This is a genomic window from Pseudomonas graminis (assembly GCF_004364335.1).
GTDB classification, from domain to species: domain Bacteria; phylum Pseudomonadota; class Gammaproteobacteria; order Pseudomonadales; family Pseudomonadaceae; genus Aquipseudomonas; species Aquipseudomonas graminis_D.
In genome coordinates, this window is sequence record NZ_SOCR01000004.1 from 280,918 (window position 1) to 338,588 (window position 57,671).

General features: G+C 60.0%; 44 protein-coding genes and 1 pseudogene (2 of these 45 only partly in view). 19 read left to right on the forward strand and 26 right to left on the reverse strand.

Annotation, left to right across the window (positions count from 1 at the left end; translation table 11 throughout):
* The 4 genes from EC919_RS08855 to EC919_RS08870 all read left to right on the forward strand — a co-directional run.
* Window positions 1–437, forward strand: the 3' portion of a protein-coding gene (locus EC919_RS08855) for an FKBP-type peptidyl-prolyl cis-trans isomerase (protein ID WP_037013885.1). Its footprint begins 352 nt before the window's first position; the window shows 437 of its 789 coding nt (coding positions 353–789); its start codon lies beyond the left edge, outside the window; its stop codon occupies window positions 435–437.
* 428 nt (window positions 438–865) lie between these two features.
* Window positions 866–1,315: a YkvA family protein gene (locus EC919_RS08860; RefSeq protein WP_074890601.1), complete on the forward strand. Its 450-nt coding sequence runs from the start codon at window positions 866–868 to the stop codon at window positions 1,313–1,315.
* A 146-nt stretch (window positions 1,316–1,461) separates the two neighbouring features.
* Window positions 1,462–1,818: a helix-turn-helix domain-containing protein gene (locus tag EC919_RS08865; protein WP_133773103.1), complete on the forward strand. Its 357-nt coding sequence runs from the start codon at window positions 1,462–1,464 to the stop codon at window positions 1,816–1,818.
* Window positions 1,815–2,189 carry a hypothetical protein gene (locus EC919_RS08870; protein WP_133773105.1) on the forward strand — a complete coding sequence of 125 codons (375 nt, stop codon included), beginning with the start codon at window positions 1,815–1,817 and terminating at the stop codon, window positions 2,187–2,189. The genes EC919_RS08865 and EC919_RS08870 overlap by 4 nt, the downstream gene beginning before the upstream one ends.
* 1,477 nt (window positions 2,190–3,666) lie before the next feature.
* Here the strand turns inward: EC919_RS08870 and EC919_RS08875 are convergent.
* The 3 genes and pseudogenes from EC919_RS08875 to EC919_RS08885 all read right to left on the reverse strand — a co-directional run bounded on the left by EC919_RS08875 (window position 3,667) and on the right by EC919_RS08885 (window position 8,492).
* Window positions 3,667–4,125 (reverse strand): annotated as a pseudogene (locus tag EC919_RS08875) (REP-associated tyrosine transposase).
* 374 nt (window positions 4,126–4,499) lie between these two features.
* Entirely contained in the window at window positions 4,500–6,290 is a 1,791-nt protein-coding gene (locus EC919_RS08880; RefSeq protein ID WP_133773107.1) for a bifunctional diguanylate cyclase/phosphodiesterase, read from the reverse strand.
* 120 nt (window positions 6,291–6,410) lie between these two features.
* On the reverse strand, window positions 6,411–8,492 hold the full coding sequence (locus tag EC919_RS08885) for a carboxy terminal-processing peptidase (protein ID WP_208294959.1): 2,082 nt from the start codon (window positions 8,490–8,492) through the stop codon (window positions 6,411–6,413).
* 145 nt (window positions 8,493–8,637) lie between these two features.
* On the opposite strand from EC919_RS08885, the gene EC919_RS08890 reads away from it, so the two are divergent.
* From EC919_RS08890 to EC919_RS27395, 4 genes are all read left to right on the forward strand, one after another.
* A complete protein-coding gene (locus EC919_RS08890) occupies window positions 8,638–9,600 on the forward strand; it encodes an NAD(P)H-quinone oxidoreductase (protein ID WP_133773111.1) in 963 nt (320 codons plus the stop codon).
* Between the two features lie 250 nt (window positions 9,601–9,850).
* Window positions 9,851–11,116, forward strand: coding sequence for a hypothetical protein (locus tag EC919_RS08895; RefSeq protein WP_133773113.1), 1,266 nt, complete (start codon window positions 9,851–9,853; stop codon window positions 11,114–11,116).
* Window positions 11,117–11,176: 60 nt separating this feature from the next.
* Entirely contained in the window at window positions 11,177–13,195 is a 2,019-nt protein-coding gene (locus tag EC919_RS08900) for a hypothetical protein (RefSeq protein ID WP_133773115.1), read from the forward strand.
* 265 nt (window positions 13,196–13,460) lie between these two features.
* Window positions 13,461–16,352: an autotransporter outer membrane beta-barrel domain-containing protein gene (locus tag EC919_RS27395; RefSeq protein ID WP_243842227.1), complete on the forward strand. Its 2,892-nt coding sequence runs from the start codon at window positions 13,461–13,463 to the stop codon at window positions 16,350–16,352.
* A 54-nt stretch (window positions 16,353–16,406) separates the two neighbouring features.
* Here EC919_RS27395 and EC919_RS08910 read toward each other — a convergent pair whose 3' ends face one another.
* The 8 genes from EC919_RS08910 to EC919_RS08945 all read right to left on the reverse strand — a co-directional run bounded on the left by EC919_RS08910 (window position 16,407) and on the right by EC919_RS08945 (window position 29,188).
* A complete protein-coding gene (locus EC919_RS08910) occupies window positions 16,407–20,903 on the reverse strand; it encodes an Ig-like domain-containing protein (protein ID WP_133773117.1) in 4,497 nt (1,498 codons plus the stop codon).
* Window positions 20,904–21,167: 264 nt separating this feature from the next.
* Entirely contained in the window at window positions 21,168–23,594 is a 2,427-nt protein-coding gene (locus tag EC919_RS08915; protein WP_133773119.1) for a hypothetical protein, read from the reverse strand.
* A gap of 161 nt (window positions 23,595–23,755) precedes the next feature.
* Window positions 23,756–24,409: an HAD family hydrolase gene (locus tag EC919_RS08920; protein WP_133773121.1), complete on the reverse strand. Its 654-nt coding sequence runs from the start codon at window positions 24,407–24,409 to the stop codon at window positions 23,756–23,758.
* Window positions 24,410–24,552: 143 nt separating this feature from the next.
* A complete protein-coding gene (locus tag EC919_RS08925; RefSeq protein WP_133773123.1) occupies window positions 24,553–25,542 on the reverse strand; it encodes an ABC transporter ATP-binding protein in 990 nt (329 codons plus the stop codon).
* Between the two features lies 1 nt (window position 25,543).
* Window positions 25,544–26,341: an ABC transporter permease gene (locus tag EC919_RS08930; RefSeq protein WP_133773125.1), complete on the reverse strand. Its 798-nt coding sequence runs from the start codon at window positions 26,339–26,341 to the stop codon at window positions 25,544–25,546.
* A complete protein-coding gene (locus tag EC919_RS08935) occupies window positions 26,328–27,170 on the reverse strand; it encodes an ABC transporter permease (protein WP_133773127.1) in 843 nt (280 codons plus the stop codon). The genes EC919_RS08930 and EC919_RS08935 overlap by 14 nt, the downstream gene beginning before the upstream one ends.
* On the reverse strand, window positions 27,167–27,973 hold the full coding sequence (locus tag EC919_RS08940) for an alkaline phosphatase family protein (RefSeq protein WP_133773129.1): 807 nt from the start codon (window positions 27,971–27,973) through the stop codon (window positions 27,167–27,169). The genes EC919_RS08935 and EC919_RS08940 overlap by 4 nt, the downstream gene beginning before the upstream one ends.
* A gap of 138 nt (window positions 27,974–28,111) precedes the next feature.
* The gene (locus EC919_RS08945; protein ID WP_133773131.1) at window positions 28,112–29,188 is read right to left on the reverse strand and encodes an ABC transporter substrate-binding protein; all 1,077 of its coding nucleotides are present in this window, start codon (window positions 29,186–29,188) and stop codon (window positions 28,112–28,114) included.
* A 360-nt stretch (window positions 29,189–29,548) separates the two neighbouring features.
* Between EC919_RS08945 and EC919_RS08950 the strand changes: the two genes are divergently transcribed.
* Entirely contained in the window at window positions 29,549–30,268 is a 720-nt protein-coding gene (locus EC919_RS08950) for a UTRA domain-containing protein (protein ID WP_133773133.1), read from the forward strand.
* 6 nt (window positions 30,269–30,274) lie between these two features.
* Here the strand turns inward: EC919_RS08950 and EC919_RS08955 are convergent, their stop codons facing one another.
* The 6 genes from EC919_RS08955 to minC form a co-directional block, all read right to left on the reverse strand.
* Window positions 30,275–32,464 (reverse strand): mechanosensitive ion channel family protein, encoded by a 2,190-nt coding sequence (locus EC919_RS08955; RefSeq protein WP_243842228.1) that lies wholly within the window; start codon window positions 32,462–32,464, stop codon window positions 30,275–30,277.
* Window positions 32,465–32,665: 201 nt separating this feature from the next.
* Window positions 32,666–33,955, reverse strand: a complete 1,290-nt coding sequence (locus EC919_RS08960; RefSeq protein WP_133773135.1) for a M18 family aminopeptidase — start codon at window positions 33,953–33,955, stop codon at window positions 32,666–32,668.
* Between the two features lie 862 nt (window positions 33,956–34,817).
* Window positions 34,818–35,453, reverse strand: coding sequence for an RluA family pseudouridine synthase (locus EC919_RS08970; RefSeq protein ID WP_133773139.1), 636 nt, complete (start codon window positions 35,451–35,453; stop codon window positions 34,818–34,820).
* A 152-nt stretch (window positions 35,454–35,605) separates the two neighbouring features.
* Window positions 35,606–35,860 (reverse strand): cell division topological specificity factor MinE, encoded by a 255-nt coding sequence (minE, locus tag EC919_RS08975; protein WP_037013831.1) that lies wholly within the window; start codon window positions 35,858–35,860, stop codon window positions 35,606–35,608.
* Window positions 35,860–36,672 (reverse strand): septum site-determining protein MinD, encoded by an 813-nt coding sequence (minD, locus tag EC919_RS08980; RefSeq protein WP_037013830.1) that lies wholly within the window; start codon window positions 36,670–36,672, stop codon window positions 35,860–35,862. Before minD ends, minE begins: the two co-directional genes overlap by 1 nt.
* 199 nt (window positions 36,673–36,871) lie before the next feature.
* Window positions 36,872–37,618 (reverse strand): septum site-determining protein MinC, encoded by a 747-nt coding sequence (minC, locus tag EC919_RS08985; RefSeq protein WP_133773141.1) that lies wholly within the window; start codon window positions 37,616–37,618, stop codon window positions 36,872–36,874.
* Between the two features lie 142 nt (window positions 37,619–37,760).
* Here minC and EC919_RS08990 point away from each other — a divergent pair, with 142 nt between their 5' ends.
* Window positions 37,761–38,693, forward strand: coding sequence for a lipid A biosynthesis lauroyl acyltransferase (locus EC919_RS08990; protein WP_133773143.1), 933 nt, complete (start codon window positions 37,761–37,763; stop codon window positions 38,691–38,693).
* Window positions 38,694–38,712: 19 nt separating this feature from the next.
* Complete coding sequence (locus EC919_RS08995) at window positions 38,713–39,945, forward strand: patatin-like phospholipase family protein (RefSeq protein WP_133773145.1); 1,233 nt, start codon at window positions 38,713–38,715, stop codon at window positions 39,943–39,945.
* A gap of 563 nt (window positions 39,946–40,508) precedes the next feature.
* On the opposite strand, the gene EC919_RS09000 is transcribed toward EC919_RS08995, so the two are convergent.
* The 3 genes from EC919_RS09000 to EC919_RS09010 all read right to left on the reverse strand — a co-directional run bounded on the left by EC919_RS09000 (window position 40,509) and on the right by EC919_RS09010 (window position 43,931).
* Complete coding sequence (locus EC919_RS09000; RefSeq protein ID WP_133773147.1) at window positions 40,509–41,363, reverse strand: pirin family protein; 855 nt, start codon at window positions 41,361–41,363, stop codon at window positions 40,509–40,511.
* Window positions 41,364–41,836: 473 nt separating this feature from the next.
* On the reverse strand, window positions 41,837–42,640 hold the full coding sequence (locus EC919_RS09005; protein WP_133773149.1) for an MlaA family lipoprotein: 804 nt from the start codon (window positions 42,638–42,640) through the stop codon (window positions 41,837–41,839).
* Window positions 42,633–43,931 (reverse strand): serine/threonine protein kinase, encoded by a 1,299-nt coding sequence (locus EC919_RS09010; RefSeq protein ID WP_133773151.1) that lies wholly within the window; start codon window positions 43,929–43,931, stop codon window positions 42,633–42,635. The genes EC919_RS09005 and EC919_RS09010 overlap by 8 nt, the downstream gene beginning before the upstream one ends.
* A 221-nt stretch (window positions 43,932–44,152) precedes the next feature.
* Here EC919_RS09010 and EC919_RS09015 point away from each other — a divergent pair, with 221 nt between their 5' ends.
* Window positions 44,153–44,518 carry a hypothetical protein gene (locus EC919_RS09015; protein WP_133773153.1) on the forward strand — a complete coding sequence of 122 codons (366 nt, stop codon included), beginning with the start codon at window positions 44,153–44,155 and terminating at the stop codon, window positions 44,516–44,518.
* A 596-nt stretch (window positions 44,519–45,114) separates the two neighbouring features.
* Here the strand turns inward: EC919_RS09015 and EC919_RS09020 are convergent.
* Window positions 45,115–46,713: a glycosyl hydrolase family 17 protein gene (locus EC919_RS09020; RefSeq protein ID WP_133773154.1), complete on the reverse strand. Its 1,599-nt coding sequence runs from the start codon at window positions 46,711–46,713 to the stop codon at window positions 45,115–45,117.
* Window positions 46,714–47,142: 429 nt separating this feature from the next.
* On the opposite strand from EC919_RS09020, the gene EC919_RS09025 reads away from it, so the two are divergent.
* From EC919_RS09025 to EC919_RS09040, 4 genes are all read left to right on the forward strand, one after another.
* The gene (locus tag EC919_RS09025) at window positions 47,143–48,000 is read left to right on the forward strand and encodes a glycine betaine ABC transporter substrate-binding protein (RefSeq protein WP_133773156.1); all 858 of its coding nucleotides are present in this window, start codon (window positions 47,143–47,145) and stop codon (window positions 47,998–48,000) included.
* Window positions 48,001–48,219: 219 nt separating this feature from the next.
* On the forward strand, window positions 48,220–48,531 hold the full coding sequence (locus EC919_RS09030; protein ID WP_074890233.1) for a DUF485 domain-containing protein: 312 nt from the start codon (window positions 48,220–48,222) through the stop codon (window positions 48,529–48,531).
* Window positions 48,528–50,186 carry a cation acetate symporter gene (locus EC919_RS09035; RefSeq protein ID WP_133773157.1) on the forward strand — a complete coding sequence of 553 codons (1,659 nt, stop codon included), beginning with the start codon at window positions 48,528–48,530 and terminating at the stop codon, window positions 50,184–50,186. The genes EC919_RS09030 and EC919_RS09035 overlap by 4 nt, the downstream gene beginning before the upstream one ends.
* Before the next feature lie 681 nt (window positions 50,187–50,867).
* Window positions 50,868–51,155, forward strand: coding sequence for a hypothetical protein (locus EC919_RS09040; RefSeq protein WP_166650513.1), 288 nt, complete (start codon window positions 50,868–50,870; stop codon window positions 51,153–51,155).
* 461 nt (window positions 51,156–51,616) lie between these two features.
* On the opposite strand, the gene EC919_RS09045 is transcribed toward EC919_RS09040, so the two are convergent.
* A complete protein-coding gene (locus tag EC919_RS09045) occupies window positions 51,617–51,775 on the reverse strand; it encodes a DUF3309 family protein (protein WP_020290439.1) in 159 nt (52 codons plus the stop codon).
* A gap of 449 nt (window positions 51,776–52,224) precedes the next feature.
* On the opposite strand from EC919_RS09045, the gene EC919_RS09050 reads away from it, so the two are divergent.
* From EC919_RS09050 to csrA, 3 genes are all read left to right on the forward strand, one after another.
* Window positions 52,225–53,037, forward strand: coding sequence for an SDR family oxidoreductase (locus EC919_RS09050; RefSeq protein WP_133773162.1), 813 nt, complete (start codon window positions 52,225–52,227; stop codon window positions 53,035–53,037).
* A 72-nt stretch (window positions 53,038–53,109) separates the two neighbouring features.
* On the forward strand, window positions 53,110–53,442 hold the full coding sequence (locus EC919_RS09055) for a YnfA family protein (protein ID WP_108122002.1): 333 nt from the start codon (window positions 53,110–53,112) through the stop codon (window positions 53,440–53,442).
* A 201-nt stretch (window positions 53,443–53,643) separates the two neighbouring features.
* Window positions 53,644–53,841 carry a carbon storage regulator CsrA gene (gene csrA, locus EC919_RS09060; protein ID WP_133773164.1) on the forward strand — a complete coding sequence of 66 codons (198 nt, stop codon included), beginning with the start codon at window positions 53,644–53,646 and terminating at the stop codon, window positions 53,839–53,841.
* 45 nt (window positions 53,842–53,886) lie between these two features.
* Here the strand turns inward: csrA and EC919_RS09065 are convergent, their stop codons facing one another.
* The 4 genes from EC919_RS09065 to EC919_RS09080 all read right to left on the reverse strand — a co-directional run.
* Window positions 53,887–54,117, reverse strand: coding sequence for a YheU family protein (locus EC919_RS09065; protein ID WP_133773166.1), 231 nt, complete (start codon window positions 54,115–54,117; stop codon window positions 53,887–53,889).
* A gap of 64 nt (window positions 54,118–54,181) precedes the next feature.
* Complete coding sequence (locus tag EC919_RS09070; RefSeq protein ID WP_133773168.1) at window positions 54,182–55,366, reverse strand: osmoprotectant NAGGN system M42 family peptidase; 1,185 nt, start codon at window positions 55,364–55,366, stop codon at window positions 54,182–54,184.
* Between the two features lie 126 nt (window positions 55,367–55,492).
* The gene (gene ngg / locus EC919_RS09075) at window positions 55,493–57,241 is read right to left on the reverse strand and encodes an N-acetylglutaminylglutamine synthetase (RefSeq protein WP_133773170.1); all 1,749 of its coding nucleotides are present in this window, start codon (window positions 57,239–57,241) and stop codon (window positions 55,493–55,495) included.
* 3 nt (window positions 57,242–57,244) lie between these two features.
* On the reverse strand, window positions 57,245–57,671 hold the 3' portion of the coding sequence (locus EC919_RS09080; protein ID WP_133773172.1) for an N-acetylglutaminylglutamine amidotransferase. Its footprint extends 1,346 nt past the window's final position; only the last 427 of its 1,773 coding nucleotides appear in the window; the start codon falls outside the window, past its right edge; it ends in the stop codon at window positions 57,245–57,247.

Consider the following 57,671-nt stretch of genomic DNA (forward strand, 5'->3'; position numbering starts at 1 on the left):
AGGAAGTCACCACCACCGCTTCCGGCCTGCAGTACGAAATCATCAAGAAAGCTGACGGTCCCGTGCCGAAGCCGACTGATGTCGTGACCGTTCACTACGAAGGCAAGCTGACTGACGGCAAAGTGTTCGACAGCTCTGTTGAACGCGGCAGCCCGATTGATCTGCCGGTGAGCGGCGTGATCCCGGGTTGGGTTGAGGGTCTGCAGCTGATGCACGTAGGCGAGAAGGTCAAACTCTACATCCCTAGCGAATTGGCCTACGGCGCGCAAAGCCCTAGCCCCACCATCCCGGCGAACTCGGTTCTGGTCTTCGACCTGGAACTGCTGGGCATCAAGGACCCTGCAGCAGCAGGCGCCAATGATGCAGCTGCCGGCGCTGATGAAGAAGAAGAGGCTGCCCCGGCAGCTGAACCGGCCAAGCCAGCCGCCAAGAAGTAATCGTTCGTCAGTCCGGTTACCGCTTGAAAGAAATGCCCCGTCTCGACGGGGCATTTTCATTTCCGCCTCTTTTTGATCGAACCGGCCTGGATGGGCAGAGTCCCATGTCGGACAGTGGAAGGGCTTTAAGCCGGGATTTGTCGGAGGCTGCGGGGCGTTGGCGGGCGAGTTGATCGGTCCTTGGTTAGCGCCACTGGCCCCCTGAGTCAACGGTTTTCGCAGGTTTTTATGTGTGTAAAAAACGCGCGATCTAAGTCCGGACCCGGTAGCACGGGCCTTGCGGCCCCGAAAAACGGGTCTGTTCACACGGTTATCCACAGTTTGTGTGGATAACCTTTGGGTGCGGAATCGGCGTACGACTCGGTAGGCTGCCGCGACACACGCAGTAATCCAGCAGGTCGATTTTTATCGGTAATCGTGGAGTGGATATGAAAGCACCCTGGAATCTCATACGTTATCTGCCCATGGCCAAGCGCCTGATGGCGGCAGGTCGCCTGCCCGCATTGCTGTTTGCCGTCGCAGGTAAAACGGCCAGCGAGGGCGGTCGGTTGGGCAAGATCAAGGACGATTTGAAACTGCTTCAGTCCTTGTGCCTGGCCTACTGGCGCGGGGAATATCGCGCCATCAGCGGTAAGGCAATTCTCTCGATCGTGGCCGGTCTGATGTATTTCCTCAGCCCTCTGGATGCGATTCCTGACTGGATTCCGGGTCTGGGGATGCTGGACGACATCGCCGTGCTGGCGTGGGTGATGAAACACCTCGAGGCCGAGCTCAGCGCTTTCCGTGCCTGGCGCGAATTGCAGAACCCGGAAAAGCTCGCCGTGGTTGAGCGTTTGCCGGCAACGCCTGTCTTGCTGGAGCATGAGAAAAAGATATGAAGACTCGTTTGTCCGGCTTGTCGCTGAAGCCACCACTGTTCCGGTGATTCCTCATATCCCGGTAGCCGCCAACCACTGTTAAGATGCCGCCCATACTTAGAAAAAGACTGTGTAAAAGCGTGTTTTTGTCCTACAGGGGTGTTGGTATGGATCTTCAGGTTATTTCGCGCGACGGAGAGCCGGAATATGCGGTGCTGCCATGGGCGCAGTATCAGGCCCTGTTGCGTGCGGCGGGTGTCGCCCGTGGCCCGGAGTCCGTGGCGGCGATCCACACCGAGGCCGAGTCCGAGCCGTCGTCGCCCGCTGCCGACCTTCCTTATCTGTCTCAACTGGGTGCATTGCGCGAGGCCAAGGGCGTGGAAGTGGCGCAACTGGCCCGCGCGGTCGGCATCAGCCCCTCTTACCTCGACCTGATTGAAAGCGGCGTCCGTGAGCCGGATGCGGCCATTCGCCGAAGCCTGGCGTGGGAACTGGGTGTTGCGGGCTGGCGGGGTGAGGCATGAGCGTGCGCATCAGTCGCCAGCACTGGGACGGGCTGCTCGCCGAGCTGGACCTGGCCCGCCGCCAGCGTCATTTGGTGACCTATCGCGCGTTGCTGGAGCGGTTGCAGTTACCCACCCCCGCCATGCAAACCCTGACCGCTGCCCTTGAACACCTCGCCGCCCTTGACGCCCGCGCCGAGCAGCCATTGCGCAGTTCGTTGGTGATCAGTCAGGGCGCCAGTCGTCTGCCTCGCACCGGGTTCTTTGAATGCGTCGAACGCCTCGGGCGGTTCTCCGGCCCTTCCGACGGAATCGCTGCCGCCTCCTGGCACGCCTCGGAAGTCGCCCGTGTGTTTGAGTTCGAGTACCCGCAGCCGAGCAAACCTGAGTAGTCCTGGATCCTGTCAGATGCAATCCAATCTGGATGCAGGCGGTATCTGAATGCCACGGCGAGTCCACCAAGAATCCAATGGCGAACGAATTCACACACGTACGCACCGACGTCACGATCCAAAGGCGACCACGAATTTGTAGGAGCCGGCTTGCTGGCGAACCGCGATCTGCCAGACGACATGAATGCGCCTGACCCAACGCATTCGCCAGCAAGCCGGCTCCTACAGATCGAGGTGGCGCCAGCTGTCATCGGTAATGACCCGTCCCTCGCTAGCCCCTGTCGAACATTCCATCCCGCCGTGCATTCGAATGTTGCCCTGAATTCAACATTCGCACGCACCGACGTCACGATCCAAAGGCGAACGTGAATTCACACACGTACGCACCGACGTCACGATCCAAAGGCGAACGTGAATTCACACACGTACGCACCAACGCCACGAATCCAATGGCGACCACGAATTTGTAGGAGCCGGCTTGCTGGCGAACCGCGATCTGCCAGACGACATGAATGCGCCTGACCCAACGCATTCGCCAGCAAGCCGGCTCCTACAGATCGAGGTGGCGCCAGCTGTCATCGGTAATGACCCGTCCCTCGCTAGCCCCTGTCGAACATTCCATCCCGCCGTGCTTTCGAATGTTGCCCTGAATTCAACATTCGCACGCACCGACGTCACGATCCAATGGCGAACGTGAATTCACACACGTACGCACCAACGCCACGAATCCAATGGCGACCACGAATTTGTAGGAGCCGGCTTGCTGGCGAACCGCGATCTGCCAGACGACATGAATGTCCCTGACCCAACGCATTCCCCAGCAAGCCGGCTCCTACAGATCGAGGTGGCGCCAGCTGTCATCGGTAATGACCCGTCCCTCGCTAGCCCCTGTCGAACATTCCATCCCGCCGTGCATTCGAATGTTGCCCTGAATTCAACATTCGCACGCACCGACGTCACGATCCAAAGGCGAACGTGAATTCACACACGTACGCACCGACGTCACGATCCAAAGGCGAACACGAATTTGTAGGAGCCGACTTGCTGGCGAACCGCGATCTGCCAGACGATATGAATGTGCCTGACTCAACGCATTCGCCAGCAAGCCGGCTCCTACAGATCGAGGTGGCGCCAGCTGTCATCGGTAATGACCCGTCCCTCGCTAGCCCCTGTCGAACATTCCATCCCGCCGTGCATTCGAATGTTGCCCTGAATTCAACATTCGCACGCACCGACGTCACGATCCAAAGGCGAACGTGAATTCACACACGTACGCACCAACGCCACGAATCCAATGGCGAACACGAATTTGTAGGAGCCGGCTTGCTGGCGAACCGTGATCTGCCAGACGATATGAATGCACCTGACCCAACGCATTCGCCAGCAAGCCGGCTCCTACAGATCGAGGTGGCGCCAGCTGTCATTGGTAATCGCCCGACCCTCGCGGGCCTGAAGCCGTGTAATCCAACCCAGTGCATCAAACCCATATGGCATCCCACAGCGGATAATCCTGCACCCGACTTACCAGCCCCGCGCGGATGGGGTTTGCAATGATGTAGCGCGCGACGCTCTGCAGGTCTTCTTCGTATCGGATCGCCCGATCGTGAAAGCCCCGCTGCCAGAATCGACCCGACCGGTCGAGCGATTTGTTCACGTTGCGAGCCGTGTGCGATTTCACCCCTAACACCAGGATTTCCAGCTCACACTCGCCCAGCTCCACGAGCCAGTGAAAGTGATCCGGCATCACGACCCACGCCAGCGAGTTCACAAGGCCTTGCGCCTGTGCATCACGAAACTGATGTACGAGCAGTCGGCCCATTTGCCAGTTTCCAAAGAAGCACTGCCGTTGATGGGTCACCGCCGTGATGAGTTAGATTTGCCCCGACTGGGAATAGCGCCCGGTCCGTAACCGTCCTGCGTGATAGACCTTTGGCACGGAATTCAGCCCTCCTGTCTGGCGAAAGTGCGGGAAGGCTAGTGCGGGGCTGTCTCTTCTGCGTTCGGGTTATGGTTCAAAACATGACGTGAGCGTGGAAGATTTTTGTGGGAGGGCGGGTTTGGGTGGGCGAGGGCGTTGTGTCAGTTAATGTATCTGTGACAGCCGCATCGCGTTCGCCAGCAAGCCGGCTCCTACGGATTGAGGGTAAGCAAGCAACCCTTGCATTGGTCTGGCCACCGCAAGGGCGCGACGGAAACCGCTGGTGCTGCGGATGTGAATTCCGCCGCAAGGCCGCGACGGAAATCGCTGCTGCTGCGGATGTGAATGCAACCGCAAATCCGTAGGAGCCGGCTTGCTGGCGAACCCGCCGGTCACCCCAAAACCGCCTGATTCAACGTCGCCATGACCTCCGCCTCCAGCGTATTGATCACATGCACACTTGCACCCATCACCTCTTTGGCGTGGTGCTTGGCCTGGGAAGCCAGTTCGGCAAGCTGGCTGGCGTCAAGGGTCGTGCAGACTTCCGGATGCAGGTGCACGACGCCGATGGACAGCGACAGCAGCGCAAATTCCTGGCGCTGGCCCTGGCGATTGAGGGCGACGAAGCAGCCGGCTTCCAGATGCTCGGCGCGGTAGAAGCGTCGGCACTGGTTCTGGAAGTCTTCCAGCAGCATGTTCAAGCGTTTGCGCCAGTCTTCCGAGCCCAGCACCAACAGAAAGTCATCGCCACCGATGTGGCCGACAAAGTCGCGGCTCGGGTCGATGCGGTCATTCAGGCACTGCGCCAGACACAGCAGCACTTCGTCGCCCCGGCCGTAGCCATAGATGTCGTTGAAGGGTTTGAAGCTGTCGATGTCCACGTAGCAGATCATCGACTCGCGGCCCTGCTGCAACAACCGGGTCAGGCACTGCTGGATCGGCACGTTGCCCGGCAGCAGGGTCAGCGGGTTGGCATAGCGCGCCTGCTGGATCTTCACCTCGGTAATCAGCTTCAGCACATCGATCACCCGGCCCAGCCCGAGGTAGGCGCCGTTCTGCATGATGATGAAATCTTCTTCGATGCGCTGCCGCGCGCGACTGGTGATCAGCCGGCTGACCTGTTGCAGCGACTGGCTCAGCTCGACCGCCAGGAAGTCATCGCTCATCAACCGGCTGATCGGCTTGCGCGCGTACAGCTCGGTGGCGAACGGCTGCAGCAGAACGTCCGACAGCGAATGGCGATGGACAATGCCGATCGGCTGATGCTGCTCATCCAGCACCGCCAGGGAGTTGAGATTGGCCTGCTTGCGAAACGCCTCCAGAACTGTGGCGGTGGGCGTGGTCTGCACCACTGCCGGCAGCTCGTTGAGCAGGGCGCTGAGGTCGCTGTTTTCTTCGGTCAAGGTCGCGGCGGCCGGGTCGATTTTTGGCAGCAGCGCACGAGCGTCCCGGGGTGGAAACTCCTGCGGACGGCAGAGCAAATAGCCCTGAACCAGCTCGACGCCCATGTCGATCAAGACGGCCAGCTCTTCCTGCAACTCGATGCCTTCGGCGATGACCAGTGCCCGCGACGCCTTGGCCATTTGCAGCATCGAGCCGACGAACTCGCGCTTGACCGCGTCCTGATGAATGCCGTCGATGAAATGCCGGTCGATCTTCACGTAATCCGGGCGCAATTCGGACCACAGCCGCAGGCTCGAATACCCTGCGCCCAGATCATCGAGGGCGATGGAAAAGCCCATGTCCCGATAGTGATAAAGCGCGTTGTAGAGCAGGCCGAAGTCATCCGTCGGCGTTTGCTCGGTCAGCTCGATGACCACGCGGCTCGGCGGAATCCCGTAGCGCTGCAACAGCTGCAAGGTGCGTCCCGGCGGGTGCGAGGCTTCCAGCAAAGACTCCGGCGAGATGTTCAGAAACAGCTTGCCCTCCAGCTTCTGTTGGCTGAAGCGACGGCAAGCCGACTCGCGGCAGGCGAGTTCCAGTTCGCTCAAGCGCCCGGCTTGGCGGGCCACGGCGAATAGACTGAGAGGGGAATGCAGCGCGCTGTTGGAAGGGCCGCGGGTCAGGGCTTCGTAGCCGAGAATGCGCCGATCCGATAGCGACACAATCGGTTGGAACAGGCTGTGCAAGTCGCCGTGAGTCAGGATCGAACTCAGAGCGCCCAGCTGTTCAGTCACGGTCATGGCAATCTCGGGGCAAGAAAAAGGGGCTCGACGCTTGTGGCGTCGAGCCCCGCTATTTCACGACAGCTTCATGACTATTTGATGACGATTTGCCATCATTTCGTCACATTTCATGCTGTTTTACTTTTTCGCCACCGAACCGCTCAGGCCCAGGTAGTCGAGCAAGATGCGCCCGGTTTCAGCCAGGTAAGCGTCATCCTCGGGTTTGGTCTTGTCGTCGTCCGAAGGCAGCGCGTCTTCGTCTTCTTTCTTCAGCTCTTTCAGCGGCTCTTCGCCTTTGGCTTTGCGACGCACGTTCTCCATCGCCAGCTGCTGGCTCTCGATGTCGGCGTGTTGCTTGCGGCGCTCGGCTTCATTGAGGCTGACGGTCTTTTCACTCATCAGCTTCTTCGCCAGCGCGAGTTTTTCTTCGATGAAGACAAACTCGGCGTCCTTGGCAGAACGCACGTCATGGCGCGATTGCAGTTGGGCGAGGAACGGTTTGAACGGGTCCACCGCCGGCTTGATCGCCGGCTTGATGGTGTCGTAGGTCATCGCTTCAGGCAGTGCGCTTTCGCCGATTTCCTTGGTATCGATGATCGACGGGTAGCCGATGTCCGGCAGTACGCCCTGGTGCTGGGTGCTCTGACCAGAAACCCGATAGAACTTCGCCAGAGTCAATTTCAGCTCGCCATGGTTCAACGGCTGAATGGTCTGCACGGTGCCTTTACCGAAGGTCTGGCCGCCGATGATCAGCGCGCGGTGATAATCCTGCATGGCACCGGCGAAAATCTCCGAAGCCGAGGCCGAGAGGCGGTTGACCAGCAGCGCCATCGGGCCTTTGTAGAACGCACCGCTGTTCTCGTCTTCCAGCACATCGACCTTGCCGTCGGCGTTACGCACCAGAACCGTCGGGCCTTTGTCGATGAACAGACTGGTCAGCTCGGTGGCTTCCTGCAACGAACCACCGCCGTTGTTACGCAGATCGATCACCACGCCGTCGACTTTCTCCGACTGAAGTTCGGTCAGCAGCTTTTTGACGTCGCGGGTCGTGCTCTTGTACTCGGGATCGCCGGCGCGGTAGGCCTTGAAGTCCAGGTAGAAAGCAGGGATCTCGATGACGCCCAGTTTGTAATCCTTGCCGTCCTGATTCAGGTGCAGGATCGACTTCTTCGCCGCTTGCTCTTCGAGCTTCACCGCTTCGCGGGTGATCGAAACGATTTTGGTGGTCTGGTCGCTCGGCGCATTGCTGGCCGGGACGATTTCCAGACGCACGACCGAACCCTTCGGACCGCGAATCAGTTTGACCACTTCATCCAGACGCCAGCCGATCACGTCGACCATCTCTTTGTCGCCCTGGGCGACGCCGATGATCTTGTCGGCGGTCGCCACTTGCTTGGTCTTGGCGGCGGGGCCGGCCGGCACTAGGCGGACGATCTTGACGTTGTCGTTGTCGCTCTGCAGGACAGCGCCGATCCCTTCCAGGGAAAGGCTCATATTGATGTCGAAGTTTTCCGCGCTGTCAGGTGACAGGTAGTTGGTGTGCGGATCGTAGGACATCGCGAAGGTGTTCAGGTAGGCCTGGAACACGTCCTCGCTGCGGGTCTGGCCCAGACGCGCGAGTTGGTTCTTGTAGCGCTTGGTCAGGGTTTCCTGGATCTTCGCCGGGTCTTTGCCGGCAATCTTCAGGCGCAGAACCTCGTCCTTGACGCGCTTGCGCCAGAGGTCGTCGAGTTCGGCTTCGCTCTTGGCCCAAGGGGCGTCCTTGCGATCAACCAGCAAGGTTTCCTGAGTGTTCAGGTCGATTTTGTCGACGCCCTTGCTCAGCTGCGCCAGAGCGAAATCCAGACGCGACTTGATGCGGTCCAGATAACGTTTGTAGATGGTAAAGCCCGGGGCCAGGTCGCCGCTCTTGAGGAAGTCGTCGAACTGGAAACGCCACTTGTCGAACTCGGCGATGTCGCTGGCCAGGAAATAGCTGCGCGCAGGATCGAGGAGTTTCAGGTAGCTCTGATAGATGATTTCCGAGCGCTTGTCGTCCAGCGGCGGCTTGCTGTAATGGTGGCGCTTGAGCAGCTCCACGACATTCAGACTGGCGATGACTTCATCGCGATCAGGTTGAAGATTATCCCAGCTGTTGGCGGCGAACGAACTGGCCGACATTGGCAGGACAGTCAGGCCAATGAGTAATGCAAGGGTGGTGCTGGGTAAAAAATGCTTCATGCTGATTCGACGCGGGGACAATTGATAACGCATATTAGGCCGTCTTTGGAGGTCGCCGGTTCGGTCAGAACACGGTCGCATAATGCAAAAAGCCCAGTGGCCGTGAGGCACATCGGGCTCAGTCAAGACTCACTATGGAGGCACCGTGAAAGCATTGCAAGGCGTTGAAGGTCGTGTGGAATGGCTTGAAGAGCCATCGCCGACTCTGGATGTAGGACAAGTCCGCATCAGGGTCGCAGCGGCCGGACTCAATCGTGCCGATTTGCTGCAACGCTCGGGGCATTACCCGCCACCGCCGGGTGTCACGGAAATCCTCGGGATGGAATGTTCAGGGGTAATTGCCGAGGTTGGCGCGGGCACCGCCTGGGAAGTGGGCGACCGCGTGTGCGCGCTGGTTGCAGGCGGGGCGATGGCCGAAGAAGTGGTGGTCGACGCCCGTCATGTACTGCCGGTGCCCGAAGGGATTTCGCTGCACGAAGCGGCGGCCATTCCCGAGGTGTACGCCACGGCCTGGCTGAACCTGTTCCAGCTGGCCGGTCTTCAGCCCGGCGAAAAAGTGTTGCTGCACGCCGGGGCAAGTGGTGTTGGTTCAGCTGCCATTCAGCTTTGCAAGGCTTTCGGCAACCCGGTCTGGGTCACCGTGGGCTCGGCGGAGCGACTGGCGTATTGCGAATCGCTGGGCGCCCAGGGCGGCGTGCTGCGCAACGAGAACCTCGATGCACTGAACGACTTCGCGCCGTTTAACGTCATTCTTGATCCGGTGGGCGCCAACTACGCGGCGCTGAATCTGAAGGTACTCGGCCTTGACGGTCGTCTGGTGCTGATCGGGCTGATGGGCGGAAGCAAGTCCGAGCTGGATTTCGCCAGGCTGCTGGGCAAGCGCATCCATATCCTCGGCTCGACCCTGCGCAGCCGCGACGACCAGTTCAAGGCTGACCTGCTCAGCGACCTGGGCCAGCACGTCATGCCGCTGTTCACCGAAGGCCGCCTGAAGCCACAACTGGCGCGCAGCTTTCCGATCAGCGAAGCGGAAGCGGCCTACGCGGAGCTGGCGACTAATCAGGTGTCGGGCAAGGTCGTGCTGGTGATCGACGACAGTCTGGTCTGACCCTGCTTTTGCCCTTTTGCTGTTCGCTATAGCCGTGCATCGTCAACCGACCGGCGGTGGCCCGAACTGTCATTTCTGACAGTAGTCAACCGGGTCCATTCGGTTCTCAATAAAGCCTTGTTGCGTTGCCTGGTCGGCGAGTGTCGGCTGAGAACGCTTCATCGGACTAGGTGAGGACGGGATGGCCAGGGATCGGAAAGCACAGTCGGTAACGCGGCGAACAGGCGAAGTATCAAGGGCACTGCTGGCCATGCCTCACGTGCCGGCAATCATTGATCCAGACGATCCTGATGGCCTGGTTTCCACAGGAACCCAGAACAATGGTCTCGAAGTGCTGGTACCGCTTTGGCCGCTTACGGCCGCGGCGGGGGATACCGACCGGCTGGACCTGTTCTGGAGCGGTGAGAGCAGTGATACACCTGTGGCCACTGCGGATTTTCCAGGACCGGTCGATCCTGCAAGGTTTCCTTTCTCCCTGACGGTGGATAAAAACAGTCTGCAGTCGGACGGCCAGTACCAGGTCTGGTACACGGTCACCACTGACGCGAATGACACTGCGCCTTCAGAGCGCCGCACCGTCACCCTCGACACCCGCCCGCCGAGCTATAACCAGCAATTGATGCCGTTGTTGTTACCTAATGATCTGGTGGGCGGGGTGATCAACGAAGCGTACCTGGCCAGTCATGGTGATCAGGTCGAGCTGCGTCTGCCGAGCCCTGTGTATCTAGACGCGAAAGACGGCGACGTGGTTGATCTTTACTGGTCGCAGAACAACCCGCCAACGACATCGGTTGTCGCCAGTGTGACGGTGACCCAGGCGCAGATCGACGCGGCCGATATCCGCGTCCGCCTGCCCGGCGGCGCCGTGCGTGCGCCTGATCGGGATGGCGTTTTTTATGCGACGTACAAAGTGCGGTACCGGGCCGGTAACGAGACCGACTCGTTTTCTCGCGAAACCCCTGCCACCGTCGCACTCAAGCCATTGCCAGGGGGCGATTTGCCTGAACCGCAGTTCCCGGGGGCCGATATCTACGGCTACATCAACTGCTCCCACGAGCCCTGGAACGGGATTGTGGTGCGCATCGAGTTCGTTCGTAACCTGTTCGAGTACCAGGACCAGATCACCCTGTACTGGCAGGGCTATCGCAGGTTGAACGGCGTGGATCCGATTGCAGGTACCGAAGGTGTGTTTGCCCGGACGGTCACCGCGCAGAACCTGACTGACGGTTATCTGGACGTCGTGGTCGAGCCTTTCATTCCCCATATCAAACCCATCATTGAAGGGTCGGCGTTGGCCTCTTACCGATTGACGAAAGTCAGCGGGCAGTCGGGTGCGTCCTATGAGGGGTTGGTGAAGATCAGTCGCAAATTGCCCAGCGGAGAGATTTGCGGCCCTGGGATGGAGGCCCTGCGGTCTGGGTCGTCCATCGCGGGCGGATGCAAGGCCTGTCGCAAATTCAGTCGATTCATCGCCCGCGTGTTGCAGAGGCTCGGGCGTGGTGGCGAAGGGCAGTAACCCTGGAAACCCAGGACGCGCCAGGCGGGATAGGCGCGAGTCAATTCAAGGAGAAAAGACATGAGCAAATTATCAAGCAAACAGACCCGAGTGCTTGCCAGTGCACTGGCGCGAAATGTCAGCCAGCAGAAGCAAGCCATCAAAAAAGGCCGGTCTGGAAGGGCGAACTTGAGGCCGCCGATTGCGCCGGTCTGGTGGGACGGCGATCCTGTCTTCGCAGGCTTGGTGCCTCGTGATGAGCAGGAAGTGGACATGACTATCATGATCCCCCAGTGGCCCGGAAGCGCAGGATCGGGCGAGACCGACACGCTTCAATTCCAGTGGAAACCGCTCTTCGCGGGTGACTGGCAGGATGCCCAAGCCGAGATAAAGATTCCAGGTCCGTTGGACTCCAACGACTTCCCGATGGCACTGATGCTGGATAAATCCAACTTTGCTGTCGAAGGCACCTTCGAGTTGTGCTACACCGTGACAAACGAGGCTTCCAACCCGTCAACATCGGATACCACCAGCTTCATTATCGACAAGACGCCACCCAACAATAATCAGTCTCCAGCGGCGCCGACGTTCCTGGACGCTGCCATCGTCAATAACGGCATCACACAGGAATACCTGAGTCAACACGCCGATGTGGTTCTGGTCATCCCCATTTATCAATACGAGAAGCCGGGCGATACCCTGGAGATTTACATTCATGAAGTCGGGACGAGCCCGACCGCGCCGGTATTTTCCGGGCCGATTGATTCGAATCGGCAGATCAAGATCCCGGCTGCTGTCTTCTCGGGTCTGAGGGATGGCCTGATTTACGTATCCTTCCGACTGGTCGACAAGGTTGGAAACAAGGGCGGTCACTCGGATAACACGACAGTCGGCCTCTTTCTCAATCCACTTCCGGTTGTTCCACTGGACGCACCCCGCGTGCCCAGGATCGCGGATGACGGCGTTCTGCAACTTGTCGACATTGATCGAGCGAATACAGGGCTGGTTGAAATTGACCCGTACGCGAACGCGCTTGAAGGCGACCGTATAGTACTCACTTGGGGTACTGCGCAGCTTCCGGTCACTCACAACATCACGGATCCATTTGCGACAAGCTTTCTGAGTGTTCCCTACGAAACCATATTGAAGCCTGCCTATGGCGCGGCGACCACGGTGCTGCCGACCCAGGTGAGCTACGTCGTCGAGCGTGGCGACAAGTCGTTCGCCTCGGACGCCGCCACCATCAATGTGGATTTCTTCGTCCCTGGGCCCGTGAACCCGGACCGGCCGGATCCGGTAAACAGCAACCTGCCAAGAGTAACGGTTCGTGGCTCGACCTCAACAGTTGATAACGTGCTGACGGAAGACGACGTCGGCGACCCTGTCACGGTAAAGCTCAAGCTGTACGATCCTGTAGGCACGGGCGAGGAGATGGTCCTGTATTGGGGTAGCGTCACGGCAGAGGTCGGCAGGCTCAGCCCTGTAACGGGGTCGGCGGGTGATGACTATGAGTTCACTCTGGACTGGGACACGATCAAAGACCTGCCAAGCAGCACAGCGCTGCCGGTGTCCTATACCGTTGGGCGCATCAATCCCCCTGGCAATGTCGAGTCCTGCGTGCCGACTCTGGTAGATGTCAGCGCAGCCCTACCGATCAAACTCGCCAATCCCGAATTTCCCGAAGCGGCCACGGCGACGGACGGAAGTGACATTCTCAACTGCGGTACGCACGTGGGCCCTGACCAGTTGGTTAGCGTACGTATTCCTGGCAACGCCGGTATGTTGCAGGGCGGGGAGACTCTTGAGTTCACGTGGCAGTGCTACACCGACAAAGCGGGGACAGCCCCGGTAAACGCGCCGCTCAAATGGGAGAGAAAAATCATTGCAGCCGAGGCTTCCAACGGTTTCGAATTCCTGCAAGGGCCGTTTGAAGATTTCATCCTGCCAACGGGCCTGAACGGGTCGATCAAGCTGACGTATGTGTCTGATACCACACCGCCGATGCAGGGTGAGACGCTGATCAGAGCAACGGGTGAAAACCCGGCGGGCGTGTGTCCGCCCAATAGTCGTCGACGCAGAGCGGGTGGGTGCGGCTGTTAATGGAGCAGGTTCGACGACAGAATGAATAAGTAAAATTTCGGGTTGAGACGAAAAAAACAAGGCCGTACTAAACGGCCTTGTTTTTTTAGTCCTATTGCCGCAGTTGGCGATAAGAGGCAGGACCGAGCGGCTGTAGGAAACTACGCTCAGTACGTTAGGAAACGTCCTACATTGATAATGATTTGAAGAATGTAGTCTTCGCGCCTCTGTCCTGCGGAGCTTTTCTGTACTCCGTGGGAATGGCGATATTCCCAAGGAGCTGGACATGGCTAAGTCGCGTTACACACCCTCCCGTTATTTCAACCCCACAACCTTTATTTCTCTCGCGCTGTGCATCAGCACCGCCGCCCAGGGGCGTGCGTTGGCCCCTGGAGAATCTGTTGTGGTTGACCAGGGCGCCACCCCGGAAGCCTGGTCGTTGGCGACCGGTTCCTCGCTGACGGTGAACAGCGGCGCCCAAGCCCTCAGGATCTCTGGAGGCGGCGCAGGCACCGTGGTCAATCTGAACGAGGGAAGCTCAGCGACAGCGATCAACTTCAGCGCGCCGGGCGCCGTGGCGAACGTCAATGGTGCCAGCGTCAATGCCAGCGGCACTTTAACCGCTTTGACGCTCACCGGCGGCCAGGCGGTCCTGACGAACGCCACCATTAGCAGCGAGACCGGCCTGGGTCTCAACGGCGTACAGGAACAGGGCGGCTCTGGCAGCGCGTTCCAGATCAATGGCGGTGCCATCAGCGGTGGCGCGGGTGGCGCAACGCTTGCCTCTCGCAGCAGGCTGGACGCGACGGGCGCCGTCATCACCGGCACCGGGGCAAGCAGCTACGGGGTTCGCGGTTTCGGCTCGGACATTTCCCTGCGCGGCAGCACTGTCACCGGCGGCTTGAACGGCATCGTCTATCGAGTGGATACGGCCAATGTGCGCCAGGGGACGGCCGATATCGAGGGTTCACACATAGAAGGCACCAATGGTGCCGCGATTCTGGTCAATGGCCAGGGCGGCGGTCTGGTCGCCAACCTGAATCTGCTCAATGGCACAACCCTCACAGGTGGCAACGGCAACGCGCTGGAAATTACCAACGCGGCGACGGCGAACGTCCTGCTGCAGAACAGTGAAGTGACCGGTAACTTCGCCCTCTCCAACGGCAGCATTGCCAACTTGACCTTTGAGCAGGGCCGGTTGATCGGTGACGTTACGGCGGATGCCACCAGCAGCGGCACTCTGGCGCTGAACAATGGCTCGGCGCTGACCGGCAATGTCACCGGCATTGACACGGTCGGTCTGAATGCGAGTTCCATTACCGGGAACGTGACCTCGGCCAGCAACGCGGGTGCGGTTTCGCTGGCTAATGGCTCAGTGCTTGAAGGGAATGTGACCAGTGACACGGTCAGTATGAATGCCAGCCAGATGAAGGGCGACATCACTTCGATGGGCAACGCCGGCGTCGTCACCTTGGCCGGCGGCTCGTTGCTGCAAGGTGACATCAGCAGCGATAACGTCAGCCTGGATGGCAGTTCGATGATCGGCGACATCACCTCGATCAGCAGTGCAGGGATCGTATCTCTGGTCGGCAATTCGGCGCTGGAGGGCAATATCAGCAGCGACAACGTGAGCCTTAATGCCAGTTCTATCGTCGGTAACGTCACGTCGACCAGCGGGGCAGGTGTTCTGAGGTTGCTGGGCGGCTCAACGCTGAAAGGCGATGTGACCAGCAATAATGTCAGCCTGGATGCCAGCTCGATGTCCGGCGATATCACCTCCAGTGCCGGCGTTGTTTCGCTGGCCAACAACTCGGTGTTCACCGGCAACCTGGTCAATGTCGATAGCGCCACCCTCGCAGGGTCTTCCACCTGGGACATGGTGGGCACCAATACCCTCAACTCCCTTGCGGTGAATGACAGCACGGTGAGGTTTGGTGCGCCCAACGCGTTTTACCAGCTCAACGTTGGCACGTTGTCCGGCAACGGCACGTTCGTTATGGACGCGGACTACCTCACCAATGAGCACGACCTGCTCAACGTCACCGGCACCGCAACGGGCAGCCATACCTTGCTGATCGCAGGTTCCGGCGTCGACCCGACGTCACCGCAGCCCTTGACTGTCGTGCAGACTGGGGGCGGTAACGCGACGTTTGCCCTGGCGGGTGATCGGGCCGTTGACGTAGGGACCTATTCCTATCAACTGGCGTCGACAAGCAACGGCGCAGGTGGAACCGACTGGTTTCTGGATCCGAGTACAGCAACGATCAGTCCTGGCACGCGCTCGGTGCTGGCGCTGTTCAACACCGCGCCGACGGTCTGGTACGGCGAGCTGACTTCGCTGCGCAGCCGGATGGGCGAATTGCGATTCAATGGTGGGAAAGCCGGTGGATGGGTGCGCACCTACGGCAATAAATACAACGTCGATGAAGCGTCGGGTGTCGGTTATCGGCAGACGCAGCAGGGCCTGTCGCTGGGTGCCGATGCACCGCTGCCGGTGGGCGACGGGCAGTGGCTGGTGGGTGTGCTGGCCGGGCACAGCAAGTCCGATCTTGATCTGAGTCGCGGTACCTCAGGCACTGTCAACAGTTATTACGCTGGTGTTTACACGACCTGGATGGACCAGGCCAGCGGCTACTATTTTGACGGTGTGTTGAAGTTCAACCGCCTCCGCAACGACTCGAAGGTCAGCATCAGCGATGGCACCCGTGCCAAGGGCGATTATGACAATTCGGGTGCAGGTGGCTCGGTTGAGTTGGGTCGGCATATCAAACTCAGTGACGGCTATTTCATCGAACCCTACAGCCAGTTGTCCGCCGTGGTGATTCAGGGCAAGGATTACCAGTTGAACAACGACATGCGTGCCGAAGGTGATCGCACCCGTTCGTTGCTGGGCAAGGTCGGTGTCACGGCCGGGCGTAATTTCACCATGGACAGCGGTAGCGTGGTTCAGCCGTATGTGCGGGTGGCGGGCGTGCACGAGTTTGCGAAGAACAACGAAGTTCAGGTGAACAACAACGTGTTTAACAACGACTTGTCCGGCTCGCGAGGCGAGTTGGGGGCGGGTGTTGCCGTGGCGTTTTCCGACAGCCTGCAGCTGCACGCTGATTTCGATTACTCCAATGGTGACAATATCGAGCAGCCATTCGGGGCGAATGTGGGGTTGCGGTATAGCTGGTAATTCTCCAGGATCGACGTGTCGTGGTTTTCGCGATACGTCGATCCTGTCTTTTTTTTAGATGGCGTTGCAGTTAGCGTAATGGCCGAGCCCAATCGGACCAGCGGCCTCTTGTCCGGTCCTCAGATTTTTCATCGAGTTTCGATTCAATCCTACCGAGTCAGTCGACCATGAGTACATCCGATCCGGACTCTGCGGAAACCGAAGGTAGCCGTATTGGTCATAGATCGCCTGCAGCTCGCTCATGTTCGGTAGTCGCTTACCGTTTGCTGCGGCATCTTTCTTCGCCTGCGAGTAGGTGGAGTTGCTTAAGGTGTAAACAACCACCACGCCTGACACGTTGACCGTGTAACTGCCTGATTGGTTGGCGCTATCGCGAACGGTGATCGTTGCGCTGCCGTTAGTGACTGAGTAGACCTTGCCATCGCTGCCTACCCGGGCAATTGCCGGGTTGCTGGAGGTATAAGAGTAAGGGGCAGCGCCGCTGCTCGGTACTCTCACAGCTGTCGTACCGGTTGGCCACGTTTGCGGATCTACTGAAAGGTCTGAATTGGACCTGTATAGCCTGCCATTCAGCGAAACAGGCGATGTATCCAGGACAAAATCCGGTATCGGTGACACCACGTTGAAATCGCGAGTCCCCGATGAAGGATTGTCGGCATATTTCCCGACAGCCTTGATGCTGTGGGAACCGAGGGCAACTCCTACAGACAGGCTCCAGGCGCCGCCACCCCCCGCCGTTGTGGTGCCTTTGGACGCGTTCTTGTCGAAGACTTCTACCTGCGCGTTGGCCACTGCCGTGCCCGACGCCGTTACCGTGGTTTCAGTCGTGGTGCTTCCCTGGCTGATCTCCCCTCGGGAGTCGCGCACACTGAGCGTGGGCGCCGTGGCAGCCTGGACGTTTAACGTCCACGGTGAGGACACCGGATTATTCGCGTACAACGCTCTGGCGGTCAGGCTATGGGCGCCGACCGACAGGCCACTCACTGACCGCGACCAGTCGCCACTGGTGTTCACGCTGGCAGTGCCTTTGGACGAGCCGCTGTCGAACACCTCTACGGTTTGACCGACTGAGGCTTTGCCCGAGGCGGTGACCGTATTGGCGTAGGTCGAGCCGCCATTGGTTACGGGGTTACCCTGTGGATCCTCCACCCTGGTGATGGTGGGAGTGACCACTGCGGTCACGGTGAATTTACGCACCGCGGATTCCGGATTGCTCCCGTAGTTGGCCCTGACTTTCATGTCATGCCGCGCCACGCTCAGGCCTGTAAGCGTCAGTGTCCATTGCCCGCCTGCGTCGGCCGTTACCTTTTGCCGAGACGCAGCGCCATCAAAGATCTCCACCTCAAGACCTGCACTGGCGGTGCCGGTCAGAGCCACGCCGGTATCCACAGTGAAACCATCAGGCTGAATCTCGGCGCCTTGCATGTCCCGGATGTGAGTGATGGTCGGCGCTACGGCTGCAGCGATGTTCACCGTCCAGACATCGGACTCAGGCTGTGTGCCATACAGCGCTTTGGCCTTGAACGCGTGCGACGCCACGCTCAGTGCTGAAACGGTCAGAGACCATTCGCCCGATCCATTTGTGTTGGCAGTGCCTTTTGATACGCCTTTGTCAAACAGTTCGATCTGCCGATCGGGGCTCGCCTTGCCCGATATCGTCAGGCTGGTGTCTACGGTTGTCCCGCCATTGCTGACCGGTCCTCGTGAGTCCAGAACCTGGTTGATAACAGGCTTCACGTTGGCCAGCACTTCAAGGCGCCTTGGCGAAGAGACCAGGCCGCTGCCATCAAGCGCGTTGGCGGTAAGGCTGTAGCTTTTCACAGTCAGCCCTTGCAGGTTTCCGCTCCAGGCCCCGCTGCTGTTGGATTTGACCGTCGTCAGCCGCGTGGTGCTGTCGAGAATTTCCAGCTCGGTTTCGAGGGTGGAGGTGCCACTGATGCTTAAAGCGGTATCGAATGTGGTCCCTCCGTCAGCCACCTCACCTTTGCCGTCTTTGATACTGGCGATTTGCGGCTTGATCCAGTCATGGTGCAGCTTGAAGGCGTACACCACCCGTGGAAAAGGCACTACGCCGCTTTCACTGGCGATACCGTCAAAGGCAACGTTGCAGATCACTGTCAGGCGCGTGTCCTGGCCAAGCTTTTCCAGTTCAGTGCGCGGCAGGGTGACGGACAGGCCGTCAGAGGCTTGAGCGCTGGTGAGCACGGCGCCGTCCAGTAGCGTGATCGCGTACAGGCCGCCGCTGCCGGTTTCGCCCTCAAGCCGCAGCCAGACTCGCTGGCCCGCAGCGCTGAAGGGCCATTTGGCGACCGTGGTGGTGGCGTTGCCGGTGAACGTCGCCAGGTTTAGCGTCAACGTCTGGCTGTCGGCCTGGTTAATGGCCGGGTGCGGCAGGTCCTTGTCAGGGTTGCCGAAGGGCAGTATGGGCAATCGCAATACATCGGACGGCTTCTCTGCGGTGTAGCGTTTGACGCGATAGGACACGCTGACTTCGCGGCCAATATTCGCCCCGACCACCGCTGCGGAGACCGAGAACTCAACCAGCCCGCTGTCGCTCCCGGGCTTTTCCTGATCAGCAGGCGTGCCAGCGCCCGGGCTGCCCAGCCAGAGATGTGTGAGAAGGTCTTGTGCCTCCATGCTGGCGTAACGTACTTGTATGGTGGCGCCGTTCAGCGCTGCCATCGGGTCGAGGGCGCCATCGTCGCCCGCTTCGAGCACGGTAGGCGCGGGGAGTTCGCCGATGAGCTTGCCGATCACCAGATTCAGTGTTGCCGAGAACTCAAACAGGCCGGTGGCGCCGCGCTTGAGTGTGTACAGGACCCTCACTTCGTTATTGATATTGGGCTCGATCAGTGCCCTGGCAATGGAGAAGTCCAGCGGTTTGCCGGCAGTGCCTGTCGTGATGGGAAACGAATCCGTGCCGCTGCCTTCCTCGGAGATGCCTTTCCAGTACCAGGTGATGGTGTCCCCAGCCCGGGTGCCGTCGTACGCGATGCGAAGGGTAGCGCTGTCGGGGTACTGTTCAGGGTCCAGCACGCCGTCGGGGGCCTCCACGATCGTGGGGGCGGGGAGCCGCGCAGCGTGCTGGCCGACCTTGACCAGCAGATGTTCGGAACGGCGTGTATCGGCGCTCAGCCAGCCGTCGTTGCTCACGGAATAGCTGACATCAAGGCTGCCATTATTGAGGATGCTGATGTGTTCGCCCATCACCGGGAAATATACCCGCTCGAGACCGCCGGCCTCATTGCCGGTAACGTTATGAGTGTCCTCATGCAGGTAGGTCGAGCCGTTCGATTGGGTCCCCAGCCATTTCAACACGATGAAGTCGCCGATCTCCATCCCGTAATTCGGGATCTCGACATGGGCCCGCTCTTCATCAGGCGCCAGGGTGTCGCCAATCAGCTCGATAATGTTCGGCGCCGGCAGCGGCACCTGGCCGACGATGCTGACGGTCGCTCGTTTCGAAGACAACCACGGCGCGCCGTTAATTTTTTTCAACACGTAGGTAGCCCGCCCTTTACCGCCCAGGAGGGCGCGGATGTGCACATTGGGTACGTTAACTTGATGGATCTCAGAGAGGTTGTCGACGGTGAACGAGTAGGTGAACGCCGGTTGCTCGATGGCAGGATCGTCGTCGCGCCATGTCATTTCCACGACATCCTCCAGCGAGAAGTTCTCCCCGGTTACTTTGATGTAAACAGGCACGCTGTCGCTTCCCAGATCCTCCAGATCGATAGTGGGCGTGCCATTGCCGATGATCGGCGCTTCCAGCCGCCAAGCGCCTGCTTCTACCCAAACGATGGTCTGCATTGAACGAGGCGTAGCGAAGTTATAGACCTCGTCATACACCTCATAGTCAACGAGCAGGTTTTCGCTGTCACCGGCCGCCAGAATCGTCGCCTGGTCGACAGGAATTTCGATGGGGTCGTCACCGGCCGCTTCGCCTTCGCTGACCAGATGCGCGATGACGACGTCACCCCATGCCAGGCTAATAGTGTCCCGGGCCATGCGATCGGGGTAAGTCTCGATAACCAGCGGGAAGCCGCGTTGCGCCCACGCCGCATCCACGCCGTTTTCGACAATGTCAGCGGGTAGCACGGGCGCTTTGAGTTCAGAGTGTCCTGGCAATGCAGGATGACGGTCAAAACCGCCGGGCGCTTGAAGCTTGACCTTGATCCGCAGGGCGCCCGAATCGTCTGATCGGCCAGTGTCGGCGTGGGTCAGGCGATAAAACACTTTTTCGACCCAGCCATCCTTGATGTATTCGCCCGAGACCGTCAGAACGATGCGCTCATTTATGTCCTCTGGCAGTACGTCATAGATCGCGACAGGATCGGTGTCCCAGTAGACATCCAGGTGGTCGTTCTCACGCATTCCCTGCCAAGGGTCGATCGCGATCAGGACAAAGTCCTGACAGCCAATATCGGCGTTGATGCCACCGTCTCCGCCTTCTACCGGCGTGATCATCCCGCCGATCAATAGCGGCCGCAGCGCAGCTGCCTTGTAGCTCCGGTCAAGGGGTGGAAAGAGTGTGCGTAGTCTGCGTCTCATGACAAGCTCCTTGCTGAAATGATCCCTGTGTAGCGTGTGGTTTTTTCAAGAACCGGTTGGAAGCTTTCAAACAGGCTGAACATCGCGACAGGCGGAGGACGGCACCTGCGCTGCCCGCCGCACTGTTCGTCCCCAGGGCCAGCCCGATTGCCGGCCGGCAAGTTAATCGGACATCAATACCCATGCTGGCGCTGGTCAGCCTCACAGGCGTTCGATTGCTTCGCTGTCCGATCGACACCGCGAAGCATCTGATCGATCAACTCTTCATTCTTCTGCGGCGGTACCGTTCAAGGTCACGCTGTCAGCGGCCGTGGATCCGCCGTTGGCGATGGTGTTGCCTGCGGAGTCTTTGACGCTGATGATGGCCGGACGGGGTGAGATGGGACTGGTCTCAAAGGTACCGTACAAGGTCACGCTGGTATCGGAAGTGGAGCCCCCATTGGGTATCAACTGGCCCTTGGAGTCTGTAACGCGGGTGATGACGGGGCGGGCTGTGTCGGCCACGGCGAAGTTGTATACCGCTGACTGCGGACTGGAGGTGTACTGGGCCACCGCTTCGATTCTGTGCTCTGCCACTGCCAGATCGCTCAGCGTCGTTTCCCATTTGCCGTCCGCGCTTATCTTGACCTCAGCTACGAAGGTCTGCCCATCCAGGATCCGCAGCGTTTGATCTGCAGCGGCTGTACCCGTGAGGGTCACTGTCTTATCCGCGGTTGACCCGCCTTCCGGGATCTCGATGCCTGCGGAATCTTTGACGCTGGTGAAGACGGGTGGGTCGAGCGCCACTGGCTCGCCCACGCTGAATTCAAGAGCATCCGAGTTGCTTGTATCGCCATTCGCACGAACGACTTTGTACGAGGCGACTACTTTGCCCCCTTCGTTGCCTTTAACCAGATCGTCCTTGATGGGAAAGACAACCTCCTTGTCTTTGTTGAATTTGGTCACAGGGAGGTCATTGACATATTTGCCCGTGATGCTGCCATCCCATGTGATGTGGATCTGGTCGCCGATAGCCATCCCTGTGTACGGCACCACTTTTAGTGTTGTGTCTGGGTGATCAGGGGGGAGGGCGTTATCTACAACGCCGTCGACAATAGGCGCTGCCAATTCGGCGCGTGCCTCACCGACGTTCAGTGGGCCGGTGTGGGCGGATTCACGTTCCAGCGTGACACCGTCCACGTCTTTGGCCAGAACGTAAAACAGATCAACAGTCCCCCCTTCAATTTCCTTCAGATGCTTGCCTGGTACGGCGAAGATGATGGGCTCTCGGTCGATCGTGTCGTTAGTAGAGACGAAGTGGGGCTCCAGTTCTGGATCGTAGGGACGGTTGTCGGGGTAAGTCCCAACCCAGCGAAGCATGACCACATCCCCTTTCTGGAAGGCATCGTCCCATAGCACTTTGACGTGTGCGGTCGCGAGCTCAGGGTCAAGAGCACCCCCTTGCTCTTCCTCGACGATCGGCGCGGCAAGCCTGACCGGTTCGCCGATGATGCTGATGAATTCGCCTTTGGATCTCAGCCTTTCTTCGGCGCTCTGGTGCTCGACTTCATAGCTGAACACCGCCTGTGTCTTGGCAAGTAATCGAATGCGGTCATTGGGTACGGAGATTTCAAGGACTTGGGGCAGATTATCCACCACATCGGGCTCTGCGGCGGTCCAGCTCACTTCAATTCCTTCTGTTGTAGTGCCGACCATCTTGGCCCAAATCTTGTCTCCGACCTCGAGTTTTCCCCCAACCGGTACCCACAGCTGCAAAGTGGCGTCTTTGCCGTTTAGGGTCTCAAGATCCAGTTGTCTGTTGCGGGCCTCTTTGACGATGGGCGCGTCGAACCGGGCGTTTCCGGTGTCCACCGTGACGAGCACTTCAGCGCTCCAGTCCGAGGAGGGGTTCTGGACGACGTCGTAGACCATAAACGCGACCGCAAGGCTGTTCGCCCCCGAGTCGCCAGCTTTCAGGATGGTGTCCTTGTCAACGGTGATTTCCAGCGAGCTGCCGACTTCATCCTCCTTAACGTAATGATCAACAAAGATGCCACCCCATGACAATTTGATGTGGTCCCACAGGGCCATTTCGGGATAGGGGGCGATAGTGACGATAACCCCAGCTTCCGCTTCGTCAGGGCCGACACCGTTCTGCAATATTTCTTCTGGCAGCGTATGGACCAGCTCGGAGTGGCCTTGGTCGGTGCCGTCTTTATCGGGGCCTCCCGGTGGCGTGAGTTTGACGTAAATGTTCATTTTGGCCGACGCCTCGGGCTGCTGACCGAAGCGCGTAACCTTGTAGGACACGGCCTGAGAGCCTGCAGCCAGACGCTCATCCGCGATGAACAGGCTGAGTCGTTCACCGACCTGGCCGTCTGATCTGATCGTGTCGGTAGCCACTGTCAGATCTTCCAGAAGAAGGTTTACGCTGTCGCCTTTATTCATATCTGACCAAGCCGGTACGTGCACCTTCAACCCCTGTTCGTGCGTGGTCACCGCAGCGCCTTCGTTGACGCCCCAGACGTCAAGGTCAGGTAATGCCGGAGGGCTTGGAATCGGCCCATTGACTGCGTCGATCTCCGGCGGGATCAGTAATGCGCTGGCAGCCCGGGCGTTGTCGAGAAAGATGGGGTCTGCCGCCAGTTTGGCGACGGTCTGTGAAATATGGGCAGGGATGGGGAAGTATTGCGAGCGGGCTTTAATGGCCATGGTGTTGACTCCTGTCGGTTTATGCGCAGGAGTCATTTGGCGCTGCGGTGACCTCTCTGGCTACTGTCACAATTGACAGGTTTGGCGCCCGCTGGTCGGATGCGGGAAGACTGGCATCGGGTGACCTGCCGTAGGAGAGGGCTCAAGTCAGGGGCTCTACGTCATCTCCACGCGTGAATCGGCCATCCAGCCCTTTCCGCCGCTTCCCGCAACACCGGATCCGGATTCACCGCATGGGGGAAATCCACCTTCTGCAGCAACGGCAGATCATTGCGCGAATCCGAGTAGAAACTCGCCCCCTCAAGGTTCTCGCCTTCCTGATCCAGCCACGCCATCAAGCGGGTGATCTTGCCTTCGCGGTAGGTGAGCACGCCGCTGGTTTTGCCGGTGTAGACGCCGTGGGCGACTTCCAAGTCGATGGCCAGCACTTCATCAACGCCGATGCGTTCGGCAATCGGCTTGACCAGATGCACGCCCGACGCCGAGATGATCAGAATGCGATCCCCGGCCGCGCGGTGCTCGGCGATGGTTTTAGTGGCATCGCTGAAAATGATCGGCTCGATATAATCCTCGACCCACGGCCCCACCAGAAAATCCACTTCCTCCGGCGTGCGCCCGACCATCGGGTCCAGGCTGAACGCCATGTAGTCTTCCATGGCCAGTTCGCCCTTGCCGTAGGCTTCCATCAGTTCGTGGTCCTTCTTCATGAACCACTCAGGATCGACCCAGCCCAAACGCCCCATCTGCTCGCTCCACAGGCTTGAACAGTCACCGTGGATCAGGGTTTCGTCCAGATCGAAAATTGCTAAAGCCATTAAAGCTGTCCTCTCTTTTGATACTTGCGCAGTCCCCTTGTAGGAGCGCGCTTGCCCGCGAATGCGTTGGATCAAGCGGCATCCTGGGTGCTGACCCACCGCATTTCGCGGGCAAGCGCGCTCCTACAGGGTTGGCGTCGAATTCATGCCACCTCACACAACGCCGACGCTTCGATGTGCAGGGTGACGCGCTGGCCCTTCGGGTGCAAGTCGCTGGCCGAGCGGTTGAGCACGTCGACCACCAGTTCCACCCCCCGGGCTTCGACGCGATAGCGGATCACGTTGCCCAGCAGGCTGTGGCTGCGCACTTCGCCTTCCAGCGAACCGGTCAGGCTCAATTGGATGGCTTCCGGGCGAATCGCCACGCGACTGTTGATCGGCCGTTGCATCAAGCGGCTGGCGGCGTCGGCTTCCAGCAGGTTGTAGTTGCCGATGAAGCCGGCAGCGAAGGCATCGACCGGCGCGGTGTAGAGGGTTTCGGCGTCGCCGCTCTGCACGATCCGGCCCTGATTCATCAGGAAAATCCGGTCGGACATGGTCAGCGCTTCTTCCTGATCGTGGGTCACGAAAATCGTCGTCAGGCCCAGCTCCTGCTGAATGGCGCGGATCTGCTCGCGCAGGTGCTTGCGGATGCGCGCATCAAGGGCCGACAGCGGCTCATCAAGCAGCAGCAGGCGAGGGCGGGTCACCAGCGATCGCGCCAATGCCACACGCTGACATTGCCCGCCCGACATCTGATGCGGGTAGCGCGCGGCAAACTCGTTCAGCTCCACCAGCTTCAGCACCTCGGCCACCCGCTGCTTCATTTCATCGGCGCTGACTTTCTGCATGCGCAGGCCGAACGCGACGTTCTGCTCCACGTTCATGTTGGGGAACAGCGCATAGCTCTGGAACACCATGCCGATGCCGCGCTTTTGCGGCGATACCGGCACCAGGTCTTTGCCGTCGAGGAAGATACGGCCGCTGGTGACCGACGTCAGCCCGGCGATGCAGCGCAGCAGGGTGGACTTGCCGCAGCCGGACGGTCCGAGCAGGGTGACGAATTCGCCCTTGTGGATTTCGCAATTGATGTCGCTGAAGACCGCCGTGCTGCCGTAATTCTTCTGCAGGTTTTCGACACTGACGAAGCTCATATCAGTCTTTGTCCTTGTTCAGTCGGTTGGCCGCCCACGTCAGCAGCAGTACGAAAAGGAAGTAGGAAATCACCAGCGCGCTGTTGAAGTGGCCGCTGCTGTTGCGCATGTTGTTGAGGTAGACCTGCAGGGTTTCGTAGCGGGTGCCGACCAGCAGATTGGCGAACACGAACTCGCCGAACAGGAACGAGAACGACAGCAGCAGGGCGATCATCAGGCCCTTGCGCAGGTTCGGCAGCACCACCAGAAACGCGGCTTGAAAGGTATTGGCGCCGAGCAGCTGGGCCGCGTCCATCAGGTCCACCAGATTGATCGCTTGCAGATTATTGGTGATCGCCCGGTACATGAACGGCAGTGCCACGGTGAAGTAGCAGCCGATCAGGATCCACGGCGTACCGACCATCGCCAGCGGCCCCGAACCGTAGAGTTGCAAGAGGCCCACCGACGACACCACCGGCGGCACCGCGAAGGGCAGCAGGATGAGGATGTTCATCAGCGCGTCGAGCCTGGGGAAGTGGTAATGCACGACGAACAGCAGTGGCAGAATCAGCACCACCGACAGCGCCAGCGCGCCGACGCACACCAGTAGCGACTGGCCGAACGCGCGCAGGAAACGCGGATCGCTCCACAGTGCGACGTACCACTTGTAGGTCAGCCCGTCGGGCAGAATCGTCGCCGACCAACTGGTGGCGATGGAATACACAAAGGTGCCCAGCAGCGGCGCCAGCAGAATCAGAAACAGCAGGTACACCACGACGCGGTGGTAGAGCCCCGGCGGGCGGCGTTCAGCGCGAGACATGGTAGCTCCTCTTCAGCAGCCACTGATGCACGACCGTCACCAGCGTCATCATCCCCACCAGAATCATCGCCAGGGCGCTGGCCATGTTCGGGTCCAGCGTGATATCGCCCGCCACCATCGCCGCGATGCGGATCGGCAGCACGTTGAAATTGCCGGTGGTCAGTGCGTAGACCGTGGCGTAGGCACCCAGCGCGTTGGCCAGCAGGATCACGAAGGTGCCGAGCAGCGCCGGGGTCAGCACCGGAATGCCGATGTGCCGCCAGAAATCCCAACTGCTCGCACCCAGCAACGACGCCGACTCGCGCCAGTCTTCACGCAGCGCGTCGAAGGCCGGGTAGAGCAGCAGCACGCCCAAGGGGATCTGGAAGTAGGTGTACAAAATGATCAGGCCGGTTTTCGAGTACAGGTTGAAGTCATCGATGATCCCGGCCTGCTTGAGAATCAGCGTCAGTGCGCCGTTGAAACCGAGCAGGATGATGAAGGCGAACGCCAGCGGCACCCCGGAAAAGTTACTGGTCATGTTGGCGAACGCGCTAACGAAATCCCTCAGCCGCGACGGCACCTTGCGCAGGGAATAACTGCCGAGGATCGCGATGATGATGCCGATCAGGCTCGACCAGAAACTGATCTCCAGGCTGTACTGCATCGCCTGACGGTAGAAACGCGAGTTGAACGCTTTGATGAAGTTGTCGATGCCCCAGCCGGCGTCCGACTGCAGGCTGTTGATCGCCACCCAGGCCAGCGGCGCGATCTGAAACGCGATGAAGAACACCGCAAACGGCACAAGGCACAACAGCGCCAGCCATTTGCCGCGGCTTTGTGAATTCACTTGAGCACCTCTCTGCACACAGGTTTGTCGTGGGGCACACCGAGCAGCTCGCAGACGGTGCCGCAGATCTCGGTCTGTTTCGGCCGCGCATCGGCGTCGAGGCTGAAGGCGTCACCGAGCACGAACAGCGGGACGTCGCGTTCTTCCGGTAGCGCGCCGTTGTGGGAGCGGTCGTTGTTCATGCCGTGGTCAGCGGTCACCAGCACTTGATAGCCCGCATCGAGCCAGCGCTGCAGGTACTCGGCGAGGATGATGTCGGCGGAGCGTGCGCTGTTGCGGTACTGCGGGGTGTCGAAGCCGTACTTGTGGCCGGCGTCATCGATGTTCATCGGGTGGACGAACAGGAAGTGCGGCGCGTGGGCGGTTCGCAGATGCTCGGCGTCGTCGAACAGGTGAGAATCGGGGTAGTGATCGACGTAGTAGAAGTGCCCGTGCTGGATCGGCAATTCGGCGTTGTCGGTGTGGCGGTCGCGTGCGGCAATGAACGGACTGCGGTTGTACAGCTCGCTGACCCAGTGGTATGCCGCAGCGGCAGTGGTCAACCCGGCGTCGGTGGCGTAATGGAACACGCTTCGCTGGTTGGAAAGTCGGGAAACCTGGTTGTGCACGATGCCGCTGTCGATGGGCGCCACGCCGGTCAGAATGCACTCATACAGCGGGCGTGACAGTGACGGCAGCTCGCATTCGAGCTTGTACAACGCCGCGCGGCCTGCATTTCTGTAGGCCAGCAAATGCCCCATCGCATGGTGCGCCACGCTGTAACTCAGGCCGTCCAGCAGGATGAGGATGACGTTGTGTTTCATGTGCCGCTCCGGAAGGTGACTGTCCCCAACCGTGTGGGAGCGCGCTTGCCCGCGATTGCATAACGTCTGCAACGAATATGATTCTGACAGTCCGCAATCGCGGGCAAGCGCGCTCCTACACGTTGCAGTGCAGGGGGGTTACTGCATCTCGACGATGACTTGCTCGTTCCACTGCTGCGGCAGGGCTTTCGAGGATTTTTCCCAGGCTGCGGGGTCTTTGATCGGCTGTGGCTTGGCCGCAATGTATTGCTCGGATGGAATCAGATTTTTCGCGATGTCGGCCGGCAGTTTCAGGTCGGTCTCAGCGCGGATCGGACGAGCGTTGCCGCGGGCCAGATTAAGCTGGCCTTCATCGCTGAAGATGTATTCGCGTGTCAGCTTGGCAGCGTTCGGATGCTTGGCGTATTTGTTGATGATGGTCGTGTAGCCGGATTTCACCGAACCGTCCGACGGGATCAGCACCACGTAGTCGTCAGGATTGGTCATCTTGGCCTTGTAGCTCAGGCCGTTGAAGTCCCAGACCACGCCCACTTCCACTTCACCTTTTTCCATCGACTGAATCGTCGGGTTGTTGATGCCCAGGCGCTTTTGCTTGGCCAGTTCGGTGAACAGTTGCAGGCCCGGCGCGAGGTTGGTTTCATCGCCTTTCATGGCGATTGCAGCGGCGAGCACGCCGTTCGCAGCCTGGGCCGCAGTGCTGACATCACCGATGGTGACCTTGTACTTGCCGTTCTTCAGGTCAGCCCACTTGGTCGGTATGTCCGAACCGTGCAGCAGCTTCTTGTTGACGATGAAAGCGATGGTGCCGGTGTAGGCCAGCGCCCAGTGGCCTTCCTTGTCCTTGGCCCAGTCCGGCACTTGCGCCCAGGTGCTCGGCTTGTAGGGTTGGGTCACGCCCTTGGCAGTAGCGATCGGGCCGAACGCTGCACCCACGTCGCCGATGTCGGCGCTGGCGTTGTCTTTTTCCGCATCGAACTTGGCCACTTCCTGAGCCGAGCTCATGTCGGTGTCCATGTGCACCAGACCGTACTTGGCGGTCAGGTCGGTCCAGGTGCCTTTCCAGTTCGCCCAGTCATCGGGCATGCCCACGCTGTTGATCGCGCCTTCGGCCTTGGCGGCGGCTTCGAGGGTTTTCAGGTCGGTGTCGGCGGCCATGGCCGAAGTGCTCAGCGCGATGGCCGAACCCAGGAGTGATGCCAGCAAAAGGTGTTTCATTCGAAGCTCCTTTGTGCACTTCTCGACGGACTCATAGAAGTGTTCGTTGCGGATGATTGGTCTAGGTCAGCAATACCTGAGCCAAGTTAGGCCAGTTACATGACGCTTTCGTGTCTGGACCGACTCTTGCTGGAGCAAGCCACAGCCTCGGCGATCGCTGTGAAATGAGCGTAGACCATGCCCAAGCGCTTGATCTGAAAGGCGCTGATGTATTCCCGGGCGCTGGCGTTGCAGTCGCTGCTGGCTGGAATGTCACGCAACGGTCATCTACGCTGCCTAGGCTCTGGAGCACCGAAACGGGCCAGTCAGCGAGCGATACTGCCCTTAAATAGCGCTGGTCTAGTCCAGATAGGTAACGCAATGCGCGAAGAAATACCCCGAGCGGTGACGACCATCTGCAACGCGCTGCAAGAGCAGATCGAACACGGCCTGTTGCCGCCAGGCAGCAAGTTGCCGGCTGAGCGCAAATTGAGCGAGGTCTTCGATACCACACGCATCACCTTGCGCGAGGCGTTGGTGCAGCTGGAGGCTCAGGGCTTGATCTACCGAGAAGAGCGCCGTGGCTGGTTCATTTCTCCGCCGCGTCTGGCTTATGACCTGATGCGCCGCAGCCACTTTCACGCGATGGTCCAGGCCCAGGGGCGAGTGCCCGCGACCCAGGTGATTTCCGCGCGGCTGCAACCTGCTTCAGCCGTGATCTGCGGGCTGCTGCAATTGCCGGCGCTGTCCAGCGTGATCCAGATCTGCCGCGCCCGCCGGATTGATGAACGGCTGGTGCTCTACGTCGAGCACTACCTCAATCCCGATTACTTCCCGCACATCCTCGAGCTGGACCTGAACCAGTCGCTGACCGAGCTCTACGCCAGCCATTACGACATTCGCTACGGCCAGGTGCGTTTCGAAATGGTGCCCACGGCGTTGCCCATGGAAGCGGCGGGGGCGCTGAAAGTCTCCATCGGCAGCCCGGGCCTGCGCATCGCCCGGGTCAACCACGATCAGCGCGGGCGGCTGATCGATTGCGATCTGGAGTACTGGCGCCATGACGCGATTCACGTGAGCGCGGTGGTGGCAGATATCTAGGCCGGCTTACGCCGATGCATCGTCCTTCTTCTCGCGCACTTTGCTCACACGCCCGCCACTGGTGCTGACCTGCACATTCAGGCGCGGCGTCGCCAGGTCCATGCCGGCCTCATCCAGATAGCGCTTGAGCGACAGGTTGAACGCCCGCGACACTTCCCACTGCTTGATCGGCGCGGTCTTGAAGCGCGCCCGCAGGATGGCGTTACCGGAGTCGAAACTCTCCACACCCTGAATTTCCAGCGGTGACCAGATATTGCGCCGTTGCAGCGGGTCCGAGCGCATCTTCTGGCCGACATCGCGGACCATCTTCAGCGCGTCGTCGATGTTCATGCTCGCCGGAATCGCGATGCGGAAGATCGCGTAACCGAACTCCCGCGAGTAGTTCTGGATGCTCTTAATCTCGCTGAACGGGATGGTGTGGACGATGCCGTCGATGTCGCGCAGGCGCACCGTGCGGATGGTCAGGCCTTCCACGGTGCCCAGGTGCCCGCCGACGTCCACGTAATCGTCGATGGCCAGCGAGTCTTCGATGATGATGAACAGCCCGGTGATCAGATCCGCCACCAGTGACTGCGCGCCGAAACCGATTGCGATACCGATCACACCGGCACCGGCCAACAGTGGCGTCACGTTCATGCCCATGTTCGCCAGCGCGACGATCAGCGCGATGACGAAAATGGTCACGAACAGCACGTTGCGGATCAGCGGCATCATGGTCTGCGCACGGGTGTTGGCCAGGCCTTTGCGCGAGCGGGTCAGGGCGTGGTGAATCGCCGTGTCCGCGAGGATCCAGATCAGCCAGGCAAACATCAGTGTCGCCGCCAGCCCGATCAGCCGCAGACTGATGTCGCGGCCGTCGCCTTCGGCAAAACGGATCAGCGACAGCCCCCAGACCCGCAGGCCCAGTTCGATGAACACCAGCCAGATCAGCATGTGCGCGACGGTATAAAAGAAATTTTTCAGGCGGTCCGAGTACAGCGCGTGACGCTTGTGAGCATGGCTTGGCTTGAGTGAATGACGCCGCACCAGCCCGTTGATGACCATGCATAACACCAGCAGCACGGTGCAGATCAGGGCCTGACGCAATGCAGTGCTGGTGTCACCCGCAGAGAAAAATGTGGCGAACAGGGAAACGCCCACCAGCACCAGTGCTGGCAGATACCAGAACGTGCCGATGACCTCGATACTGTCGCTCAGGGCACGACGGTTGAGGCGGCGCTCCAGCGCCTGATTGCGGATCAGATGCGCGATCGGCCGACGGAAGCGGATGATGAACAATCCGGTGGACAGCGCAGCCATGACATTGGCCAGGGTCGCCGCAGTGTGCGCCAGGTGCACGCCAAGGCTGGCGACCAGACGCGGGTCGCTCAACGCCTCGCCGAACGCGGCAAAGCTGCCGATCCACCACAGCGGCCGAAACGCCTGATGGCGCAGGATGTACAACGCCTGATGACGATGGGGCCCGTCCAGCAGTGAAAACGCGATCACACAGACCGCCGAGAACAGCGTGCCGACCACCAGCGCGTAAGCAAGCACCATCGCCAGATCCCGGCCCAGCGACGGCGGCAGCGAGTAACTCAGGTAAATCGTGATGACCAGTGCCACCAGCCACGGGCCCAGCTTGCGGAGCGCGAAGCGCAGCATGTCCGACAGGCGCGGATGCTGCGGAAGCTCGGCGGAGAGGCCGAAGCGCAAGCGCACCTTGTGGCCCAGCCAGATCAACGCCGCCGCCAACAGCCCCCAGATCGCCAGCACCACGGCAAAGCCCCAGATGATCGGCCACCACTGGTTGGCCGGCAGCATCAGCGCCATCAGCTCATCCTCCGCCATACCCGCCTCATCCGCCCAGCGGCTGAGGGGGCTGTCTGCGCCGGTGAATTGTTTTTCCAGCTCGGCCAGCGAGCTGCCGATCAGGCCCAGCACGCCTTGCTCCACGGTCGGCTGCGCTTTCTTGGTGGCGTCCCGCAGCTTCTTCAGGTCTTCCAGCAACTTGCTGCGCTGCTGATCGTTTTCCAGCGACGTGATGACCTCGTCCAGCGACTGCCCCAGTGGCTCCTGAGCCTGAGGCTGCGTTTTGTCACCGCCACTGAGCAGGCTTGGCAGGCCCGCGGCGTGGGTCAATGCAAACGGGAACAGCGCCAGCAGGCAGAGCAGGAACAGACGGGGGAGAACGGAAAGGCGGGTGGGAGCGATCACCTGGAAACAAACCTCGAATAGACAGGCGCTTGGGGTGGCGCGGTTTGGCACCCGTGCCGGGTCAAGCAGAGGCGGATGAGTTTACGAGGGGAGAGGGGGTGTGGCGAGGGGAATTGTGAAGTCCGGGATAGCGCGATGTGCAGGCCGTTTCCATGACCTGTGAAGGAAATGGATCGGCCCGCTCTCAATGGTGGTTTGAGATCAAGGCAACTCGGCGCTCGCGTAGAACGCCGACAGCACCTTCACCAGATGCGCCAGGTCTTGGCTGCCTGCCAGTTCACGGATCGAGTGCATGGCGAAGGTCGGCAGGCCGATGTCGACGGTGCGAACGCCGAGGTGCCCTGCGGTGATCGGGCCGATGGTCGAGCCGCAGGCCATGTCGCTGCGCACGACGAAGCTTTGTACAGGGACTTCTTCGGCCATGCACAGGTGACGGAAGAAGCCGGCGGTTTCGCTGTTGGTGGCGTAGCGCTGGTTGCTGTTGACCTTGATCACCGGGCCGGCGTTGAGTTTCGGGCCGTGATTGGCGTCGTGCTTTTCGGCGTAGTTCGGGTGCACGCCGTGGGCGTTGTCAGCGGAGATCAGCAGGGATTTCTGGAGCGTGCGCACGTAATCGTCGCCTTCCGGCTGCAGGCGTTGCAGCACTTGTTCCAGCATCGGGCCGTCGGCGCCGCACGCGGACGTCGAGCCGACTTCTTCGTGGTCGGTGCAGATCAGCAGACAGGTTTCGTCGCCATCGGCATTGAGCAGCGCTTGCAGCCCGGCGAAGCAGGACAGCAGGTTGTCGAGCCGGGCGCCGGCGATGAAGTCGCCGTTGAGGCCGATGACGGCGGCGCTTTGGGTGTCGTAGAAGCTGAGTTCGTAATCGAGGACGACGTCGGCATTCAGACCGTGTTCGCGGGCCAGTTGATCGGTCAGCAGGGCGCGGAAGTCGGGGCGTTCGTCACCGGCGACCTGGGCCAGGATCGGTGGCAGTTCGGTCTGCGGGTTGATCGCCCAGCCTTCGTTGGCGGTGCGATTGAGGTGGATCGCGAGGTTGGGGATGATGGCGATCGGCAGTTTGAAGTCGATCAACTGGCTTTCGACTTTGCCGTCCCGGCGGAAGGTGACGCGGCCGGCGAGGGAGAGGTCGCGGTCGAACCATGGCGCGAGCAGGGCGCCGCCGTAGACTTCGACGCCCAGTTGCCAGAAGCCCTGGCGTTGCAGTTCGGGTTGCGGTTTGACGCGCAGGCACGGGCTGTCGGTGTGGGCGCCGACGAGGCGAATGCCGCCGGTGAGGGGCGACAGGCGACCGAGTTTGAAGGCGACGATGGAGGAGTCGTTGCGGGTGACGTAGTAGCGGCCACCCGCTTCGGTGTACCAGGGCTCGCGTTCGTCGAGGCGCTGGTAGCCGGCGCCTTCGAGGCGTTGCACCAGGCTGGCGGTGGCATGAAAGGGGGTGGGGGAGGCCTTCAGGAAATCGATAAGGCCTTGATTCAACTCTTCGCGCATAGGTTACTCCAGGCAGCAATGGGCGGGAGTTTACAGGCCAAAAGGTGTTTTGATCGAGATCAAGATCAAGATCCTTAAGATCAAAAGCGTCTGCCTGGGGGCAGACTGTTTCGCCTTCGGCGAGTTACTTGGAAAAGCACCCCAAGTAACCAAGGGTGCTTGCTCCTGGTTTGGCCCCTCGTGCCTCGGGGTCCCTTCACTTCGGTCTCGCTCTGTGGGCCCGCCGCCATCCGCCATCCATGGCGGGGGGCGGCTCTCGCCGCATCCCTGCGGCTCGGCCCACTGCGCGAGACCTGCGTTCAGCCTGCACCCAAGTCGCGATTTGGCGGTGACTGAGCCTTTTGTGTATGAAGATCAAAAGCAGATCAAAAGCTTCCCGGCTGAAGCCGGTCCTACAGTCGGAGTCACCCCCCACTTCATTGAATGCACGCGGTGCTGTTGTAGGACCGGCTTCAGCCGGGAAGGCGTCATCGGATACACCGCAAAACTGATGGTGCCCAGACGGGCCTCTTCCCGGCTAAAGCCGGTCCCACAGGGTGTACGCGGTGCTGTTGTAGGACCGGCTTTAGCCGGGAAGCTTTTGATCTTCATACGCAAAAAGACCATACACCGCCAATCGCGACTTTGGTGCAGGCTGAACGCAGGTCTCGCTCCGTGGGCCCGCTGCCCCCCGCCATGGATGGCGGATGGCAGCGGGCCCACGGAGCAAGACCGGAGTGAAGGAACCCTGACGAAGGAAGGGCCAAACCGAGAGCAAGCACCCTTGGTTACTTGGGGTGCTTTTCCAAGTAACTCGCCGAAGGCGAAATGATCTGCCGTTAGGCAGATGTTCTTGATCTTAAGTCTGTTCTGACTAAAAACATCAAAACGGCGCCGGACACTCAAACCGCAAACGCTCGCCCGTCCCCGGATGGGTAAACGCCAACATACTTGCATGCAGACACAACCGCGGATACGCCGCCAGCGCCTCCGGGTGCGCATACAAACCGTCGCCCAACAAAGGATGCCCGATTGACAACATATGCACCCGTAACTGATGCGACCGCCCCGTGATCGGCGTCAGCTCAACCCGACAATGGGTGTCATACCGCTCCAGCACCTTCCAGAACGTCAACGCATGCTTGCCGAACTCATGATCCACCACATGACGCGGCTTGGTCGGCGGATCGTAACGCAGCGGCAAATCGATACTGCCGCTGTCCAGGTCTGGCTGACCCCACGCCAGCGCCGTGTAGGCCTTCTCCGTCTCGCGGTCATGAAACTGCCGGGACAACTCACGGTGGGTGTCCGCGTCACGGGCCAGCAAAATGATCCCGGACGTTTCCCAGTCCAGCCGATGGACGATTCGCGCTTCGGGGTAGCCGTTTTCCTGCAGGCGGGTAATCAGACAGTCCTTGTTATCGTCAGCGCGACCAGGGACTGAGAGCAGCAGGGTGGGTTTGTTCACCACCAGGACAGCGTCGTCCTGATGGAGGATATGAACGTTGGACAGCGGCATGGAACAGCCTCATCACTCAAACAGGTGCCGCACGATCGCAAGAGCCATCGCGGCGCAGAAAACAGGTCTTCAGGAACGCCAACGGCGGCGCGCTTACCTGATTCCGCAAAGGGATTCAGGCAACCGGGCCGCCGTGGCGACTGCCTTCTCGATCAACGATCAGGCAGGGTGATATTCAGTTCCAGAATCGAGCAGCTGCCGTCGTTTTCAAGGGCGACATGCACGTCATCGTTACCGATATTGACGTACTTGCGGATCACCTCGACCAACTCCTTCTGCAGGGCGGGCAGGTAATCCGGGGTGCTGCGTTGGCCGCGTTCATGCGCCACGATGATCTGTAGACGCTCTTTCGCTACCGACGCGGTGCTGGGCTTTTTGTTGGCACGAAAGAAGTCAAAAATGCTCATCAGTTACCCCCGAACAGGCGTTCGAAAAATCCTTTTTTCTGTACGTCCAGGAAGCGGTGCTCACGGTCCTTGCCCAACAGACGGTCAACGGCATCGCTGTACGCCTGGCCGGCGTCGCTCTGGTCATCAAGGATGACCGGCACGCCCTGGTTGGACGCCTTGAGTACGGCCTGAGATTCCGGGATCACGCCCAGCAGGGTGACCGCCAGGATTTCCTTGACGTCTTCAACGCCCAGCATCTCGCCCTTGCTCACGCGCTCAGGGTTGTAACGGGTCAGGAGCAAGTGCTCCTTGATCGGATCTTCACCACGCTCGGCGCGGCGAGACTTGCTGGCCAGCAGGCCGAGCATGCGGTCCGAGTCACGCACCGAGGAGACTTCCGGGTTGGTCACGACGATGGCTTCGTCGGCGAAGTACATCGCCAGGTGAGCGCCCGTTTCGATACCGGCAGGGGAGTCGCAGACGACGTACTCGAAGGTTTCCTTGAGTTCCATCAGGACTTTTTCCACGCCTTCCTTGGTCAGCGCGTCTTTGTCACGGGTCTGGCTGGCGGCGAGGACGTAAAGACCTTCGATCTTCTTGTCCTTGATCAGCGCTTGCTGCAGGTTGGCTTCGCCGTTCACTACGTTGACGAAGTCATAAACGACGCGACGCTCGCAACCCATGATCAGGTCGAGGTTACGCAGGCCGACGTCGAAGTCGACGATGACCGTTTTGTGGCCGCGCAGTGCGAGACCGGTACCGATGGCGGCGCTGGTGGTGGTCTTGCCCACACCACCCTTGCCGGATGTAACCACGAGAATCTTGGCCAAGGTGTATCACCCCTAGAGGAAAAGGACGTTGAGTCCCTGAAGAGCCCCTCGTGACGGCGCAACTAAAGCGGGCGAGGGCGGTGATCGGAACCCGTGAAGGATTCCTGTTCGGGAGAACAAAAAAATATCCCGAACGTCCCGGTGCCTTCGCGTCGTTTTCGCGACGAATCAGAGTGGCTTAAAAATGGCGCAGTATCCGTTAAAGACGGGTGATGTTCAACACGTCCCCGGAGAGACTGATCTGCACACCGGCACCCCACAGCGGATCCCGGCGCAGGTCTTCGGACACCTTGTACTGGCCGGCGATGGAGATCAGTTCGGCGACCATTTGCTGGCAGAAAATCCTTGCCTTGGTATCACCTTTGATACCCGCCAGCGCCCGGCCGCGCATCGGGCCGTACACATGAATGTTGCCGTCGGCGAGCAGCTCGGCGCCGGGGCTGACCGAGGAAATCACCACCAGATCGGAGCCTTGGGCGTAGATCTGCTGGCCGCCACGGACAGGCGCCGTGATGATCTTGGTCGGCTTGATCAGCGGCTCGGGCGGCTTTTCAATGATTTCCGGCTTCTTTTTGATTTCGCCTTCCGTCGGATCGAGGGGTCGCTCGCGCGCGCCTGAAGGCGGCAGTACCGGTAGATCGATGGAAATGGCAGCGGCGATGTCTTCAATTCGGTTGGCACGGATGGCCAGGGTGCGCAGACCATGTTGACGGCAGATGCGCATCATCGCCGGCAGATCGATCGCGCCTTCATCCGGAGGCAGTTTGTCGAGGGCCAGCACCAGCGGTGTATTGCTGAAGAAATTAGGCGCCTGGGCGACTTTGGCCGCCAGTTGACGATCCAGCGCTTCGAGGTTGTTGCGGGCCAGTTCCAGCACAGTGATGGCCAGCATGCTGCCCTTCAGCTGGAACACGGGGTCCTTGTCTTGCAATTCGATTTGGCTCATGTCGGCATACAGCGGCTTGTCGCTAAAAGTGCCGAGACTTATAACGATAACGCCCGCCAGCCGCAAGGGAGGCGCAACCGACGGCGGCACGATCCGCGCGAACCGATGTAGAATGCCCGCCTTTGTCCTGACGGAAGCTGTAATGGATCGCCCGCGTTTTCGAGCTCACTTTCTTCATCCCCGCTTCTGGCTGCTGTGGCTGGGGCTGGGCTTGCTCTGGCTGATCGTGCAGTTGCCGTTTCGTGTGTTACTGGTGATCGGCCGTGCGCTGGGTTGGGTGATGTATTACCAGGCGACCGATCGCCGGGTGATTGCCGCGCGGAACCTGGAACTGTGTTTCCCCCAGTATTCGAAAGCCGAGCGCAAACGCCTGCTCAAGGAAAACTTCGCCTCCACCGGCATTGCCTTTTTCGAGATGGCCATGAGCTGGTGGTGGAGCAAACCCCGTCTTGCGCGGCTGGCGCACATCGAAGGCCTTCATCATTTAAAGCAGGCGCAGCTGGACGGCAAGGGCGTGATCCTCATGGCCTTGCACTTCACAACCCTTGAAATCGGCGCGGCCCTGCTCGGTCAGCAACACACCATCGACGGCATGTACCGCGAGCACAAGAATGCGCTGTTCGATTACGTGCAGCGTCGCGGCCGCGAGCGTCACAATAAGGATTCAATCGCTGTCGAGCGCGAGGACGTGCGCGGCATGATCAAGCAACTGCGCAAGGGCCGGGCGATCTGGTATGCGCCGGATCAGGATTACGGCGCCAAGCAGAGCATCTTCGTGCCGCTGTTCGGCATTCAGGCCGCCACCGTGCCGGCCACCAGCAAATTCGCCAAGCTCGGCCACGCGCTGGTCGTGCCCTTCACTCAGGAGCGTCTGGCCGATGGCAGTGGCTACAAGCTGGTGATCCATCCGCCGCTGAGCGATTTTCCGGGGGAGAGCGACGAGGCGGACTGCATTCGCATCAATCGATGGGTCGAGCGCGCCGTCACCGCATGCCCCGAGCAGTACCTGTGGGCGCACCGGCGATTCAAGAGTCGGCCGCCGGGTGAGCCGAAGCTGTACAAGAAGCGTGGCTGAAACCGAGAGCTGAGACCCCATGACGACAAGCGCCACAGAACAACAAGCGGTGCGCCAGGCCTCAGCCCTGGCTCCCGGCGTCGAGCCTGTCACCGGGTTGATCCTGTCCGGCGGCGGTGCCCGCGCGGCGTATCAGGTGGGCGTGCTCGCCGGCATCGCCGACCTGCTGCCCGTCGGCGCCAGGAATCCTTTTCCAGTCATCGTCGGCACCTCCGCCGGGGCCATCAATGCGGTGAAGCTCGCCAGTGGTGCTGCGCAGTTTCGTACCGCGATCCACGAATTGACCGACTTCTGGCAGGGCTTTCGCAGCCATCAGGTGTTGCGCAGTGACTGGCCCGGCGTCGTTCGGCAGGCGGCGCGATTCTTCGGTCGCAGCCTGTTAGGCATCGGTCGTCAACAAGTACCGGTGGCGCTGCTCAACAGTTCACCGCTCAAGGATCTGCTGACCGCGCGGCTCAACCTCGACGGCATCGACGAAGCGATTGAAGCCAAGCATCTGCGCGCGGTCGCAATCACCGCGTTTGGTTATGAGTCGGGGCAAGCGGTTACGTTTTATCAGGGCAAGGGCACCATCGAGTCCTGGCTGCGGCATCGCCGGATCGGCCTGCCGACGCGTTTGACAATCGACCATCTGCTGGCCAGTTCGGCGATTCCCTTGCTGTTCGCGCCCGTGAAGCTGGGGCAGGAATATTTCGGTGACGGCGCGGTGCGGCAGTCGGCGCCAATCAGTCCGGCGCTGCACCTGGGCGCCAACCGCGTGCTGGTGGTGGGCGTCAGCGGTAACCCCCGTGGCCCTGGCGCGAATCCGCCTGTGCCGCGCGCGGTCCGTGGCGTGCAACCGAGTCTTGCGCAGATCGGCGGGCACATGCTCAACAGCACGTTCATTGACAGCCTGGAGAGTGACATCGAACTGCTGGAACGGCTGAATCTGGTCAGCCGCATGCTGCCCGGGCCCGAGGTGCCCAGGCCGCAGTCGTCAGAATCGACGCCCATTCAGTCCCTGGCGCCGGTTGAAGTGCTGGTGATTTCGCCCAGCCAGCCCATCGATGAAATCGCCGCCCGTCATCGCCGCGAATTGCCCCCGGCGCTGCGCACGTTTCTGCGCGGCCCGGGTGCGACCAAGACCAGTGGGGCGGGGGTGCTGAGCTATCTGCTGTTCGAGTCGGGTTATTGCAGCGAGCTCATCGAGCTGGGCCGCCGCGACGCGATGGCCCAGCAGGAAGAGTTGAGGCGGTTTTTGCGGCTGGAGTGAATCTCTGCCCCGGGTGATTCAATGCGGCCGCAGTTCACTGTAGGCGCATGCTTGCCCGCGATGGCGGTGTGTCAGTCACCCCATCCATTGCAGGCATACCCCATTCGCGGGCAAGCGCGCTCCTACATTCGGATCTGCATACGTCATTAACTCTGCGGTGCGACACCGGACGCATTCCCGGCTGAAGCCGGTCCTACGAGGCAAACGCAATGTTTTCGTAGGACCGGCTTCAGCCGGGAAGGGGCCAGTGTGTCCGTCACGAGACCTCATCATCTGCCGCTCCTGCAACGGATTTGCGTTGGCCTGGATTTCAGCGTCAGGCACAAAGCCTGTGGGAGCCGGCTTGCTGGCGAATGCGCTGTGTCAGGCGCCATCGTTGTCTCAGGCAGATCGCATTCGCGGGCAAGCGCGCTCCTGCTACGGATTTGCGTTGGCCGGGATTTCAGCGTCAGGCACAAACCTGTGGGAGCCGGCTTGCTGGCGAATGCGCTGTGTCAGGCGCCATCGTTGTCTCAGGCAGATCGCATTCGAGGGCAGGCGCGCTCCTGCAAGGTAGGAAGCGATCACGCCGTCAGTTTGTCATCCCGGAAATCCCGCAGGGCTTGTTCGATCTCTTCACGGCTGTTCATCACGAACGGGCCGTATTGCACGATCGGTTCGCCCAAGGGTTTGCCGGCAATCAGCAGCACGCGGGCGCCCGCCTGGGTATTCAGATGAATCTCACCACTTTCCGACAATCTCGCGAGACGGCTCTGGCCGAGTTTCTGCGGCTGGCCTGCCATCTCGACCTCACCTTCATACACGTACAGCAGCACGCGATGGCCCTCGGCGACGCGCGGGCTGATGTGGCTGCCGGCGGGCATGTGGAAGTCGAAATACTGCGGCTCGGTGTCCGGACGCTGCACGGCGCCTGCCTGGGACGTCTGGCCGTCGTCGAACTGACCTGCAATCACTACAACATCGACGCCGTTCTGCGTGGTGATGCGCGGAATGCGCTCGGGCTGAATGTCGTCGTAACCGGCCTCGCCCATCTTCGATTTGGCTGGCAGGTTGAGCCACAGCTGGAAGCCGCGCATAGCGCCTTCTTCCTGTTCAGGCATCTCGCTGTGAATGACCCCGCGCGCAGCGGTCATCCACTGCACACCACCGCCTTGCAGCAGACCGACGTTGCCCATGTGGTCTTCATGGCGCATGCGACCTTCGAGCATGTAGGTCACGGTTTCAAACCCGCGATGGGGGTGCGGAGGGAAGCCGGCGATGTATTCGTCGGGGTTCTCGGAACCGAACTCGTCGAGCATCAGGAACGGGTCGAACGCTTCGATACCTTGACCGCCGAACACACGGGTCAGCTTGACGCCAGCGCCGTCCGACGTCGGTTGGCCGGCCTGGATCGACAGCACTTTACGAAATTGAGGCATGGGGCTCACTCCGGCAGAAGGGGAATGGCGCCTATGGTAGGCCTGTTGGGGCGATGGATGGGTGACGTTTTTGCGGGGGAATGATCGGGTTTGGTGATGGGTTGCAGGCTTTGTTTCGAAGATTGTAGGAGACCCCCCATCCAGACGGAGCGAGGTCGCGCGGCAGACACTGTCCATGTGGGAGTGACCGGGGTGGCGCTCCACCTTGCTCGCAAAGAGGCCCGAACATCCGACATAGCTCCACCGGCGCGGACCGCGCACGTGTAGGACTGGCTTTAGCCGGGCAGACGCCGGCATTAACACCACGAGTCTGATGGCATGCCGAGGGGCCTCTTCCCGGCTAAAGCCGGTCCTACCAAAATGCACAGCGTGCAGTCACACCGCAATTTGATAGCGCGTCAACCGACGCCTTCCCGGCTAAAGCCAGTCCTACAGATCTTGCTGCCAGCAGTGCCGGCAGTTTTCAGATCACGTTACTCGGACACCTGCAGCTTGCGGGCTTCGGTGTACACGTAACGCACTTTCTCGTACTCGAACGGCGAGTTCATCTGACCATAACGGAAGCTGGTCGTGTAGCGACGGTCGATGGCGCGCAGCAAGTACAGTTCGGGATGGTCTTCGCTGACCTGGGCGACGTTGAGGAAGTTGATCTGCGATTCAGCCGTGAAGTCGAAGACGAGGCCGCCAGTGTCACGCAGGTTGGATGGACCGAGGATCGGCAGTACCAGGTACGGACCGGCAGGCACGCCATAGAAACCCAGGGTCTGACCGAAGTCTTCGCTCTGTTTCTTCAAACCCATCATGGTCGCCGGGTCCCACAGTCCGGCGATGCCCAGTGTGGTGTTGACGATCAGGCGGCCGGTGGTTTCCATCGAACGCTTGCCCTTGAACTGCAGCAGGCTGTTCAGCAGGTTCGGCACATCGCCCAGGTTGCTGAAGAAGTTGCTGACACCGGTACGCACGAAGCTCGGCGTCACGTATTTGTAGCCGTTGACCACCGGCAGAAACACCCACTCATCGAAGCGATAGTTGAAGTGGTAGACCCGACGGTTCCAGGACTCAAGCGGATCATAGACATTCAGCGCGTTGAGCGACGAACGCTCGAACTCCTGAGCATCCAGACCCGGATTGAATTTCAGCGACTTCAACGGCTCGGTGAACCCATCCGGGTTATCGATCCGCTTGACCGGAGCTGCCTGGGAAACCACCGGCGCGTCGGCGGCGTGGACGGCGCCAGCGCAGAGGAGGGCGGCGATAAGCAATAGACGTTTAGCCACGGAAAAACTCCAGCATGGCGTCGCTGTTGACGCGATAGTTCATGTTGCCGCAGTGACCGCCGTAAGGGTAAACGGTCAGGCGATCGCCAAATGTCTTGCGCAGGAAACCGAGGTCGCCCGGGCCGAGGATCACGTCGTCGGCGTTGTGCATCACCGAGATCTTCTTGCTGCTGGCCAGGTAATCCTTCAGCGCGTAAAGGCTGACCTGATCAACCAGCTGCAGCAGGCTGCCGCCGTCGGTGCGGGCACGCCACATCGGGATGACCTGCTCGGTCACGTAGCAATCGAAATCGCACTGCAGCGCGCGCTTGAGGAACGGCGTCAGGCTGGTGCCTTCACTGATCGGGGTCTTCGGCGGGGTAATCAGGCCGCGACGGTTGATCAGGTCGGAGGTGAACGCGATATCGGCAGCGGAGAAGCGGAACGAGGTGCCGATCAGCATCGCCATCTGTTCATTGGACAGGTGCTGCTTGGACTGCTGGAAGTCATACAGCAGCGCATCGTTCAGGTCGATGTAGCCTTTTTCGCGGAAGTAACGGGTCAGCTTCTGCAGCACCAGTTCGTAGAAGGTGGTGCTGTTGGTGATGCCTTTGACGTCCGTCTGCACCATCTTGTCGAGGTTGGTGATCGAGGTGTACAGGTTCACCGGCGGGTTGATCAGCAGCACTTTCTTGAAATTGAAGCTGCGGCGGGTTTCGTCGAGTTTGCTGACGAACGCTGCATCCAGCGCGCCGAGGCTGTAGCCGGTCAGGTAATACTCGGTGACCTGAAGTTTGGACTGCTGAGCACGAACGGCCTGCATAACGCGGTACAAGTCTTCGGCGTCTTCCTTGGTCACGCCTGGGGTGGCGAAACGTGAGGCGGCGCTCATGAAGTCGTAACTGGTAGGCGACGAAAGCTGTACGACGTTGTAACCCGCGCCGTAGTAAAGCTTCTTCAGGTATTCATTAAGGGTGCTGTTGTAAGGCGCGCCGGTGCCGGCAATCAGAAAGATCAGCGGTGCAGGGTGGTCTTGTTTGGCGAGGCGGTAGTGCAGTTTCTTCACAGCCCAGAAGTTGTCCGGCAGTGTGAACTCACGCTCCGGACGCATGGTGAGGCTGTAATCGTCCTGATCGATGTCGGCGTCTTCAGGCACCTTGGCACGCAAATCCGGTGGGGTCGTGGCGATGGTCGCTTCGAACGGATTGGTCAAGGGGAAGCCATAGCTGGACGGATCGATATCGACCGCCATCACGGACGCACTCAAAAACAGGCCGCCTGATAAGGCGGCGAGGCGCAGAAAACGAAGCATGACTGAATCCCTTGGGAATGATGTGCTGTTGAAATACGCAGGCTATGACACGGGTGTAGTGCCAAAGTGCCGTGACGGCAAGTGACTCTCGCATGACCCTCCGCGACGATACAGGTTATGGCACTTCTGGCCTGTCTGCTCGTGCTTTTTATTAGCCGTATGGTTTTGCCCGGGCGCCTGCGGCTATGCTGCGCGCCGTTGGTTATTTTCTGGAGTGTGTCGTGTCCCGTCGTCTGCGGTTGGTGGTGCTGTTTTCTATGCTGGTGCTGTGGCTGGCCGTCAGTTATGGCTTGCGCTACGGCCTGATGGAAGACGTGCAATGGGTAGGCATCTGTGCAGACGAAGCGTCGAAATGGCAGTGCCAGTTGCGCTCGAACCTGGGCCTGTTGATTCACTTCGGCGTGTTCGGATGGGGCGCGCTGATCGCGTCGCTGGTCGCTTTCTTTGTGCCACGTCAGTTCGGGCGAGCGCTCGCGGTCGTTGGCTTGCTGCTGGGAATAGTGGCGCTGGTGCTGTACACGGCCAGTCTGGCGGTGTTCGCGGTGGTGATTGCCGGGTTGCGGCTGGTGCGTAATCAACAAGCCTGACTTCACAAGGAGCCTGACCGAAAACGCTAAACCCCAGACAGCATAAAAGGGGAGCCGAGGCTCCCCTTTAAATCGTTGCACGTGCTCTTTCTTATTGTTGTAGGGCGGTCTGTTGTTGTTATTGGCAACCGGTCCCTCTACAGCGTCTTCGGTGATCCCCATACGGGATACAAGAGCAAACGTATTTTTTTGAGCGCTGACCTGCTTTGATTCCTCTTCTGCGAGAGGTGATCCAACCCGTTCTGGCCGCTACCTGGGGGTAGTTTTGGAGTTCTCTGTCGGGCTGCGAGGCCGGGGCCTCGGTAAAGCGTTTCTACTCCAAAAAAATCTGTTGGCTGCGTCTCTGTGCCGTTGTTCTTGTTATGTCAGAGCCGATTCATCTTATTTTTATTGGGTTTTCACATTTTGTTCTTGTTATGCAGGAGATATAGCAGGGTGCGTGCCAACTTTCGCAATCCCTTTTAAATCAGTGGCTTGCGAAATCCGATCAATTGGCACACCTGCTGTGTAACGGAATTTTGTTTCCGTGTTACCCGCCTGCGAGCATTTCAGCCCCTCGGCGGTAACACAATGTATCCGTCCCACGGCACACTCGGTTACACAGCCTCGGCGGCGCTCTTCTGCGCATTGTTCGGCGCCTTGACCGGAGCGCCAATGCGCATGCTGCGCCACAGTGCCAGCGCCATCAGCAGACTCACCGCCGCCCACGCCCACGCCTGGGGATTGCTCAAGCCTTCGCGAAACAGCTGCGGCACGATACCGATACCGACGATGAACATCAGCAGGCCGATCTCCCGGCGCGGTGCCGCGACGGGGCGGACCAGATAGACCAGCGCCGGCAGCCACAGCGTCGCGGTCGCGAAGCTGCGATACCGCGGATCAAACACCATCGCCAGCATCATCACCGCCGCGGCAAACCCGCTGGCGTACAACCACCACCCGGCCCGGGCGTCCAGCATGGCGAACGCGCGCTCGCGCCAGCCAGCGCGGGCTGACAACGCCAGCGCTGCGTGGGCGAGCACCAGCAGATTCAGCGCCACCAGCGCCACTGCCCACAGGTATTCCCCGGCGAAGCGGCTGGTCACCCGGGCCAGTTCGCCCCAGGTGCCGATGCAGCAACCGGCGAATGCCGCCAGCAACGGGAGCATCAGCGCGCTGCGTGGGCGATTGACACGACCCGCCCACGCCAGCGCCAGCACGGCGATTGCGCCACTGACCGTCAGCCAGAGTGACCACAACGGCAGGTTCGATACCGGACCGGCCAGCACGCCCTTGTCCTGACGATCCGCGTCGAACAGGCCCCAATAACCGCCCACTGCGCCTTCGGACTGGCGCTTCCATGGCTGGTCGAACGCCTCGATCAGGTTGTAGTGCCAGCCGTGCTGCTCGGCCATCGCGACGAAAGTACGAACGAATTTGGCCTCGTTGACCCGGCTGGGCAGCGCGGTTTCACGCTGACGGCCTTCACTGGGCCAGCCGGTCTCGCCGATGAGAATGTCCTTGGGCGCGAACTTTTTGCCGAACGTTTCGCGGATCTGCGCGACATGGGCCAGGGCTTCGTCGATGCCGGTGGGATCATCCTCCCAGTACGGCAGCAGATGGATCGTCAGGAAATCCACGGCAGGCGCGACTTCCGGGTATTGCAGCCAGTATTCCCAGACGTCTGCATAAGTGACCGGCTGTTTGACTTGCGCTTTCACCTGACGAATCAGGGTGGCCAGTTGTGCGCCGGTGACTTCCTTGCGCAACAGGCTTTCGTTACCGACGATCACCGCCGTCACCACATCCGGGTGGGTATTCGCCGCCGTCACCAGCGCCTTGATCTCCTTGGCCGTGTCCACAGGATTGCCGTTGACCCAGGCGCCGAGCATCAGCTTGAGGCCGTATTTGCGGGCGATGTCGGGAAGCGCCTCCATGCCGGTCATGGAATAGGTGCGGACGCACTCAAAGCGCGTCGCGAGCAGCGCAAGGTCTGCGTCCATTCGTGCGGGACGCAGGGTAAACGGCTGATCGAACGGCGATTGATCCTTGTCGAACGGCGTGTAGGACGCGCATTGCAGTTTATGGGTCGGCGTGGCGGCGTCTGGCAGAATCACCGGCTTGCCCAGCCAGTACCAATAGCCGCACAGGCCAAGCAGGGCAATCACACAGGAGAACAGATAAAGGACGACAGGCGAGCGGGACGTTGCGGACATGATGGGGCCGAAGTGGGGCGAAGGGCGGCATATTAGCACCGCAAGTCGTCCATTGTAGGAGCGCGCTTGCCCGCGAAATGCGCTGTGTCAGTCGATGGAAATGTCAGCTGACGGTCCGCCATCCCGGGCAAGCGTTGACCTCCTCACTCATCATGCAATTTCCGGACGAATCGCTAGCCTCTTTACGACCTGTCTGTCGTTGATGGCGCGGTGATGTCGTTTACCGGGTGGCTGGGTGTCGCTGGCAGGAAAGGCACGAGGTGTGTGGGGGTCGATGATCAATCGTCCACGCAGCGATTGCATCTGCGCAGGCACGTGGTGGAAGCGTGAAACGCGTGGCTTGCCCCGAACCAGGGCGCGAGTGCGACGTTATAAGAACGTTAACGATACCCGACCGCTGTCGGGTTCTGGACTACCGGGGAAGTGAAAATGACGATGCGAAAAATCCTGGGTGTCGGTGCCGCGCTGGCACTGGCCATCAGTGCCACGCTGGCCCATGCCGACGCCAAACCCGAGCTGAGCATCGGTTACGTCGATGGCTGGTCCGACAGTGTTGCAACCACCAACGTGGCCGCCGAGGTGATCAAGCAGAAACTGGGTTATCCGGTGAAGCTGCAGGCCGTTGCGGCCGGGATCATGTGGCAGGGCGTCGCGACCGGCAAACTGGACATGATGCTGTCGGCCTGGCTGCCCGTGACCCACGGCGAGTACTGGACCAAGAACAAGGACAAAGTCACTGACTATGGCCCCAACTTCAAGGACGCGAAAATCGGCCTGATCGTGCCTGAGTACGTGAAAGCCAACTCGGTGGCGGACCTCAAGACCGATGAATCCTTCAAGAAGAAAATCGTCGGCATCGACGCCGGTTCCGGCGTGATGATCAAGACCGAACAGGCGATCAAGGATTACGGCCTCGACGGTTACAAACTGCAGGCCAGTTCCGGCGCCGGCATGATTGCCGAGTTGACCCGCGCCGAAAACAAGAAAGAATCCATCGCGGTGACCGGCTGGGTGCCGCACTGGATGTTCGCGAAGTGGAAGCTGAAGTTCCTCGAAGACCCAAAGGGCGTTTACGGTGCGGCTGAAACCGTCGACAACATCGGCAGCCTGGATCTGGCGAAGAAGGCCCCGGACGTCGCGGATTTCCTGAAGAAATTCCAGTGGACCAGCAAGGATGAAATCGGCGAAGTCATGCTCGCCATCCAGGACGGCGCCAAGCCTGAAGCGGCGGCCAAGGATTGGGTCGCCAAGCACCCGGATCGCGTCAAGGACTGGACCGGTAAGTAATGGGTCACAAAGATTTAACGTCGTACCGAACCGCCTGGTGAGCCATCGCCAGGCGGTTTTTTATTGCCGCAGCTTTAAGGCGCAATCTAACGCGGGTAAAAGAGGCAATCCTTCGAACATCAACTAATGTCGTTCTAATACTAAGGTCGTCTGGAGTGCATCGCAGAGCGGACTAAAGTGCAAACCGTGACATCCATCTGTGCTGCGAGGACAAAAACAATGAACGACAGCATTTACCTCTCGATTCAGAACAGCCCGCGCTTCAAGGAGCTGGTCTCGAAAAGGGAACGATTCGCCTGGATTCTCTCGGCAATCATGCTTGGGCTCTATGCCGCATTCATCCTTCTGATTGCGTATGGGCCGCAGATTCTCGGCGCCAAAATCAGCGCCACATCAACCATTACGTGGGGTATGCCGATCGGCGTCGGGCTGATCGTGTCCGCGTTCGTTCTGACCGCCATCTATGTTCGCCGCGCAAACGGTGAATTCGATGACCTGAACAACGCCATCCTCAAGGAGGCGCAGCAATGATCCGGCGCTTGCTTGCGGCCTTCGGCCTTGCCGCTTTCGCACCGACACTCTGGGCAGCCGAAGCGCTGACCGGTGCGGTGCAGAAGCAACCGTTGAACGTGTCGGCGATTATCATGTTTGTGGTCTTCGTCGGTTTCACCCTCTGCATCACGTATTGGGCGTCGAAAAAGAACAAGACAGCGTCAGACTATTACTCGGCAGGCGGCAAGATCACCGGTTTCCAGAACGGTCTGGCCATCGCCGGTGACTACATGTCGGCGGCGTCCTTTCTGGGGATTTCCGCGCTGGTGTACACCTCCGGCTACGACGGTCTGATCTACTCCATCGGCTTTCTCGTCGGCTGGCCGATCATCCTGTTCCTGATCGCCGAACGCCTGCGTAACCTGGGCAAGTACACCTTCGCTGACGTGGCGTCCTATCGCCTGAAGCAGAAGGAAATCCGTACCTTGTCCGCCTGCGGCTCGCTGGTGGTGGTGGCGTTCTACCTGATCGCGCAGATGGTCGGCGCCGGCAAGCTGATCCAGTTGCTGTTCGGTCTGGACTATGCGGTGGCGGTGGTGCTCGTCGGTATCCTGATGTGCCTGTACGTGCTGTTCGGCGGCATGCTGGCGACCACGTGGGTTCAGATCATCAAGGCGGTGATGCTGCTCTCCGGTGCGTCGTTCATGGCGTTGATGGTGATGAAGCATGTCAACTTCGACTTCAACGTGCTGTTCTCCGAAGCCGTGAAGGTTCACCCGAAAGGTGAGGCGATCATGAGCCCGGGCGGTCTGGTGAAGGATCCGATCTCGGCGTTCTCGCTGGGTCTGGCGCTGATGTTCGGCACCGCAGGTCTGCCACACATTCTGATGCGTTTCTTCACCGTAAGCGATGCGAAGGAAGCCCGTAAGTCGGTGCTCTACGCGACCGGTTTCATCGGCTACTTCTACATCCTGACGTTCATCATCGGTTTTGGCGCGATCCTGCTGGTCAGCACCAATCCGACGTTCAAGGACGCGGCGGGCGCGTTGCTCGGCGGCAATAACATGGCGGCGATTCACCTGGCCGATGCGGTCGGTGGCAGTCTGTTCCTGGGCTTCATCTCGGCGGTGGCGTTCGCGACCATCCTGGCGGTAGTGGCGGGTCTGACGCTGGCCGGTGCATCGGCGGTGTCCCACGACTTGTATGCCAGTGTGATCAAGGCGGGCAAGGCCAACGAGAAAGACGAGATCCGTGTGTCGAAGTACACCACGGTGGCTCTGGCGGTCGTGGCGATTCTGTTGGGTATCGCATTCGAGAGTCAGAACATTGCGTTCATGGTGGGCCTGGCGTTCTCGATTGCGGCGAGCTGTAACTTCCCGGTGTTGTTGCTTTCGATGTACTGGAAAAACCTGACCACGCGCGGCGCGATGATCGGCGGCTGGATGGGGTTGATCAGCGCGGTGGTGTTGATGATTCTGGGCCCAACGATTTGGGTGCAGATTCTGCATCACGAGAAGGCGATTTTCCCGTACGAGTATCCGGCGTTGTTTTCGATTGCGATTGCGTTTGTCGGAATCTGGTTTTTCTCGATCACGGATAAGTCGAAGGCGGCGGAAGGTGAGCGTGCGTTGTTCTTCCCGCAGTTTGTGCGTTCGCAAACCGGCCTGGGGGCCAGTGGCGCGGTGTCGCATTGATGTGAGGTAGTGCTGTTGTGAAAACGCCCCGATTATTCGGGGCGTTTTTGTTTTAAAAGCGCTCAAGGTCAAGATCAAGAGCCTCTGCCTGGGGGCAGACTGTTTCGCCTTCGGCGAGTTACTTGGAAAAGCACCCCAAGTAACCAAGGGTGCTTGCTCCTGGCTAGGCCCGACGTCGTCGGGTTCCCTCACTTCGACGATGCTCCGTGGGCCCGCGCCGAACGGACATCCATGTCCTGACGGCGCTCTCGCCGCATCCATGCGGCTCGGCCCACTGCGCATCGTCTACGTTCGGCCTGCGCCCAAGTCGCGTTTGGCGGTGTCTGGGCCTTTTGTGTATGAAGATCAAAAGCAACGGCAACGGCAACGGCAACGGCAACGGCAACGGCTGACGCCGGGCCCACAGGGGGTACTCGGTGTGCTTTTTAGTGGGACCGGCTTTAGCCGGGAAGGGGACATTTCAGGCGCTGGTTATTTCACCGGCCGTCCTATCGTCTTTGGCTTTCCTGTAGGAGCCGGCTTGCTGGCGAACCGGCGTTTCAGGCGAGCATGAATCTGAGGCAGATGTCATTTTTGCGTTCAATGCTTAAAAAGATTGAACCGCTTTCAAGCCGCTTCGCCTAATGATCAGCGTGTGGAGATTCCCACAGGCCTTGTGCTAATACCGGCACTCTTTGAGAGGTGGTTAACGTGGCTAAAGACGACAAGAAAACCAAAGGTGAAGCTTCGAAAGCCAGCAAGGATTTGAAGGACAAAAAGTCCTCTCCGGAAAAGAAATCCGCTGCGGCCTCGGCGCTTTCGAAGTCTTCTGACAAGAAAGAGACCAAGAAAGACACCAAGAAAGCGGCTGAACCAAAGAAATCAGCCGAGCCAAAGAAAGCAGCAAAGAAAGCTGATAGCAAGCCAGAGAAGGCCAAGAAGTCAGACAAGGCAGAAAAAGCCGACAAGCCTGCCAAAAAGAAAAAGTAATGCCTGCTATCTGCTAGGGCGTAACGCCCTAGCTTCCTCCGAACGTCCTGTTCGATCGCTGTAAATCCTCCCTCCCCCTGAATTCCCCAACATGCAGGTATACCTTCGTTTCAGATACCCCGCGTTCGCCAGCAAGCCGGCTCCTACAGTGGACTGGATGCAGTCCGTAGGACCGGCTTCAGCCGGGAAGCCTTTGATTTGCCCTTGATCTGCTTTTGATCTTCATACGCAAATAGCCCAAACACCGCCAATCGCGACTTGGGTGCACACGGAGCGAGACCGGAATGAAGGAACCCGACGAAGTCGGGCCAAGCCGAGAGCAGGCACTTTTGCTTACTTTTGGTGCTTTTCAAAAGTAAGTCACCGAAGGCGAAACAATCTGCCCCCAGGCAGATCCGCCCTTAAATAAACACAAAAAAAACCGCGCCTAAGCGCGGTTCTCTTTAATGGCAGCCTGGCAGTTAAATCCTGCCCAGCAACACCAATATCAGCAGGATCACCAGAATCGTACCGATGATGCCCGATGGACCGTAGCCCCAGCTTCTGGAGTGCGGGAATACCGGAAGTCCGCCGACCAACAGCAGGATAAGGATGATGATCAGAATTGTGCCGATGCCCATGACGAGTTCCTTCTAGTGTTCTTGGAAGATGGCTATGCAACTCAAGACGTTGCCTCTAAGGCCAGTCATTGTGCTGCTTGATGAATCCGACTGTCGCACTAATCAAAAGGTTCTGAGCTGCAGCAATAAAAATTAACACCTTTGATAAAGAGCAGCTAAATCATGGGCTTGCGTGTTTAGCGAAAACTCTTTTCGTGTCTAAACTGATTAAAAAATGTGCAGAAAAGTATCCTGCCTAGTGTGGAACCAAGCTGTAACTAACGGGTCGGCAAGTTTGAAGTAACGCTCAGCCTATTAAATCATTCAAGTGGCCGAATACATCCAAAGGAGTGGCAACCCATTCAAAGCATGGGTTTGTCTCCCATATTCAGCGACCTGATGAAGGGTTTGTCGGACAATCCTCCTGTTTACACTCTAGCGACTTCTTAACAACCGACAAGGCGTCTGCTATGCACAATCGCATCATGATCACCGGTGCAGGGTCCGGGCTGGGACGCGAGATCGCGCTGCGCTGGGCGCGCGAAGGTTGGCAGCTGGCGCTGTCGGATGTCAGTGACAGCGGCCTTCAGGAAACCCTGCGGCTGGCGCGAGAAGCAGGCGGGGATGGTTTCGTGCAGCGCTGTGACGTTCGGGACTACAGCCAGCTCACCGCGTTTGCCCAAGCCTGCGAGCAGAAGTTCGGCGGCATTGATGTGATCGTCAACAACGCCGGCGTCGCTTCAGGCGGGTTCTTTGGCGAACTGTCCCTTGAGGATTGGGACTGGCAGATCGCGATCAACCTGATGGGCGTGGTCAAAGGCTGCAAGGCGTTCTTGCCACTGCTGGAGCAGAGCAAGGGCAAGATCATCAACATCGCCTCCATGGCGGCGTTGATGCAGGGGCCGGCGATGAGCAATTACAACGTCGCCAAGGCGGGCGTGGTCGCGCTGTCGGAGAGCCTGCTGATCGAGCTGCGCCAGCAGGAAGTCGGCGTGCATGTGGTGTGTCCGTCGTTCTTCCAGACCAACTTGCTGGATTCCTTTCGCGGACCAACCCCGGCGATGAAAGCCCAGGTCGGCAAGTTGCTGGAGAGTTCACCTATCAGCGCGACGGATATCGCCGATTACATCCATCAACAAGTCGGCAGCGGCGAATTCATGATCCTGCCCCATGAGCAAGGGCGAATGGCCTGGCAGCTCAAACAGAAAAGTCCGCAGTTGCTGTACGACGAGATGGCCAATATGGCGGAGAAGATGCGCGCCAAGGCGAAGTCCGGGAGCTGATCAAGGCGTTCGTTACGGGACTTTTCTGATAGGGTGGCCGGCACTTTCCGGCTCCCATGGACGAGGCTCATCGTGCTCAATTACCTGTGGTTTTTCCTTGCCGCGCTGTTCGAGATCGCCGGGTGTTATGCCTTCTGGATGTGGCTGCGCCAAGGCAAGAGCGCGCTGTGGGTCATTCCCGCGCTGATCAGCCTGACACTCTTCGCCGTGCTGTTGACCCGGGTCGAAGCCACGTATGCCGGGCGCGCCTACGCGGCGTACGGGGGCATTTATATCATTGCTTCCATTGCCTGGCTGGGCGTTATCGAACGTGTCCGCCCGTTGACATCGGACTGGATCGGCGTCGGCCTTTGCGTGATTGGCGCGACCATCATCCTGTTTGGCCCGCGCTGGTCAGCCGCCTGATCTTCCATGTCGGAAGAACAAACTGACGTCTGCCGGACTTTTCTCTGACGTGCAGGCCGGAAATTCCCGGACGCGTAGGAAGCGTCTGTCAGCCAGGTTCTTGAAGGGTTGAAGGGCGTTACTGATTTTGCTCTGGCGCATTGAAGCGTCGGGACCGTAGCGTCAACCTGCTTCCTCGGTTAAAGCCAAGGAGCAGGACGTATGCTGGTATTGACGCGAGAAATCGGCGACACCTTCAACATTGGCGATGACATCACCCTGAGGGTGCTGGGCATCTCCGGCAATGAGGTGCGCCTGGGAATTGATGCGCCGCAGTGCGTCAGGATTCATCGGACAGAAGTTATTCGACGCATTGCCTCACGACTGCAGAACCTGGCCAACCGGGTGCCCGGGAGGTGAGCCCACTTGAGTCACCATCCCGGTTCAGTCTTGGGCGCAGGCGGCCTATTCCTCGAAAAACTCCTTAGGCACTTCGTGCTTGAGCATCAACTGACAATGCTGGCTGTCCATGTCGAAAAAAATCACCGCCTGACCTTTGCTCAGCGCATGGCGCACCCGCAACACGCGGGTTTCGAGCGGCGTGTCGTCGCCGTTGTCAGTGCCATCGCGGGTCACGAAGTCCTCGATCAGGCGCGTCAGGGTGTCGGCTTCGAGTTGGTCGTAGGGGATCAGCATAGGTTTCTCGGCAATCACAAAAGGTACACGGGGCGGCGATGCTATCGCGCCCCGTGCGGGCGGGCTACCGCTGACCCACCAACGTATCCACCGGCGGCACACGCGTGTCGCTTTCCATCTGCGCGTCGTGCTCCAGCTGATGGCTGAAATTCTCCAGCGATGCATTGGACGGATGCGCATCACTGGCGAACACCGGCGGGCTCATGATGTAGGCGGTGAGCAGGCGGCTCAGCGTGCTCAGGCTGTCGATGTGCGTTCGTTCGTAACCATGGGTCGCGTCGCAGCCGAACGCCAGCAGGGCTGTGCGGGTGTCGTAACCAGCCGTGATCGCCGAATGTGCGTCGCTGTAGTAATAGCGAAACAGATCGCGGCGCACGGACAGGTCGTTTTGCTCGCCCAGGCGCAACAAGTGCCGCGACAGGTGATAGTCATAGGGACCACCGGAATCCTGCATCGCCACGCTGACCGCGTGTTCACTGGAGTGCTGGCCCGGCGCAACGGGCGCGATGTCGATACCGACGAACTCGCTGACGTCCCACGGCAGGCTGCCCGCAGCGCCGCTGCCGGTTTCTTCGGTGATGGTAAACAGCGGGTGGCAATCGATGAGGGGCTCGACACCGCTGTCGACGATGGCTTTGAGGGCCGCAAGCAGCGCGGCGACGCCGGCCTTGTCGTCCAGATGGCGGGCGCTGATGTGCCCGCTGTCGGTGAATTCTGGCAACGGGTCAAACGCCACGAAATCGCCGATGTTGATGCCCACCGATTCGCAATCCGCGCGGGTGGCGCTGTAGGCGTCCAGGCGCACTTCCACGTGGTCCCAGCTGATGGGCATGGTATCGACGGCCGTGTTGAACGCGTGGCCGGACGCCATCAACGGCAGCACGCTGCCGCGAATCACGCCGTTGTCGGTGAACACGCTGACGCGGCTGCCTTCGGCAAAGCGGCTGGACCAGCAACCGACCGGGGCCAGGCCCAGTCGGCCGTTGTCTTTGACTTCACGAACGCTGGCACCGATGGTGTCCAGGTGCGCAGACACCGCGCGGTCGGGGCTGTTCTGTTTGCCTTTCAACGTGGCGCGGATGGTGCCGCGGCGGGTCAGTTCGAACGGAATGCCCAGTTCTTCCAGGCGCTCGGCGACGTAGCGCACGATGGTGTCGGTAAAACCGGTGGGGCTCGGGATCGCGAGCATTTCCAGCAGGACTTTCTGCAGGTAATTCAGATCCGGTTCATGGATGTTTGCAGTCGTCATAGGCACCTCAATGTGTGACGCAAAGTGACCTGATAGCGGGCTCGCTCGCGGCCTCGATCCGGTGGCAACGAATGCATCGTTGGCCAGACCGGTCGCGGGCAGGCTCACGGCTACAGGGATTGCGCCTTAGCCATGGGCAGGCTGGCTGTGGGGAAACAACAGATCGACGAAACGCTCGGCTGTCGGTTGTGGCTCGTGATTGGCCAGACCGCAGCGCTCGTTCGCTTCGATGAACACGTACTCCGACTGGTCAGCGGCGGGCACCATAAGATCCAGACCGACCACCGGGATGTCGAGGGCGCGAGCGGCTCTCACGGCAGCATCCTTCAGCACCGGGTGAAGCATCGCGGTGACGTCTTCAAGACAGCCACCCGTGTGCAGGTTCGCGGTGCGTCGCACGGCCAGACGCTGATCGGCCGGTAGCACGCTGTCGAAGCTGAAGCCGGCGTCGTCAACGGTGCGGCGGGTTTCATCGTCCACCGGGATCTTGCTTTCGCCGCCCGTGGCCGCAGACCGACGCCGGCTTTGCGCCTCGATCAGCTGACCGACGGTGTGACGGCCATCGCCGATAATCTCGGCCGGACGACGGATCGCGGCGGCGACCACTTCAAAACCAATCACGACGATGCGCAGATCGAGCCCTTCATGGAAGCTCTCGAGCAGCACACGGCTGTCGAACTGGCGAGCACGTTCGACAGCCGCCTGCACATCTTCGATAGTGCGCAGGTTCACGGCCACGCCCTGACCCTGTTCGCCATCGACCGGCTTGACCACGACGCGCTGGTGTTCTTCCAGAAACGCCAGGTTGTCGTCGCCATTGCCGGCCAGTTGCTGCACCGGCACTTCCAGACCTGCCGCCTTGAGCGTCTTCTGGGTCATGCGTTTGTCCTGGCACAGCGTCATGCTGACGGCGGTGGTCAGGTCGCTCAGCGACTCACGGCAACGCACGCGGCGACTGCCATGAATCAGCGTGAACAGTCCGGCCTCGGCGTCATCCACCTGCACTTCGATGCCGCGACGATGGGCTTCTTCGACAATGATCCGGGCGTACGGGTTGAAATCCGCCTGCGGGCCGGGGCCGAGAAACAGCTTCTCGTTAATGCCGTTTTTACGCTTGATGGCGAAGGTCGGCAGATTGCGGAATCCCAGTTTGGCGTACAGGCTTTTCGCCTGATCATTGTCATGCAGCACTGACAGATCGAGGTACGCAAGACCCCGGCTCTGGAAGTGCTCGACCAGATGGCGCACCAGCACTTCGCCGACGCCAGGCCGTGTGCATTGCGGATCAACCGCCAGGCACCACAGGCTGCTGCCGTTTTCGGGATCGTTGAAAGCCTTCTGGTGATTAAGGCCCATGACGCTGCCGATCACGGCGTTGGTGGTCTCGTCTTCGGCAATCCAGTAGACCGGGCCGCCTTGGTGCCGAGGTGTCAGCAGGGCAGGGTCGATGGGCAACATGCCACGGGCGATGTACAGATTGTTGATCGCGGTCCAGTCACCTTCGCTTTGTGCCCGGCGAATCCTGAAACCACGAAACACGCGCTGGGCCGGGCGGTAATCGCTGAACCACAGGCGCAGCGTGTCCGACGGATCGAGGAACAACTGTTGCGGCGATTGCGCCAGCACCTGCTGCGGCGCGGCGACGTATAAGGCGATATCGCGCTCGCCTTGCTTTTCGTTGAGCAACTCCTGAGCGAGGGATGCCGGGTCAGGGTAGGTGTGGCCAATCAGCAGCCGTCCCCAGCCGCAATGCAGAGCCAGCGGTTCTGTCTCAGGCGTGCTGCCGTCTTCGGCAAGGCGAGCCTGCAAGCGCTCGTACGACGGCGTCTGGCCGCGCAACAAGCGCTGGTTGTGAATCGAAGCGTTGGCTTTCATGGGTCAGAGTCCTTGTTCGCTGAGCCACAGGTTCAGCGCCGCCAGCTGCCACAGCTTGGAGCCGCGCAGGGGCGTGAGTTGACCCTGTGGATCGGTGAGCAGTTTGTCGAGCATGACCGGGTTGAACAGGCCACGGTCCTGGCTTGGATCAAGCAGCAGATCGCGGACCCAGCTCAGTGTGTCGCCTTCCAGATGCTTGAGGCCCGGCACCGGGAAATAGCCTTTCTTGCGGTCGATGACTTCGGACGGGATCACCAGACGCGCCGCTTCCTTGAGCACTTGCTTGCCGCCATCCGGCAATTTAAAGCGGCCAGGCACCCGTGCCGACAGCTCGACCAGTCGGTAGTCGAGGAACGGGGTGCGAGCTTCGAGGCCCCAGGCCATGGTCATGTTGTCGACGCGTTTGACCGGGTCATCCACCAGCATCACC

What these genes read in the sequence shown, in the direction of transcription:
- EC919_RS09025 (WP_133773156.1), top strand. Translation starts at nt 47,143, where the DNA reads ATGACGATGCGAAAAATCCTGGGTGTCGGTGCCGCGCTGGCACTGGCC.
- EC919_RS08940 (WP_133773129.1), bottom strand. Translation starts at nt 27,973, where the DNA reads ATGAAACACAACGTCATCCTCATCCTGCTGGACGGCCTGAGTTACAGC.
- EC919_RS09070 (WP_133773168.1), bottom strand. Translation starts at nt 55,366, where the DNA reads ATGACGACTGCAAACATCCATGAACCGGATCTGAATTACCTGCAGAAA.
- EC919_RS08880 (WP_133773107.1), bottom strand. Translation starts at nt 6,290, where the DNA reads ATGACCGTGACTGAACAGCTGGGCGCTCTGAGTTCGATCCTGACTCAC.
- EC919_RS08885 (WP_208294959.1), bottom strand. Translation starts at nt 8,492, where the DNA reads ATGAAGCATTTTTTACCCAGCACCACCCTTGCATTACTCATTGGCCTG.
- EC919_RS08900 (WP_133773115.1), top strand. Translation starts at nt 11,177, where the DNA reads ATGAGCAAATTATCAAGCAAACAGACCCGAGTGCTTGCCAGTGCACTG.
- EC919_RS08865 (WP_133773103.1), top strand. Translation starts at nt 1,462, where the DNA reads ATGGATCTTCAGGTTATTTCGCGCGACGGAGAGCCGGAATATGCGGTG.
- EC919_RS09035 (WP_133773157.1), top strand. Translation starts at nt 48,528, where the DNA reads ATGATCCGGCGCTTGCTTGCGGCCTTCGGCCTTGCCGCTTTCGCACCG.
- EC919_RS08970 (WP_133773139.1), bottom strand. Translation starts at nt 35,453, where the DNA reads ATGCCGCTGTCCAACGTTCATATCCTCCATCAGGACGACGCTGTCCTG.
- EC919_RS08995 (WP_133773145.1), top strand. Translation starts at nt 38,713, where the DNA reads ATGACGACAAGCGCCACAGAACAACAAGCGGTGCGCCAGGCCTCAGCC.
- EC919_RS27395 (WP_243842227.1), top strand. Translation starts at nt 13,461, where the DNA reads ATGGCTAAGTCGCGTTACACACCCTCCCGTTATTTCAACCCCACAACC.
- EC919_RS09000 (WP_133773147.1), bottom strand. Translation starts at nt 41,363, where the DNA reads ATGCCTCAATTTCGTAAAGTGCTGTCGATCCAGGCCGGCCAACCGACG.
- EC919_RS08945 (WP_133773131.1), bottom strand. Translation starts at nt 29,188, where the DNA reads ATGAAACACCTTTTGCTGGCATCACTCCTGGGTTCGGCCATCGCGCTG.
- EC919_RS09065 (WP_133773166.1), bottom strand. Translation starts at nt 54,117, where the DNA reads ATGCTGATCCCCTACGACCAACTCGAAGCCGACACCCTGACGCGCCTG.
- EC919_RS09010 (WP_133773151.1), bottom strand. Translation starts at nt 43,931, where the DNA reads ATGCTTCGTTTTCTGCGCCTCGCCGCCTTATCAGGCGGCCTGTTTTTG.
- EC919_RS08895 (WP_133773113.1), top strand. Translation starts at nt 9,851, where the DNA reads ATGCCTCACGTGCCGGCAATCATTGATCCAGACGATCCTGATGGCCTG.
- ngg (WP_133773170.1), bottom strand. Translation starts at nt 57,241, where the DNA reads ATGAAAGCCAACGCTTCGATTCACAACCAGCGCTTGTTGCGCGGCCAG.
- EC919_RS08930 (WP_133773125.1), bottom strand. Translation starts at nt 26,341, where the DNA reads ATGTCTCGCGCTGAACGCCGCCCGCCGGGGCTCTACCACCGCGTCGTG.
- EC919_RS08960 (WP_133773135.1), bottom strand. Translation starts at nt 33,955, where the DNA reads ATGCGCGAAGAGTTGAATCAAGGCCTTATCGATTTCCTGAAGGCCTCC.
- EC919_RS08950 (WP_133773133.1), top strand. Translation starts at nt 29,549, where the DNA reads ATGCGCGAAGAAATACCCCGAGCGGTGACGACCATCTGCAACGCGCTG.
- EC919_RS09030 (WP_074890233.1), top strand. Translation starts at nt 48,220, where the DNA reads ATGAACGACAGCATTTACCTCTCGATTCAGAACAGCCCGCGCTTCAAG.
- EC919_RS08870 (WP_133773105.1), top strand. Translation starts at nt 1,815, where the DNA reads ATGAGCGTGCGCATCAGTCGCCAGCACTGGGACGGGCTGCTCGCCGAG.
- csrA (WP_133773164.1), top strand. Translation starts at nt 53,644, where the DNA reads ATGCTGGTATTGACGCGAGAAATCGGCGACACCTTCAACATTGGCGAT.
- EC919_RS08915 (WP_133773119.1), bottom strand. Translation starts at nt 23,594, where the DNA reads ATGGCCATTAAAGCCCGCTCGCAATACTTCCCCATCCCTGCCCATATT.
- EC919_RS09020 (WP_133773154.1), bottom strand. Translation starts at nt 46,713, where the DNA reads ATGTCCGCAACGTCCCGCTCGCCTGTCGTCCTTTATCTGTTCTCCTGT.
- EC919_RS08910 (WP_133773117.1), bottom strand. Translation starts at nt 20,903, where the DNA reads ATGAGACGCAGACTACGCACACTCTTTCCACCCCTTGACCGGAGCTAC.
- EC919_RS09050 (WP_133773162.1), top strand. Translation starts at nt 52,225, where the DNA reads ATGCACAATCGCATCATGATCACCGGTGCAGGGTCCGGGCTGGGACGC.
- EC919_RS08925 (WP_133773123.1), bottom strand. Translation starts at nt 25,542, where the DNA reads ATGAGCTTCGTCAGTGTCGAAAACCTGCAGAAGAATTACGGCAGCACG.
- minC (WP_133773141.1), bottom strand. Translation starts at nt 37,618, where the DNA reads ATGAGCCAAATCGAATTGCAAGACAAGGACCCCGTGTTCCAGCTGAAG.
- EC919_RS09045 (WP_020290439.1), bottom strand. Translation starts at nt 51,775, where the DNA reads ATGGGCATCGGCACAATTCTGATCATCATCCTTATCCTGCTGTTGGTC.
- EC919_RS08920 (WP_133773121.1), bottom strand. Translation starts at nt 24,409, where the DNA reads ATGGCTTTAGCAATTTTCGATCTGGACGAAACCCTGATCCACGGTGAC.
- EC919_RS08990 (WP_133773143.1), top strand. Translation starts at nt 37,761, where the DNA reads ATGGATCGCCCGCGTTTTCGAGCTCACTTTCTTCATCCCCGCTTCTGG.
- minE (WP_037013831.1), bottom strand. Translation starts at nt 35,860, where the DNA reads ATGAGCATTTTTGACTTCTTTCGTGCCAACAAAAAGCCCAGCACCGCG.
- EC919_RS08860 (WP_074890601.1), top strand. Translation starts at nt 866, where the DNA reads ATGAAAGCACCCTGGAATCTCATACGTTATCTGCCCATGGCCAAGCGC.